Raw genomic sequence first — 57671 nt, 5'->3', positions numbered from 1 at the left:
ATCCAGGAGGCCGGGTCAGTGCCCCCCTGTCATGCCCAATCGACCTTCGCCTTCGACGGACCGACAGTGCTTTCCTGCGCATCACTCTGCCAACCGCTGTCCTTGACACCCGTGTTGAAACTCCCATCGGCCGCATCGCCCATCGCAGTCTTCACCTGCTGGAAAGCAGCCCGATCGTCATCATCGAACTTCGAACTTGCCTGGTTGATCTGCGCCATGAGGTCTTCCAGGTATCGCGCGATGCCGGTACCGGTGGAGTGCACATTGCCGAATGCGTTGTAGACCGCTTGACCGGCATTGCCTTTGAACGCGGTCTCGAGGGTACCCTGAATTTTGGTAAGGTCTGTGAGGTGCGTTTCCAGGTTCTGCAGCGGGCCATTCATCTTCTTGGCGATCGCGATCAGATCATCCGGATTCGCCTGGATTACTCCCTGACTGGCGCTGACCATGATGTTCTCCCTTTCGATGTTCAGTGAACCCGGTCAACTCACCGGGCGTTGTATCCATTCTCCGACTCGTTCTCTTCGTCGAGCCGGTCCAGTACTCCCACGAGTGAGGAGTCCACGAGCAGTTCGGTATCGGGCTCGTCGTCCTCGTATTCGATGACACCGATCACCGGCGGTCGCTCGAGCTCCGGGACCTCGAACTGCTCGCCCGGGGTGAAGACCTTCCCCGTTCGCGTTTCCTCCTCCCGGCGGCGACGCCGCATCCGCGCGGTGGGCGCCGATACCCGCCGTGCCGCACCGCGAGCCGGCGCGGCCGAGGACGCGGCGGGGTTGGATGCGCCGAAAGCGGTGCCCGAGGCGGGATTCCAATTGCCCGGCAACCGGAAACCCGTTGCCGCACCGGCCATGGAACCGATACCTCCGCGAGCCAATCCGAAGCCGGCAAGCGCACCGCCGCCACCGAGCGCGGCCAGCGTCGCGGACCCCGAGGAAACACCCGGCAGCGGACTCGAATACGACGACTCCGTGCCGTAGCCGGTGGACCCGGAATCGAGGCCGGATTCGGATCCGATCGCCTGCTGCGGATCGGTGAGCGACTGTTGTTCCGGACCCGAAGGCCCTGGATCCGTCCCGTCCCCACCGCTGCCCGGATCGGAACCACCCGAATCGGAACCGCCTGAATTCGAATCACCCGCCGAGTCCGACCCGTTACCGGTGTGCTGCCCGGTATCGGTCGTCGTCGGTTTGTTTCCGGGATAGTACGAACTGTCGGGCCCCTTGGTGATCAGGTCCTGTAGCGGGGCCACCGCGTCGTGCCCCACCGGTGGCGGCGACCCGGCACTCGGTAGGACGATCGGCGGTGGTGGCGTGAACGAGCCCGCCACCCCGACCAGGTTGACGAGCAGACCCAGGGCTCCGATCTCGTAGCCCATCATCGTCGCGGCGGCCTGGATCTTGAGGCGGTTGTACTCGATCTCGGCCATGGCGTGCCACGCGCTTGCGCCGGCGAAAACCAAAAGAGCTGCGGCGGAGGCGGGCCCGGCCCCCGCGGAGGCGACCGTGCCGGATGTGGTCATCAGAGCAGCGGATGCGGCCAACTGCGCGATGGCGGCTTCGATCTCGAACCGCGACGGCATCGCCCCGAGGGCGCTGTTGTGCAAATGCGCCCCTTGATCGGCCAACTGGGCGATCTTCGACGCGTTCCCTGCCTGCTGACGTACCCACTCGTTGTGCTTGCCGAATGCCGCTTGCGCACGCTGGGAACTCACGCCACGCGGCCACGCGACGCCCATGTTCCTGATCAGGCCATCCGTATTGGCCGCCGTGGATTCGAGCGCGCTGTCGATCGCCGAGTAAGCGCGTGAGGCATTGGTCAGTGGTGCCGCACCGGCCCCGGAATCGATCAGATCTCGATTCTGCAGCGGCTCCAGGGCGAAATATTCGAAGAACGGCATAGCATCCCTGCTCCGAACCAGTTATCGATCAGCTGCCGAACACCCGGCCCGCAACGGAATCTCCCACCGCCGCCACTCCCACGCCGCCGGCTACATCGGTGGACTCGAAGGTCACCGATACGGGGCCGAGACTGGAGCCGAAGAGGCCGCTTTCGGTATTGCAGGCCGCGAGGTAAGCGTTCATCACGACGTCGACGACGCCGAGACCTGCCGTCATGTAGAAGCCCGGCGCACAGGCAACCGAGGGTTCCGGCACCGTGTACGGCGCCACCGATTGCAGGAAGGAGGCCAGGCTGGCGCCCTGGGCATTCACCGCGGCGCCGATGGCCGGAAGATCCGCAGGGTTGACTTCGAAGGGGATCATCGATAACTCCGATCGATAAACGTCCGTGCCCGTTGCCGGTCGTCGCAACAGAGCGGTACATGAAGTACGCTAGGCCATTCCCATATATGGGGAGTCCCATTGAGCGGCCGCGCGACGGCGCTCATTCGGGGATCCAGGCCGATTGCACGAGGTCCTTCGTCGAGGTCAGCGGCTCCACCAGAATCCCCCGGCCCAGCGGCTGTTTGGTGGGTTTCACATCGCCGATGAGCATGCCGTCCATTTTCGTCCCATCCATGATCAAACCCGAGGAGTTCAGGTTCTTCACCTGGCCGAGGACGGTGTCGTACATGGCCGTATCGGCCTGTGCGATATTGCGGGCGGCGATCAGGTGGAAACCGGTGTCGCGGCCGTCGACGATCAGCTCCCGCAGCGGGTCGAGCGGGTTCATCTGCCCACGCTGAGCGACCATGTGGTAATCGTCCACCACCACGAAGATCTCGGGCCCACTCCACCAGGACCGCTCTTTGAGCTGCTGGGAGGTCACCCCGTCCGGGGCCCGGCGAGCACGGAGCTTCTCCGCGACGAACGGCAGATTGTCCACCACATCGCGGGCGCTGGTCAGGTATCCGATCGACTGCTCCTCGGGTACCGCGTCCATATGCTGGCGGCGGTAATCGATCAGCAGTACCCGGGCCTCATCCTTCGTGAACCGGGTCCGGATGGATTCCAGTAGCGCACCCAGAACGGTCGATTTTCCGCAACCGGTCGACCCGAGGATCACGAAATGGGTGGAGACGCCGAAGTCGATGACGGCCGGCCCCAGATCGGATTCACGGACACCGAACGGAACCGCGAGCCGTTCGGCCAGATTCGTCGGCTGCGGAACCCGGGCCAGGATCTGCGGCATCGTCACCTGGGCCGGCAGCAACCGGACCTCGGGTGCCTGCCGGCCCGCGTAGGTCTGGCTTACCTCGGTTATCGCCGCACTCAAGCCCGCGGCCGCGGTTTCCGCGTCACCGTTGCCGTCGGTACGAGGCAGCGCTGTAAGCATATGGAGGGCCTCGCTCGAAACGCAGCGGCCGGGACGATTCGGCGGCACCGCGGCCACCACGGCACGGTGGGCGTTGAACACCGTATCGGTGAGGTCGCCGAGACGCATCTCCAGGCGGGTCTGGATCAGGTCCTTGAGCTGGGGCCGGATCGCGGCCCAGCGGGAACTGCTGACCACCAGGTGCACACCGTAGTTGAGGCCCTGCAGGGCGACGGACTCCATGGTCGGCATGTACTCGTCGTAGTACGGCCCGTTGATCGCGAACCCGATATCCCAGCCGTCCACGACAACGAAAACATCGCCGTGCTCATCGCCGTAGGACGTCAACTCGGCCGAGCCCTCAGGGGTGTTCCGGCGCCGCCGGAATTCACGCATGGAATCGATACCGAGGTGATCGAACAGTGCCTGCCGGGAGGCGATCAGATTGCGGATCAGCGCGAAAGTACGCCGGATGCGGTCCACATCGCGCACCGAGGCCACCGAGCCCACATGCGGCAGTGCGCGCATCGCGGACAGGCCACCGGAGAAGTCGAAGCAGTAGAACTGCGCCTGCTCCGGCGTATGGGTCAGCGCGGCCGACAGGATGAGCGTCTGCAGCGCCGTGGATTTACCGGACTGCGGACCGCCCACGACCGCGACATGGCCGCCCGCGCCCGAGAGATCCACCGACCAGACGTCCTGGCGCTGCTGGCGCGGTTTGTCGATGATCGCCCACGGCAGCACGAGCGTGCCGGGTTCGGCCGCGGCGGTCAGCCTGTCCACCGTGGGCGGAACGCCCAGCGGCGGGAGCCACATCTTGTGGGCCGGACGACCGTGCCGCGCGAACTGCTGCAGCACGGTCTCCATCACGCTGACCGGTTCGCCCTCGGTGTCCTCCGGTTCGGGCGCGCGCACAGCCACCGCCGCAACCGGCGCCGGGCGCGCTTCGGCGATGAAGGCGGCCGTGAACCGCTGCGGCGGTTTGTATCCACCGCCGGGCCGGCGGGCGCGCTGCGCACTGGAACTGGAAGCCTGCGCGGGCGCGGTGTACGGCCCACCGACATAGGCCGCTTGGAATCGCTGGAGATCGCCCGCGCCCACCCGTAGATATCCCGAACCCGGTTTCTTCGGCAGGTGGTACGCGTCCGCGGTGCCGATGGCGTCACGCGAGTCGCTGGTCTGGTTGGTGCGCAGCGCGATCCGGTAGGACAGATGCGCTTCCAGCTCACCCATGCGGTTGGCCGGGACCTTCTGCGAGGACAGCAACAGGTGGATCCGCAGCGAGCGGCCCAGACGGCCGATCGCGACGAACAGTTTCGAAAAGCTCGGATGCTGCTCCAGCAGTTCGGCGAACTCGTCGAGAATGATCATCAGCGTGGGCAATGGCTCGAGCCGGGCGCCCTGCTCCCGCGCCTTCTCGTAGTCGGCGACGCTGGCGAAGTTCCCCGCGTCGCGCAGGATGCGCTGGCGACGGGCCATTTCGCCGTTGATCACGTCTTCCATACGGGTGACGAGATCTGCCTCCTCCTCCATGTTGGTGACGACCGCGGTCACATGGGAGAGCCGGTCGAAACCGAGGAAGGTCGCGCCACCTTTGAAGTCGACGAGCAGCAGGTTGAGTACATCGGGGGAATGCTCGGCGATCGCGGAGAGCACCAGGGTGCGCAGGAATTCCGATTTACCGGAACCGGTGGCGCCGATACACATTCCGTGCGGGCCCATGCCCTCCTCGGCGGATTCCTTGATGTCCAGGTGCACCACCTGGCCGGTGGGGTCGTGGCCGAACGGGATGTTCAGCCGGTTGCGGTCGGCGTCGCGGCGTACCGGCCATTGCCGGTCCACCCGGATATTGCCCGGATCGGAAATGCCGACCAGGTCTTCCCATGAGGTGCTACCACTGGCCTGCTCGGCGGCCACCGCCTCCACCACGGTGGACAGTCGATAGGGGGACAGTGTCCGCGCCACCGCGGTGACCTGCGGGATCGACATATTGTCGGCGGTGCCGACCAACCGGCTACCGCGGGGGGTCAGTTCCTGGAGAGTACGGTCCGCCGCGACGGCGAACCTCAGCGACCGTGGCAGGGTTTGCTCGGACTCGCCGAGCCGCAACCAGGTGCAGCCGTCGATACCGGAGATATCGCGATCGGTGTTCGCACCACCGGATTCCACGATCAGCACGTAGTGCGATTTGTCCAGCGCCGGCTCGTTGTTCGCCGAGAACGGGCCGCGGTTGAGCCCCGCGAGTACCTTCGTCCGTAGTTCGGCCACGGTCCGATACACCATGCGGCTCGATCCGACAGCGTCGGTTTCGGCGGGATGCTGGCTATGCGGCAGCCATTTCAACCAGGCCCATTGCGGGTCGTCCGGATTGTTGAGCACCGCCGCCACCGCGACCTGGTCCGGTCCGTGCAGGACGACGATCTCGGCCACCATGGCCCGGATCAGACCCGCCACCGCGTCCGCGTCACCGTCGAGGCCGACCAGCGGCGCCGACAACAGATTGATCGCGACCGGCATTCCGCCGACCGTGGAATAGGCTTTCGCGAATCGGGTCAGCTCGACCACACCGACGGGGTCCAGATCCGAGGTGGGCGCCGCCTCCGGCACGATGACCCGGACCTGGTTGGCGATCCGTCCCCGCCCCATCCGCACACGCAGGAACTGGGGATTGGCGACCTGCACCTCCCACATCCGCTTACCGCCGACGAGACGGCCCAGACCGGCCGGGCCCGGGTGGGTATAGGACAGATAGTCGTACAGTTCGGTTTCGGCCTCGTGCACCGTCTTCCGGTTGTCGGTGATCGAGCGCAGATAATCCTTGCGTTCCTCGTTCAGCCCCGCCGCGGTGCTGTTGGTTCCCCCGCCCCCACCCAGCTGGCCGCCGAGCATGCCGAACATCGACACGATCATCATCATGGGGAACATCAGCATCATCGGCGACATGGCACGGCCGCCGGAGAACATCATCGCCATCATGCCGACCATGGCGCACACCATGATCACGGGCATGATCATCTTGATCTTGGACATCGGCACCGGCCGGGGCAACTCGGTCGGCGGCTGCAGCCGGAGTTCGGTGACGGCGGGAGCCTTGGGCCCGCGCACCATACGGGCCGGCCGGACGAAACGGCGCGTCGCGGTCATTTGTTCCCCGCCATCTGCGCACCCGTCATGTTCGGCGGTATCCCGTCGTGTTGGATCATGGCGTCGCCGACCGAGAGCGCCGGGCCTACCGCGAACAGCGAGACGATGCTCCACGGCGCCGGAACGGGGTCACGCAGCGCCAGTGCGGCAAGCGACGGATCTTTCCCGTTACCGCCCTTCAGATCCGCATCGATGCCGTAGCGGACACCGCTGTCGGATATCCAGAACAGCGATTCGCGCAGCGGTGAGCCGGGTTCGGCACCGGTGACCTGCACGAATTTTCCCGAGGTACGGGGCAGGTAGGCATAATCGGCGGTCATACCGCCCGAGTAGGGGGCGGTGACCAAGCCGACGGTGCGGCCCTGTTCCTGTTTCGTGAGCGGCAGCTGCCTGCCGAAGAGCAACCGGGTATGCGCATCCGGATCGGTACCTGTGCGCTCCCAGTGGTAGCAGGTGATCAGGTCACGAATGGGATCGAGGACTTCGACCGATTCGGCCGGATAGGTCGCGGTGCCCGGCCAATCACCGGGACGTAGGTTCGCCGCCGCCACGTCCGGCCCGATCGTTGTCGTAGCGACCGCACCGTGTGAGTTCGCGTTTCGCACGATGGACGCCAGCACCCCGCTGACCCGGACCAGGCCGGAATTGGACACCAGATAGTAGGCGGCCGGCTGATTCGGCGTGGCGACCGTGACGATGGACCCGACCACCGCATCGAGCGCCGGTTTCAGTGTCGTGGGGGTACCGGAGCCGGGGACATCCGGCACCCGGATCGGCGCGACTTCGGGTATCGCCCCCAATAGCCCGGGTGACGCGGCGGCCACCTGTGCGTGGCTGTCGATCCCGAGGGCGAGCATCACCGGTGAATCGGCGAGATTGATCTCGGCGCGTACCACGCCCTGTTCCGGATCGGAGTACACAAGCCAGGTCGCATCCTCACCGCGGAGCAGCCGGGCCTGGCGGCCGCTCAGTTCGTGCACGGCATCGCCGTCGACGGTGAGCGGCCCGGCGATGGCGGTGGTGAGCACCGCCGAACGCAACAGTGTCGGGAGGCCGGTCTCCTGGTCGACCGGTGCCGCGGCCCCGGTTCGGGCGGTATCACAGACCGTCCATTCGGAATCCTTCTCCGCCTCGTCGTTGATCTGCCCGGGTGCACCGGGTATCCCTACCCAGGGACCACGCGGGTACTTCGCGAGCTCGGACTGCGATACCTCCACCGGTTTGGCCGGCTGTCCCACGATCAGGCGGGCCGAGGTGAGATTGAGGGCGGGATGCAGACGTTCACCGAGCTTGACATACAGCGCGCCGCTGTCCTTCTCCGCGAGGATCGGTGAGTCTCCCACCGGTTTCGCGGGTTTGAAGAACGCCAGCACCGCGGCTCCGGCGATGCCCACACAGGCCAGCGCGACCCCGACCGCCAGCGCGGTGGACCGGCCGCGGGAGGGGTCGTCGATCATCGAGGCGTCGCGACGGACCAGGGCATGTTCGATCCGGTGTAACAGAAACCGCCAACCCGAAACCTGGTGCTTGGTCACCACCCGGAAGCGTGCCACCGGTAACCGTTCCTTCCGCCGACCTCGGCCACAACCTAACGCGCACGCCCGAACCGACCACTCCCCAGAATTGGGAACAGTCGGCCGGGTGGGAGGCGGATGCTACTTTCCGACCGGCGCCAACCCCTGCAGCGCGGTGCTGATATCGAAGGCGTCGATGGTCATCAACTCTTCGTCGGTGAGCGCGGCGATATCCACATTGTCGCGGGTGAACCGGAAATCCCGTTCCGCCTCCGCGGCCTCCACGACATTGCGCACGAAACGACCGTTACCGGCGAGGTCGATGAGGCGGCGGCCGTTCCTGCTCTCCTCCGACATCGTCGTGCAGCGGTCGCGCAGGACCTCCCGTGCCTGATCGGACAGGATCGAATCCTTCTTGCCGGCGATGTGATCGGCGATCTGGACGAGTTCGTCCGGGTCGTAGCTGGGGAACCGGACCCGCTTGGTGAAACGTGACGACAGACCTTCGTTCGACTGCAGGAACCTGTCGATCTCGGCCTCGTAACCGGCGATGATCACGACCAGCTTGCTGCGGTCGTTCTCCATCCGGGCCAGCAGCGTATCGACCGCTTCCTTACCGAAGGCGTCACCACCGGACAGGCCCTCCTGGATCAGGGTGTAGGCCTCGTCGATGAAGAGCACGCCACCGAGCGCGGAGTCGATCAGCGCGTTGGTCTTGGGTGCGGTATGGCCGAGATGGGTGCCGACCATATCGTTACGCGACGCCTCGATGACTTCGGCGTTCTCGACCACGCCGAGCCCGGCGAAGATCTTGGCGATAACCCGCGCGATGGTGGTCTTACCGGTACCGGGTGGTCCGGAGAAGATGAGGTGATTCGATCGCGAGTCGACCGCCAGGCCGCGCTTGGCCCGGACCTGGTCCATCAGCACACCGGATTTGAGCCGATCCACCTGTTCCTTGACCGAGTCCATGCCGATCTGCGACTGCAGCAGCTTGGATGCCTCTTCGAGCAGTTCGTCGCGTTCGGCCTTGGCCGCGCTCGCCGCCACTTCGGCGGGATCGTCACCGGATTTGGGATCCCAGATATCGGTCCGGGAGGCGATCACGGCCGGAGTGGTGACCTCGAGCCGGAAGTTCTTGTCCCGCACCGCCTGCTGCCAGTCCGGCCGGTTGGGCCACAGGCCCGACCCCTGCAGGCCCTTGAGGATCTTGTCGGCCGCCTCGTGCTCACCGTTGTGCCGCATGATCATGCCGAGCAGATAGTGCGCATCGGCCCAGATGTAGGACAGACTCCCGGACTGACTGTCCTCCACGATCCGCTGCGCACGCGGCAACGCCTCCCCGAACCTGCCGAGATGCGCGAGCGCACTGGCCGCCATCAGTTCGGCGGCGATATCGAGCAGACCGTCCTCGAGTACGGTTTTCGCGGCACGGGCGGTGAGCACATCGGGCCAGCGCCCGGTCCGGTAGAACAGGGCGATCCGTGCGAAATCGGCGACATCGTCACCGCGCACCTCGTCCAGGATCGCGGCGGCTTCCTGCCATTCGCCCCCGTCGGCGTACGCGCACGCCTGCGCGATGGCGATCTGATCGCGATCGGCCATCGCGACCCGCAGGCCGAAGACACCTATTTCGACCTGGCACCACAGTGCCCGGTCCACCAGGCCGGCACGCTGCTGATCGCGGTAGAGATTGTGCGAGGAGCGGTAAGCACCGTAGATGACCTCGGACGTGACCTCCCCCGCCATAGCTCGTCCCAGCCATGCGTCGCACATATCCGGATCGATATCCGTGGCCGCCGTGAACGCCGCGCGGGCGTGCTCTTCGTTGCGCACCCCACCGGCGACCAATCCCAAACTCTGCACGCCCGTGTAGAACGCGTCCTCGGCCGCTGACAACTCGGACTTCCCTTCCGCCGACCCTCGCCTGCTGGCAGGGTAAGCCACCCGGAGGCGACGGTAGGCGTCGGGTATTTCCCCGCACTGGGAAGTAGGTCCGCGAAGCGCGGCCGCCGGTCGAGTATTCGGCGCCCGAATCGGACGGGCGGGCCGATACGGGCGGCAATACGGACGAAAGCCGCAAAACCCAATAGGGCACATTCCCATCAGGGAACGAGCCGTAATCCAGCGATAAAGTACCAGCCGGTTTCGTGCCGGACCCAAGTACTCCACCGCCGAAATCGGCCGTGAACCACATCGCGAACGCACTGTTCTGCGCATGAAATAGCTTGACAGCACTGACTTTCGGCGTCGTCGGCGACAGCGGCGGTCCGGCAACCCGCCCGCTATCCAAACCGGACAAAATTCCCTCTCCTGATAATAGTGCCGTTGTTGAACGGCACATTGTTTGTAGCTATAGTTGGCGGCAGGTCACCAGTTCCCTCATCCCTGATGACCTACTTCGCGGCGGCCGATGGAAACAGCGAGCCATCGGCCGCCGCACCCGAGGGGCTCGATCGAGCGAAGACCGATTGCGGGCCGACCCCGGCCGGAGATACGCAGCAAGCGCCCGGCCGAAGCGGCTGCGGAGGTACGCGGATCTGTTCACCCGCGCGGCGGCGGGCCTTCGTCCGCGCGAACCGGCGCGGAGACCGCCGGCCCGCCGGTATCCGGTTGGTGCGCCCGCCCCGCCGATTCCCGTGCGGCGCCGTCCTTCCCTTCGGTGCCATCCTTCCGATCCCGGTCGGCCGGTACCACGGGCGGTGGCACATCCCCCTCCGCCGCCACGGCGGGAACCGCCGGCTCGGTGCGCTCGGCCGGTTTACCCCACGGCGTACGCGCCGGTGCGGACGTCGCGGCCGGTCGAGCCGACCACGGGTTCTGCCGGGCGGCCCGACGACGCCGACCGCCCGCGGTACGGCCCGGCTTATCGCCGTCGGTCCCGCGGCGGCGGCCACGTCCCCCGGGTGCGGTGTTCCCGGATCCGGCGGGCGATCCGCCCGGCGCGGACGACTGACGATTCCACGGACTGGCCGGGCCGCCGCCACCTCCGGTCGACGCGCCGCCGGGATCCCCGATCCGGCCGGGCGGAACACTTGCGGCTTCCACGCCGCGGGCCGAGTCCACACCACCCGCACCGGCCCCCTGCGCCGATTGCTCGGCTCCACCTCCCAGGTCGCCCGGGTTCGCGCCCGCCATATCGTCGCCGGACGCCGCCGATATCCGGGTAGCGGCGGAATCCGGCTCCCGGCCGTCCACAACCGGTGACCGTTCCCCCGGAGGCTCCGTCGTTTGCGCGTCGACCGCGGGACTCTCGACGGGCGGGCCCGGGGCCCGCAGGTCCTCGGCCTGCCCCGGTCCGGTTCCGGCGCTCGCACCCGGCACACCGCTCTGTCCGGCCGCGGCGGGCCCCGCTGCGGGAGAGCCCGTCGCACTCTGCGGCGGAGCCTCCGCCGCCGGCGACCTGTCGTCGGCATGAGCAGGCGCTCCCGCGTCCTGGGCGGGCACCGCACCTACGGTGGACTCAGGTATCCAGTTCCGCGGCGTAGTAGCCACTTCCTGTGGCACCTGCCGAACCGGTGCGCTCGCAGCCGGGCTGTTCGGGGGTCCCCCCTCCTGGGTCACCGGAGCACTCGCACCGGGTAGGCCGACCGGCGTCGTGAAATCGAGCGCGGCGACACCGTTGGCGAACTTCTCCGCGTGCTTCATGATGTCGTCCGCGTGGTCGTCGAGGACCTGGGCGTAGCGGCGCACCTCGTCGGGATCGATGTACACGACATCTTTGCCGCCGGTATCGACGCCCAGCAGATCGGCAGTGGTGTTGTAGACCACGCCGTTGATCATGTCCGCGACCGCGTCCTCGAGCGGTTCGATGGCCTTACCCAGTACCTCGGCCACGATGTAGCCGATGAGCATCTCCTCCATGGCCTTGACCAGCCGTCGGGCCGCGAGTGAAATGGACTGGCTCAGTGCCACCGAGGCCCCCGAAGTCGCCACGGTGGCCGCCATCGCCGCGGCATAGGCGGCGGCCAGCACCGCGAGCTCGGTCAGTACCGCCACCTTCACCACGGTGATCACTTCGGCCGCGATCTCCAGAGCCGTCGCCACGGCCCGGCACAACTCGTCCAGCCTTTCCATATGCGACGAACTCAAGCTCGCCCAGGACGCCACCAGCGCGCGATACGACTGCCCTTGGTAAACCGATCCCATGTCGGTGATCGCACCGGTCGCCGCGCCGTGGGTCCCGGCGACCTCGTCGGCGAAAGTGCGGACGTGACCGGCCAGTTCCCGAACCTGGTCCTCGTTGATATCCGGATACGGGACGCCGATGAAGTTCAGGAACGTCGCCACTTCGTGTGGTATCTCGATAGCCAAAGGCGAGAGTTCCGCTCAGACGATTCAGACGACCCGTACCACGACAGCACTGGGCGGCATGGGCGAATAGGTAACCGTGGCACCGGAATAGGGTGCCTCGATCACCATACCGTTGCCCGCGGCGAGTTGAACGTGTTCCGGCCCACGAGAGCTGAACGACGAAGCCGGGAACACGAGATCACCGGCGCGCACCTCACGGGGATCGATTCGTTCACCGGCGTAGATCTGATCGTAAGTGGTCCGCGGTAGGACCACCTCGCCGTTCGTGGCCTGCGCGATGGCGTACTGGGTCAGCCCGGAGCAATCGAAACCGCCCCCGCTGGGTCCGCCGGCGCCACCACCACCCCAGATATAGGGCAGGCCGAGCGCGCCGTCGGCCGCCTGAGCGGCCCGCCCGCCTCGGGTCTTGTCCCAGTTGCGGCGTATACCGCGTCGGGTCGGCTGATTCGCGACCTGTTGCGCGGACACCATGCGGGGTCGCCGCCGTCGCCTTTTCCGGGGCGGAGGAGACGCTTTTCGAGTGCGCTCGGCGAGCGCCACCGGCGGCATTATCTGAGCCGCCTGTCTGCGTGCCGCGTCGATATCGGCGTTCACCTGCCTGGTCGCGTTCGTGATGGTCTGCTGGGCCGAATCGAGTAGGGCCGGGCCGCTGAACCGGGTGTCACCGATAGTGGTGATGGCCTGGATCCGCGCCTGGAGATCGGAGATCTGACTGCTCAGCACCCCGCGCCCGTTCAGCGTCCCGGCCCCCGACTCACCGACGGTCTTGGTGACGACACCGTCCCGGCCGTACTGCGTGTCGAGCACCGTACGCTGGATCCCGAGCGCGTCACCGTAGCCGCGGGCACCCCCGCCGGACAGCCGGGACAGGTCCGCCGCCATGGATTGCGCAAGCACGGCGGCCGCGCGTTCGGACGGCTGCCCGGCCCCGTACAGCCCGAGCAGCTCGCGCAACACACCGTGCACATCGTCGGTCAGTGCCGGCATGCGATCAGCTCATCATCGCTCATCGCACCGACTTACCTCTCTGCCCCAGCACCCCGGGCAATTTCTCGGCAATCAAGCCTATGTTGTCCGTTCGACTATGCGACAACACGCGGATGAACGGCATTCCTCCTATTCCCATCTCTAGGAAGACAACACAATGAAGAAGACATCACGGGAGGCGACGACAGCGGATGGATACAGCGACAGCAGACGCGGATATCGACACCCCCGGAACGAAACCGGACGATCGGCGGCCGCCCGGCGGCCCCCGGCCGGGTGACCCACGCCCCGGTCAGCCGGTTCCCGGCGCCCCGGAGGACCGGCCGACCACCCTGATGGGCAGAACGGACCCCGCCACCGGCAAGCCCGTCGCGGCGAGCACCGACGGTCCGGCCACCGAGGACGGGTTACTGGTCACCGACCGATCGGGCCCCGCGAAACCACTGCACAAGGTCGAGCTGGTTCGGATGAAGGTGGACTCCGAAACCAACAGTATCGTGAACAATTTCATAGCCGACGCCGAGGATACGATGCAGAAATCGGTGGATGTGCTCGGGTTCGGCCGGTCCGACCCCCCGCCCCCGCCGCGCGGCGGCAGAACGCCGATCAAGGTCCAGGCCGCGAACATGCCGGGCTCGGGTAAGGGCGTCGAGTTGTACAAGCAGCAGGTGTACTCGGCAAGCGCGCGCCAGGATTCGCTTGTCGACATGGACGCGCAGGTGGACGGAACCTCGCAGGTGGTCGCCGCCGAACAGGCACAGACGCTGTTGAAGATCGTGCATATCGAGGGCGACCTGAACGCCGCCTTGCTGACGGTCGCTTCGAAGAAGCTCAGTTCCGCCCAGGCGGCCGCGGTGATGGACCATATCGCCACCGCGGTGGCGAAGGTGAACGAAGTGGTCACGGCCGCCCAGGATGTGAACGTCGGCGCCGCCGGCGGCGGATCCGGTTCGGGTGGATCCGGTTCGGGTGGCTCCGCCGGTGGCGCCGCCGGTGCCGCGGGAGCGGCGGCGGGCGGTCTCGGTTCCATGCTGCCGATGCTGGCCATGCTGCCGATGGCGCTCATGCCCATGCTCGGCCAGCTGCCCGAGCTCCTCGGCCAGAAGGAAGACAAAGACAAGGACGGCGAGGACGAGCCCGAAGGGCAGCCCGCCCCCTCGGCACAGGGCCCGGCCTCCGACCCGACGGCCCCTCTTCCGCCCGCCGGTGCGACGCCCACACCGGGCGAGAATCCAGCACCGAATCCGGGTTCGACCGATCCGCAGAACAATATTCCGTACGGCCCGACAACTCCCAGCAAACAGGTCTAGGGCACATACCGTAGCCGATTCCCCCGGCTGTCCCGGGAACAAGCGCACCCCGATCTTCCATGCGCCGCCGCCGCGTCGACGGCTCGGGCAGCATGCTGCCCACAGTACGGACGACCCCGATCTGGAGGCGGGCGGTACTACAGACCGGCCGACAGTGCACGACCGGCCCACTCATCGGCCCACGTCTCCCGTGGCATCGCCGTACGCCGAATCCGAGGTTCCCGGACGGCCGCGCGGGCGTGTTGAACCGCTGCCTCCGGGCCGGCCGCGACCACCCACCAGTTGAGCAACGACCGGCCGCACCTGCCGTAAAAGGTATCCGGCACGCATTTCGTCAGGGGCGGTCCACCCACACCGAATAGAGCCCGGGGCATCGATACTCGCGCGGCACGGTCTTCCGCAGGCAGACCTTCCTCATGGCACTAACCGGAGGTCTGCCATCGGGATCTCAGAACGAGGAGTCCCGCGTCTCGGGCGGCGGTGTCACCGACGGCGGCAGCACGCCGCGCGGTGGACCACCGGTTTCGGGAGCGGCGACCGCGCCGTTCGGCGGACCGCTCGCACTCGGTGGCGCCGACTCCGTGGCGGCGCCGGCCTGTTCCGCCGGGGCCGAAACTCCGGACCCGCCGGCGACCGGCCGCACCACCTGCTCCTCGGTACCCGTGGCCACGGCCGCCGGAGCAGCCACGAACGAGGGATGGGCGAGGATCTCCTGATGCGCGTATACCGCATCTCGGAGGACTTGCCGTTCCGGCTCCTCTGCCAGGAGCGCCACCAGCTCGTTGCAGCGCCGATCCCACACCATGGCCCGCAGTGCGCTCACTTCGTCGTCCACCCGGATGGCGCCGAGATCGACCCGGCCCACATCGAGCCGCTGCGAAACCATCTCCGCGGCAAGGAGATCGTCCGCGTCACGGAGTTCGTCCCACCAGGACGCGGGCACATCCTCGCCGGCCTGCACCTTCGCCAGGATCCGATCCCGGATCGCACGTGAACCGGAGCTGTCGAAATGCTGCGAAACGGAGCGGCCGAGCTGAGCATGAGCGTCCAGCGCGAGTTCTACAACGCGCCTGTGCACCTGGGCGTCCGGCACCGCGGCCACCGATTCCAGCGCCGGCACGGAACCGGTGAGGCCGAGCCGGTCGGTGGTATCGGGGGTGAGCACCCGGAGATCGAGATCGGACCCGGGCTCGACGAGACCCTGCATGGCGACCTCGCTCAGCCGGCTCCGCAGGACGGGGTCGATCGGACCGGAGGAGGCGATCGCGGAAAGGACCGCATTGGCTTTCGCGCCCCAGGCCCGGCCGAATTCGACCAGGGTCCGCGCCGGATCCGAAATCCCCTCCCACGGTGCGGCGACCTCACCGTCGGCACCGAGCAGTTCGTCCCACAGCCACGGTGTCGACACCTGGCGCGGCAGGAACAGACCGGCGGGGAGCCAGCCCCGGCCCTCATTGGAGGTGATGAACAGACCCGCACCGGCGGGACCGCGCAATACCGCCACCGCCCAGGTTATTCCAACCGCCTCGCCGGTAGCGGCCAGAACCGCCCCGAGCAGGGTCTTGGCGATCAGGAGGTCCTCGTTCACCGCATCGCCGACGATGTAGGCGGGCTCGGCTTCCTTGTCCTTCGCCGAGGCCACCGCCGAGTTGAAAGGTGTCGGAGCCCCGGCCACCGGAACGGCGGTCCCGTCCTGTGCGTTCGCGCCGCCGGCCGGGGTCGCGGTCGTACCGCGGTCGTCGCCGGAGCCGGTGCCGGCCCCGAGAGGCCCGCCGACCAGCGCGCCACCGGGCGGAACCGTTCCGGCACCCGCCGGGGCGCCCGGGACCGTATTGCCCGCAGGTGCGGTTCCCGCCCCCGCCGTGTGCTCGGCGGACGGCACCGCGCCGGGCGTTGCGGTGACGCCGCCGGTGGTGGCGCCGCCGGCGGCAACGCCGTTCTGGCCCTGTCCGGGCGGGGCACCGCTCGGGCCCTGTGCGGCACCATTCGCGGCGGCCGCCGGATCCATCTGTCCCGGGGGTGCCGAGGGGCCTGCACCCGTGCCCGCGCCGGGACCGGTGACCACAGGTGCGCCCAGCTGACTGTTCGGAGCTGTCGAATTGGGAGCGAATCCGGCAGTGACCGGATCGCCGAATGTCGCGCCGCGACCGCCGGCATCCTCGCCCGAACGGCCGACGCTCACGGCGGCTTCCGAGTCGGTCCGCTCATAGGCATCGGCGGATTGACGCAGCGAGAGAGCGGTTTGTTCGTGTTCCCTGGCCAGGGCCTCGCCGGCGCGTAGCCGAGCGTCGTAATACCGTTCCAGCGCTTCCTTGACCGGATTGGCGATCTTGCCGTAGGTGGGTTCGAAGTTGGCGAGCCATTCGGATGGCGGCTGAGCCCATTCCCGGGTCTCCGCCGCTACTTGATCGTGCTGAAGTGCCAGCTGACGCAGTACCGCAGGGTCGATATCCAACCATTCCGGCATGCTCGATCAATCCTTTCCCACCAGCGATTCTCCTCATTGTCGATTCTTCCCAACTATGGGGAGATCCTACGGTCGGGCAGAAGCGCTGTTTTCACCGTCGATCACCGGTGGTGACGGTCGACCGCCGCGGGGCCGGTGGGGCCGCCGGCGGCGCCGCGAACAGCGGATGTCCCAGCACTTGGGCGTGCGCGTATACCGAGTCGCGCAGTGTCTGGCGCGATTTCTCCTCCACCAAGAGCAGAACCAGCTCGTTGCAGCGACGTTGAAAAGTGAGGGCGCGCAATATCGACAACTCCGAACCCGAATCTGGATCGGCCGCGCCGGAACGGAGCTCTCCGAGTCCGATTCGACTGGTGTCGGCACGGTGTCCGAGCACGGTCGCGGCAATCAGATCGTCGGCATCCTGGAGTTCCTCCCACCAACTGTCGGCGAACTCTCGGCCGTCGCGCAGCGCGCGCAGGATCCGCAGCCTGATCTCCGGCGCCTCCATCGTGTCCACCGTCGCGAGTCCCGCGCGCTGGACCCGGATATGCGCGTCGACCGCCAGCTCCAGACAGCGCAGCGCGATATCGCGGTCGAGGACCTTGGCCGCGCGGTCGAGCAGGCGGGGCGAGGACGTGATTCCCAGGCGATCCAGCATGCCCGGGGCGGGACTGCGCAGATCCATGGTGTCCGAGGCCGCCACCGACCCGGCCAGCGCCACGGTGCCCAGCCGCCCGCCCAGCACGGGATCCATGGGCTGCGACGAGGCCAGCGCGGACAATTTCGAACCGGACTTCGCACCCCAGGCGATCGCGAACTCCACCAGGATCCGCGCGGGGTCCGCCGTACCTTCCCACCCCGACCCCTCGGATACGGCCCACAGCCACGGCAACGACACTTCGGTGGGCAGGTGGAGCCGGGCAGGCAACCAGCCGCGGCCCTCGTTCGACGTGACGAAAGCGCTGACCCCGCTGGAGTGGCGCAGAATCGCCACTGCCCAGTCCACACCGACGACCCAGGAATCGGCGGCCGCACGAATACCGCCCAGTAGTGTGCGCGCGAGGACCAGGTCCCCGTCGACGCGTTCGCCGACCATGAAGGCCGGTGCGGAAGCCGAGGTCATGGCGGCGCCGACGGCCTCCTGTACGAGATCTCCCGGCCCCCGGGACTTCCCGGCGCCCGGATCGCTGTCCGGCACCGGCACCGGCACCGGCTGTTTTCCGCCGGGCGCCGCGCTGACCCCCTGCTGGGACGCGGAAGCGAGCGATTTACCGGTGGCGCCCGGCCCGCGCTGCGATTCGATCGGTCCCACCGCACTCCGGCCGGCCTGTGCCGATGTCACCGCCGCGGGAGTGGTACCGGCGGGGCCGCTCACCGCCGGACTGCTGGTCGGAGCCACGGTGCCCGCGCCGGTTGTCGCCGGCGCCGTGGTTGTTCCCGCGACCGGCCCCATCGCCGATGGCAGTACCGGCGGCACGGCACCCGGAGGCGCGCTCTCGGCGTCGGACTCCGCCGTGGCGTAGGTACCGGCGGACCGGGCAAGACCCCAGGTCTCCGACGTATCGGTACCGTCGGGGGCCGAGACCTCACGGTCGGGCCGCACGGATTCGTCGGGCTCGCCGCCGGTCTCGGCGCTCGACGATTCGGTGGCTTCGGTGGATTCGTCGACAGCGGCCGTATCGGCGCCGGTCTCGGCACCGTCTCCACTGGTTTCGGCCGGTGGAGCCGCGTTCTGCACCTGGTCCCCCGGCTGTGGCACTCCGGTCCCCCCGGTGGCAGGGTTCGTTGCCACAGGCGCCGGGCCAGTGGTATCGGTCTGCCCGCCCGGCTCCGTGAGCACGGGCGGCATATCCTCGGTGCCCACCGGTGGTTGCACATCGAGGGCGGGCGGCGGCCCGGACACCGTCGGGCCCGGCTGCGGAGGTAGCAGGTCGTCGATCAGATCTATGAGAATCTGCCCGAAATTCGGATCGGGTCGCATAGGCCGGTCGTGGCCGGGAACCCAGGGTCCCTGTTGGAAACCCGGCCCGTGGTGGCGCGGAACGTCGTGGTGCCGGCCGGGCCGGCCGGGGGCTCCGGGTCTGCGAGGTCCGACACCGGGCACGCCGCCACCCTTGCGCCACGGTCCCGGTTGACCGAGAGCGTCGGCGATATCGTCCAGCCGCGGTAGCCCCTGCGGCCCCAGCGAACCCAGTGCGGCGGCGACGATATCGCGCACATCTCCCCGGGCATCATCCAGAATGGCCTCCGTCGCCTGACGATCGGCTTCGGCCTCGGCCGCGTCGCCCTCCTCACCGTCGTCGTTGTTGTCCCCCCGCGTGGCCTGCTCGATCCGTTCGCCGGCATCGGCGACCACGTCGAGAATCTGGTTACGGGTACGCCGGACCACATCGCCGAAGGTATCGAAGGTATCCGCGGCGGCGGAGAGAGCGGCCGCGAACGCCCGGGGATTTTCCTCCAATGCCATGAGCGCCCGCCGGATCTCCGCCAGACCCACCGACTGCTGAACCGTCTGTTCGAACGCGCGCCGTGCCTGCTCCACATCGACCAGGTTCAGGGCCGCGGCACCCTCACGAGCGTTGTCCGCCAAACCGTGCCAGGCCGACGGCGGTATCTGCGGCCAGCGGTCCCCGACGATCCGGTCCCAGTACGGGCTCGTCTGCTCCGGCGCCATCGTGTCCGATCAGACCGCGGCAGAGCGCATGGTCGCCTGGCCGTCGATATCGGCGTTCGACAGTACGGTCGTGCCGTAACCGGTGGCCTCGACGGTGATTCCGGACTGTTCCGTGACATCGGCGGCCGCGGTGGCGAAGGTATCGCGAATCCAGTCCAGCTTGCCGGTCATATCGCGGTCCAGCGGCGAATCGGCTTTCGATTGCATTACCAGCGAATCCACAGTGGTGCCGACATCGTCGGTCATCACCGTGAGCGCCCCGGCGGCATCCCCGACGGTCGCCTTCACCGCGTCGAGGGAGAGGATGTTCACCATGGTCGTGTCCTGTCTGTCCGGTGCGGGGGTCAGGCCGGGCGGAGGCCGAAAGCCTCGTCTTCCATGGTCCGATAGGTGGCCTCGCTCGGCAGGCCGAACGAGTCGATCGTGTAGGAGCGAGCGCCGTTGGACTCCATCTCACGCCGCAGACCGAGGCGCGATTTGGCGTGTGCGAGCGCGGCGACCTTGAGTATCTCCGCACTCAACCAGCTGTCACCGTTGTCCTGCGCCTCGTCGGTGATGTGCAACCCGACGATCTCACCATCCCGGTCGCAGGCCACCCCGACGGTGTGATCGGGGTTGAACACCTCGTGTATCTGTGGGGCGGCCGCGGATTCCGTGGCCGCACCTTCGTCCTGATCGTCTTCGATATCGTCGTAGTCGAAATCGTCGTTCATCTTCTTCTCCTGCGAATCTATCCGGCTGCCCGGTCCAAGGTTTCCGACAGCGCCGACCACGCGGTGTCGCCGATGGTCATCACCAGCCGCAGCGGCCATACCCGCGCTCCCAGGTACATTTCACCGGTGCCGTCGCCGAGCAGGTCCAGATAGTCCGAACCTTCGACATCGGAGTTCATCGATACCGTGGTCACCGGTGGGTTACCGTCGTCCACGCTGACGATCGAACCACCGCCGCCCGGTATGAAGCTCTTGCGGCACCGCGGACTGCTACCGATCGCCACGTCGGCGCTGTTGGTGGTCACGGTGATGTCCGGGTTCAGCAGCAACTGCATCACCCAGGATCGTGCGGCCGCTTCGGGCCGGTCCCCGTTGATCCCGATGACCAGCGACCCGGCCAGGTCGACCACCAGTATCTGGTCGGAGCTGGTGATACCGACGACCACGAGCCGATTGGAGCTGTCCAGCGGAGCCGGCAGATCATCGGCTGCGACCGTGCTCGAATCGGCCCCGATACCGCCGTTGGCGGCCGGATATTTGGTGACGATACCGGTGGAGACATCGACGGAGAAGGCGACGGCCGGGTTCGGCGAGCCGGAACCCAGCGCGGCCAGCCGTGTGAGACCTTCCTCGTGCAGCCAGCCGATGGCATCGGCGGCCGAGACCGAATCGTCCGCCGCCTCCGCGGCCTCGATACCGGTCACCGCACCGCCTCGGCGATACCGGCGGACTCACGACTGTCCACCGCGCCGTCCGCCGCGCTGTTCTCGGTGATCACAGTTTCCATGATCGCCTGGTACTGCCGGGCCGCATCACGGGTGCTCTCCCGGATGGCGGCCATGATCTCGGCCGCCAGTTCCTCACTGGTGAAGCGACCCGCGGTACCCGGCGCGAGGTAGAGGCTGGTGAGCCGCCCCATCGCGTCCACCTCCGGGATGACGGTGCCGCTGGGCGAGGGCCGCCGGGCACGTACATCGTCGATACGCTCCCGCATATCGGCGATACGATGCCGTAATTCGCGGGCCGCGTCCAGCGCGGCCTGCACGTCTGGGTGGATGCTCATGCGTTACCTCCGGAGCGGGTCGGGGCCTGATTGGCCGGCGTCGGGGTCGGCTGAGTGACCGTCGGCGCGATGGTGGGCCGTTCCCCGATGACGGGTTCGGTGTGCGGAGTGTCGTCGACGTACATCAAGCGGTCGGGATGCCAGGCGACCACTCGGTTGCGTTCGTTACCGCTACCGCCGCCGGCACCACCCATCCCCCCGCCCATGGGCGCCCCGCCCATGGGCATCATGGGCATACCGGCACCGGCGCCGCGACCGTAGGCGGTACCGCCCGCGCCTCCGTCGCCCAGCGGCAACCGGGCCGGAGATCCGACGTTGCCACCGCCGACCGCGGCGGCCAACGGCATCGAGGTCGTCGCCGAGAGCACCTGGACATCCGACGCGCTGGGAACCGTGCTTCCGGGCAACGAGGGCGAGAGCGAGGGCGAGCCGCCGGAGGGGCTGCCCAGGGACGGTATCGCGTAATCCCCGAGACCGTAGTCATCGAAGGAATCGTCGTACCAGTCGTCGTCGGAGATGTCATCGGCCTGGTCCAGGCCGTTGCCACCGAGCTGCATCATCTGCATCAGCATCGGCAGCATCTGGGAGAGCGAATCGCTGGAGCCGCCGGAACCGGTTTGCGCCGCAGCGGACGTGCCCTCCGACGAATTCGCGATACTGGTACCGGTTTCCGTGGCGTAAGATCCCGCGGCTTCGCCCGACCGCACGTTCAATTCGTTGTATTCCGCGGTAGCGGCGGCCAACGCGGCTTCGTTCTTCGCGCGCGCCGCGGCCAGCATTCGCTTGCGTGCGGCCAGGATCTCCTCCGGCGTAGGATGTTTGGCCTTGGCGCGGGAGAACGCATTGCCGTAATCCTCGGCCCCCTGCGCCAATTTCTCCATCGCGTCCCCCAAATCGTCCATCCAGCCGCGATACGTGACGAATCGCTGGGCGACCTCTGTTCCCACCGGCGTCCAATTCTGCAGGACCGAACTCGCGCTATCCATATCGGCGGATGCCTGGGTCCGCGAGCTCACGTTGAACAGTCGTACGGAATCGGCGAATCGGTGCGCGGGCTCCGGCCCCGGACCACTGTGCAGCTGCTTGGCGAGGGTCAACGGGTCTCCGGTGACCACGGGCATACTGCTCAGTCCTTCCGGCACCCGGCGGTACCCCACCGGCTCCACGGCCGGGACCGGGTTGGTGACCAGCTCTCCACCCGAAGCGTTGACGCGGCGGGCGCCCTCGTCGTCGGCCACCGAGTACTCGGTCGCCGCCGCACCGATGCGATGGGCGTCACGCTGAATCCTGTTCAGCACCCCGATGGTGGCATTGAACAGCGTCGCGGCCTGCGCGTTGAGCTGCGGAACCGCCTGAGCCGAGATGGGATCGGCCCCCGCGGGCAGCACCCATTCGCGTGGCATCGCGGCTCCGGTGACCCGCGCGAGGTCCGCCGATCGGCCCGCGACGGACACCAGTTCACCGAGATCGACATTCAATGGCATGTCTCATCTCCTCTCACCGTGGCTGCACATCCACTAGACCGGCATCGTGAGCGCCGGTATATCGGCCGTGGTCTGGTCTCCGGATGTCGCTATCGTCTCGCTGTCCTGGCCCTTGTCGCCCGCAGCCTCCACACCCTTCGGGTGCTTGAACCCGGCGAACTCACCGAAGTCACCTTCAGTATCCGACATTTCCGCCTCGAACTGCCGAAGCTCCCCGTTCACTATGGCTTCCACGGTGCCACTCTCCCCTTCACCGAACACGACCAGGATGGCGGTCCGGTATTCCGGGTCTCCGCTCGAACCGGTATCCGGCTCGTTCTTCTTCTCTCCGGTGTCGCCGCCGACGGTGACCATCGCGACGGGCTGGACCTGCCCTTCGCTGCCGGCCTGTGCGGGCACCGGCTCCGCCTGTTGCGACGCTTTCTTCGGCTGCCGGATGATCCAGGTGCCGATATCGCCGGTGGTCAGCTGGAACGGATCGACAGCGGGGCCGATATCCTTCGGGTCCGTAAACGCCCCCGCGGTTCCCTGGTACGCGGCCTGGGCATCGGTACCGCTCTTGTTCGCGAACGCCTTGTCGCATGCCTGCGCCACGGCGAGCGGAATGCGCTGGGTCCCCTTCGGGAAGGCGTACGGCACCAGACCGTCATCCCCGGGCACCCGCTTCGGCACCGCGGTGCCGGGCTGAGTGGAGTTGGCGCCGCTGGGGGCACCGGCCGGGTGGTGCGCGGCGGGCTGGGCCGGGGTCGCGGCGGCATTGTTCGCGGCCGCCTGATTCGACCACGGCGTGGTTCCTACCGGCTGCTGCGCCTGCGGCAAGGTGGGTACGGCGGCCTGGTCGAAACGGGACGAATCGAGATCGTCCATCCGGTCGGACATATTTCGGTCCGCCTCATCTCGCATGGCCCTTTGCTGGGCCATGAGTTGAAACGGCATCAACGTGCTCATGAGACTACCCAGTCCGCCCATCGGGTCGGTGGACCCGAGTTGGGAGGCACCGGGATTGTAGGCGGCCGGGTTGAGGGCGCCCGGGTCGACGGAGCTGGGGGTGATGTCCGAGGGATTTTTCGCCGTACCCGCCAGGTTCTCGGCCTGGTCCCGGAACTTCTCGGTGGCGTCCTTCAGCGCCGAGGTATCCGGAGTGGTGGCATTGCCGGTACCGAGGTTGCCCGGGTCCCAGGGGTTGTTCACCCCGATCTGCGAACTGTCGGGGGTGTAACCCGCGCTGTTCATCCGGCCGGCATAGTTACCGACCGAGTTGGCCAGGTTCTGGGCCGCGGCCGCGTCCTGCGCCGCGGTCGGGTTCTGGATGCCGCCGGCCGCAGCCTGGTTCGCCTGCGCGGCATTCTGGATCTCGTTGGCGAGTTCGGTGAATCCCTGGCCCAGTACGACGAGAACTTCCTTGTCCGAGCCGGTCTGCAGGCGTTCCACCATGAACCTGTTCACGCCGACGATGAGCTTGCCGACGTTCTCTTTGCCGCGCTTGCTGATCTCCTCCACGGTCGGCAGTACATTCAGCACGCTCTGCTGCGTGTCGGTCAGCTTCTTGCCCGTCTCGTTGAGCGAGAGCGATAAGTCTTTATAGGTGGCGCCCCCCTTGGCGCTGAAACCGCTGGGGTTCTGCACCGTTTTCGGCATCGCTGGAATCGGCGTGACCTTCAGGTCTTCCTTCTTCTTCAGATCGCCGAACATCTCATAGGTATCCACCAGCGAATACGCGAACGAATTGGAAGGGCCGCCGTACCACAGGACAATACTGGGATTCAGCCCCTCCGGGCGGAGCAGGAAACCCTGCCCTTTCTGTGGAGACGAGCCCTGCTCGAACGGTGACTGACCCATCAACCCCGCTGTGGCGGCGGGTTGGTAGCCGTCCCACATCAAGGGGACCCGGTTCACCGCTGCGCCCGGCTGATCTCCGCCGGACCCGTCGGAGGACCAGGGCAGGCCGTGCTCATTGAGCATCATGGAGGCGTACGAGCCGAGACCGACCAAGGTGCCCCGGTAGTACTTGCCGAAGTCGTCGACCCTTTTACCCGCGGCCTTGGCTGCCGCTTCGGCTTTTTTGAAGGCGTCGTCCGCCGAGCTCTTCGCACTGTCGAGGTCGCCTCGCTTGGCATTCAGTTCGTTGAACTTGTCGCCCGCTTCGTCGAGACCTTCTTTCGCCTTGTCACGTACCGACTCGGCCGCTTTGACTTTGTCTTTCGCCGCATTCAACGCATCCCGTGCACTGTTCAACTCATCCCGCAGTATGACATTGTTCGGATCGGCTTGCGCCCTGCGCAAGGCATCGTCGTACTGTGTTTGCAGAGGTCCGAGTTCGGCGTTCGCCTGTCTGAGGGCCACCTCGGCCTGGTCCAGATCCGTTCGAGCGGCGGTACGCGCGTTTTCCGCGTTCTGCAGGCTGTCGCGCGCCTCGTCAGCGGTCGCCTTGGTCGAGCTCGCCTCCGTCAGGGCGTCGTCGGCCGCGGTTTTCCCTTTCGCCAGCCTGCTCGCAATGAATCGGTCCGCGCCCGCGCCGGCCGCACCGCCGAGCGCACCGTAGAAGAATGCCTCGGGGGTATCCCCCAAACTGGGGCCTCCGTGGGCGACCGCGTCACCCAATGCCCCGCCCACACCACCGGCGAACGAACCGACGAGAACCTGTTTCCCGATGCCGCCACTGCCGCCCTTCAACGCGTGTTCGAGTCCGTAACTCACACCTACGTCGACCACAAACCCTGCGACACCACTCCAGAAGTCGCTGCCCATTTCGCCTCCTACACAGATACCGTGGCGCCGGCGCCGGTCGGGTCGGCAGGCGCACCGGGAACGGCGGTCGCGGCGGACTCGTCCGCCACCTTCTCGATACCGGGCGGGTGGAAGATACCGACGAATCCGCCGAAATCGCCTGCGTCGTCACGCATCTGCGACAGCTCGGTGACCTTTACCAGCGCCCCGTCGACCACCGCTTCGAGTACGTCCTGGCCGTCGAACTGGACGAGTATGGCGTTCCGCTCCTCCCACACGCCGACATCGCCGGTCACCGACTCGCTCGGATCGATTCGGCGCCCTATCCGTTTCGGGTCGGTCCACTCCGCGGGTGTGCCGGTGTACGCCGCGCGCGCATCGGTGCCCGAGGCGTTACCGAATGCCGCATCCAGCCCACGTGCCACCACCGCGGACACCTCTACGGTCCGGCCGTCGGGGACGGTGTAGACCACGGTGCCCTTGGTGTCGGGAGCGGTCGCGGGCACCGGATTCCCCGGCGGCCGCCCGGAGTCGGGACGAGCCACAGCAGGCCTGGTCTCGCCGTTCGGTGCGGTGGCTGCCGGGCTTCCCGGCTGCTGTGCGGCGGGCACGGCGTTGGCCGCCGGCGCGGGCACGGGCGCGGGCGGCGCGAAGTCCTCGGGCCGTTCCCGCCCATCCCGGTGGTCCTTCTCCGGTTCCGTCCCGGCCCCTGGACGGTTGCGACCCAGGAAGGCCTGCATCATCTGGGGGAGCATCATAGATTTCAGTGCTGATCCCATGTCGTTCCCGGCGGCGGACACTGCGGGTACCGGTGCGGGGGCCACCGACGAGGCATCGGGTGTGGTGGTTGCCGTGCCGAGCCCATCGGCGGCACCGCCCACAGGATCATCGGTGACCTTACGGTCGGAGCCGGACCCCGAACCGGTGTCACCGGTGAGATCCCAGGGGGTGGGCGCGGGAACCGTGGATGGGCGCGGCTGGGTGGTCGGCATGATCCGGTTGCCGGCGGCGGCCGCGGCGTCATAGTAGGGATCGTTGCCGTTGTTCGTGGGGGTGGTCGCTGTGGACCCGGGATTCTGTCCGCTCCGGCTCTGCTCGTCGGTCGGCTTCGCGGACTCGGTTCTCGCCCCGAGCGCCTCGAAAGCGTCCGCGTACCACGACAGTATTGTCGCAGCACTCCCGTAAGCGGCGTCGACGAGCACCATCGCGTATACGTCCTCGCTCGGCGGGCCGGCGCCCAAACTGGCCGGCTCGATCCGGAACACCGGTTGACCGGTGTATTCGCTCGTTTTTTGTGAGTAGTCGGAGAACAGTACGCCGATACGCTTCATATCTCGCGGGTCCAGTCCGGCAAACCCCGTGAGCGCCTTCACCGCCTGGGCGAAATCCCCGCGGCCTGCCGCGCACAGCCGGCTGGTCTGTTCGCTCGCCTCCTCGACCTTCGCCGCCTTGGACCGCAATTCCGCCAGTCGGCTCCGCATCTTCTCGACCTTCTGCGGATAGTTCGCGATCCCGGCCTTCTCTTCCCCGGAGATGTCACCGACCACCAGTTCCTTCGGCGGGTCGAGTTTGCCCGGTTTCTCCCCGAAGCTGTTCCAGTAGCCCGCGTAGGCGGTGGGCAGGGTGCGATAGTTCTTCTCGACCGGCGCGGTCAGTTCCAATTCCTTCGGCAAGCGAGCCGGATCGGGCATCATGATATGGGGCATCTTGTCCGGGATGGCGGAAAGCTCCTCCTCACTGATATCTATCAGTGGAATGTCGGGATACCCCATGTACTTGTACCATTTATTCCGGATATCGTCCGGAGCATTCTCGATCACGCCCATGTAATACGGAGTGAATGCCGTATTCAACAAACCCACATAGGTCTTCCACGGTGACAGGTGCGCGCCCCCGAGTAGCTCGGGAATTCGTTTGGCGAACAACCCCGATCGCTGGAACGCGATCTTTTCCGCACCGGCGCCCATCCCCCGGGCTATATCCAGCGAATGCCCCTGGCGGAGCAACCCACCCACGATTCCTTTGGCCGGGGCCCTCAACGCGACGCCACCCAGGCCGCCGACCAGCCCACCCGCGACACCGAGACCGGCTCCCATCAGGATGTTCTCGTCTTTGAAACCAGCGGCGACCCCGCCGGCAATACCTCCGGCCACCGCTGCCCCGAGGGGCCCGCCGACTGCGAACCCGGCCACGCTCACGGCGCCTACCGCGATATCGGCACCGTGTTCGCTGAAGAAGTCACCTACTCCGTCCCAGAGAGCCACGGCCTCACCTGCCGAGGGCGGGGACGCTCGGTGTCGGCGTCATGCGGTAGACATCCGCGCTGCGGCCAGGCACTGCGGACCGGCCGAACCGAAATCGCAGACACCGGCAGCCGACCATGCGCGCCTCTCCTTCCTGACAGACCCCATTGTCGGGGATTCCCACCGGGGGGAAGCGGTGACCTGGTACGACACGTCATCATCGAGTCAGCGACTCGTAAACTGATGTGCACCAGGATGCCCTCTTTCCAACGAGGCCCGGATTCAGGCGCAGGAGGAACAACCGGATGAACCTGCGTGTTTCCCGGTCGGCGATCGGCCCCCGGGAACTACTCGTGCGACAATTCCGCCGTATCGCCGGCCATCTCTCCACCACCGGTGGATCTCATCGGTATCCGGTGGTGAGTGCCGTATGACGGCGCCGACCCGGCCTTTCCGGCATACTCGCGAACTCCGATGTCGCCGCGCCGACGACATCGGCTGGGACCCCGTGCGGTACTACCCCGATACCCTTGTCCGGAAGGCCCGGGACTGGCTCGCCGAGCATCCGTGGCATCGGCGAACACTATGGGTCCTGGGTATCCTCTTTCTCTTCGTCGTATTTCCGGGAATAGTCGGTGTGGTAGCGACTGCCCAGGTCAGCAGTGGTGTATCGCAGATCGACGGCCTGGGCTGGATGAACATCACCGACTCCAACGGCGTACCGCTGTCGAGTTACACCTTCGCCTCGAACAAAGGCAGTCTGATCAATCCCGGCTACACCGTGCTGTGGACGCTGCTCGGCCTCGAGTTCGTCGGCTATATGGCCATCGTGACCACAGCCATCTGGATCGTCGGTTTCACTTTCGGTTTCACCTGGCTCGATATGTTCGCCAACGCGCTGAACGGTGTCGCCGCCGCGCTGTCCCATCAGATCGCCACCCCGATGATGCTGGTCACCGCCGCGACGATCGGCACTTTCTTCGTGGCCTGGTTCATCGTCCGTGGTTTTCCCAGCAAAGCCACCATGCAGGTGATCACCATGCTGGGTGTCGCGATCATCGGTCCGGTCTTCCTCGCCGAGCCCCTTGCCGATGTCCTGTCCTCCGACGGCCTGCTCACCCAGGGCAGGGATGTGGGCATCTCGGTCGCGGCCGGGCTCACCGGTGACAGCAGCCCCAATCCGGTCCTGCTGGTGAAAACCATGCAGGAAGACCTGGCGGACAATTTCGCCCGGAAACCCGTACAGGTGTGGAACTTCGGCGAGGTTGTCGACAACTACGCGGCCTGCGAGTCGGCGTGGTCCTCGGGCGTGCTCTCGGGCAAGGACGACAATATTCTCAAGGGAATCAAGCAATGCGGTAACGGCTCCGCGTATTCCCGGGCCGATAATCCGTCGATGGGCCAGGTCGGTACCGGAATCATCCTGCTGGTGTGCGCGACGCTGTTGCTCGCCTTCGCTGTCTATCTCGGGCTGAAGGTCATGAAGGCAGCCATGAACACGATCTACCACGGCTTCATGTCCATATTCGGTTTCGCGGCAGGCGGTTTCATCTACGGTCCGACGCAGACCTTCCTGGTGCGCAATATCGTCGACGGACTGATCGCCGCCGCCCGTATGACCGTGTTCACGATCTTTCTCGGTGTCTACATCCTGTTCATGAGCAACCTCTTCGACCAGGCGCGGGGGCAGGTGATGTCGGTCATCGTCATCGCCTGTGTCGTGGAGATCGTGGCCATCTCGCAGATCCGGCGGCTCAACCGGAGCCTGTCCCGCGGCAACGACTGGGTCGCGAACCGGTTCTCCCTGGCTATCCAGGGCAGTCAGTCCGGCTCGGGGGGCGGCGGTGGTACCGCGCTCGGGATGGGTATGGGCGGCGGGGGCGGTGGTGGCGGGGGCGGTGGCGGATCGCTGAGCGGCCTCGCCGCAATGGCCGCCTTGAACACTGTCAACAGTTCGCCCGTCACCGCGTGGCTGATGGCCGCCACACCGAGCCCCTTCAGCCCGTTGGCGCGGGGTAGGAAGCGCTCCGACCTGGCGAATATGATCACTGCGGAATCCCGGATGGATACCTACCAATGGGGCGACTATGCCCGGGCGAACTGGCTGCTCAAGGCGAAAACCCGAGCGGACAAGGTCGGCGGTATGGGGACCGCCCCCGGTATCGCCAACGCACTGGACGGCCTCGGTGACAACCGGGTCCCGGACGGTAATATGGCTTCGGCGCTGATAGCCTCCGGCGGACCGGATGTCATGGTGTCCCATGCGCTTCGCGCGGCAGCGGCCCAGAAGTCCAGTATGTCGTCGAACCCCTTCGGCTGGGGTCCGCTACAGAAAGCCCTCGCTGCCTCCCGGGCGATCGAGAATCACATGCGGCCGACCGATCCGATCGAGTTGCGCAACGCATTCGCTTCGCAGGCGGTCGTCGCGGCGGACAACTTCGCCCGGCACACCAGCGCACCCCCGCCCGGTGCGGTGGTCAACCATGGGTTCGTGAACCGGGTCCGGCAGCACTGGGATTCCGACGTCGCGCTGCGCGCGGCCATCACCCCGGACGAATGGAACGCGGTCGGCCGAGGCACCCGCTGGACTATTGCCACCGAGGTGACGACAGCTTTCCAGCAGGCCACGCACGCCTACGAGGCCAACCCGACGGAAATGAACCGCCGGAGAGTCATGCAGTGGTCGCACCGGCTCGCGAACCTGGACCACATGGACCCGGAATCGGGCCTCGATCCCTGGGATCCGTAAAGACGGTCTGCGGGGGCGGGTTTCCCACGCCCGCCCCGCAGCTTCCGGTAACGCCTGCACGATGCGATCACCGGGGCCGGATCGAATGCGGTCGGTCGCCGTCCTCACTGGATCGTCGCCGGCGATGCGGGGCCCGAGCGCAGGGCGTGCCCGGGATTCGTAATCGGTCGCGAAGGGGCCCGGTGGATCCGACCACCGGGCCGCGCCCTCGTGCTCAGGCGAAGCGGCGGGCCTCGTAGCTGCGTGGGAGGCTCGTGATCTTCACGTTTTCACCGGATCTCGGCGCATGGACCACCTGCCCGTTACCGATATACATCATCACGTGACCCATCTGACCGTTCTTCATGCTGGTCGACGGGAAGATCAGGTCACCGGGTTGGATATCGCCGGGATTCACCGCGGGCAGTTGCCGGTATTGATCATTGGCCACCCGCGGGATGTTCACGCCCGCCTGCCTGGCGGCGTATTGGGTGAGACCCGAACAGTCGAAACTGTTCGGCCCCTCCGCACCCCACACATAGGGGTCACCGATCTGGGCGAGTGCGGTCTTGGCCGCGAATTGCGCACGATCCGAACCACCTTGGACGGTTGCGGCCGCCGCGGTGAACTTGACTCCCCCGGGCAACGGCTTACCGATGATGTTGTACAGGTACTGGTTGGTGAGCTGATTTATCGCCGAGGCCGTGTCACCGTTGTTGGCCGTACCCCCGGAAACGATCTTGTGCGCGGTCTGCAGCGCCGCGGTCAGGATCTGGCGGACCTTCTGCTGCCCCTCTTTCGTATAGGCCATCGGTCCCAGCTCGGCCAGCGCGTCATTCGTCATCTTCAGCAGGCGCCGCACCGCGTTCTGGTCGACCTTGTTCGAGGTTCCGAGCGTGTTGAGGTAGTTGACGAACTGCGTGTCCAGGTTGTTGAAGGCGGCGGCGCGATTGGCCTGGAACAACCGCTTGGCCTTGACCATCTGCGGACCGTCACCACTGCCCTCGTCCGAACCGGTGACCTTCTCCCGCAGTTTCTTCGTTCCGGGGTCGCTCGGCTCCCCTTCACCGTAGACGGACTCCAGGGCCTTCAGCGCCTTCATGGCCTCCTGGGACTCCGGATCCATCGCCGTGCCGCCGGCCGCGGTGGGAGCCGCACCGGTGCCGGAACCACCACCGAGTAGACCCGTCAGCGCCGAACCGATCATCGGCAGCAGAGCAGCGCCGGCCATCATCGCCATGGGCGCCATCCGGGCCACGGTCTCCGGGTCGACCAGTGATTCGGGTTCCGGCCGGTCCTCGGCCCGGGCGGGCGCAGGGGCCGGCGCGGCCACCGGCGGCGGCGCCTGAGCGGTAGTGGTCGCGGACAAGGGCGCCGGGGCAGCGGGCGGCGTGGCCGGAGGAGTAGATACCGCCGCACCGGGCGCGGGCGCGGGAGCCGGAGTCGAGGGTGGCGCAGACGTGGAACCAGCTGCCGGAGGCGCGGTTCCGTTCGGAGGCTGGGCGCCGGGCGGTGGCGTGGGCGCCGTCGGCGCCGAGCCGTTCCTTCCGCCACCCCCGGTTCGACGCTCACCGGGTTTCCCCGGCTCCCCCGGTTGGGTGTCCCCGCCGTCCCGTTCCTCGCCGACGAGATCGATCTCTATCGAATAAGGACCGATTTCCGCACTGGTCACGCGGCATCCCCCAATACCCGTTTGATCTGTACCTCGGCGTCCTCGGGAAGGCGGAGACGCACGAACCTACCGCTGTCCACCGTCACCAGCTCTCCCTGCCCGAGCGCGATGCCGACCCGGGTCGCGCGGCGGTCGATGTACTCCCAGAACACCAGGTCCCCGGGAGAGGCGGCCTTCGGGTCGACCAGCTGCCCGCAGTAACCCTGTTCGCCGACCGTTGCCGGCAATATCACGGACGCCACGACTTTGGTGGGGTCACCGCAGTTCTCCACCAGGACCGGCGCCGGCGCCCGGGTCGGGGCGCACTGTCCGGTCGATCCGGCGATCGAGGCACTGTAGATCACATCGCGCGCGTAGTCGGCCATTGCCGGTGTACCCCCCGCTTCCGGATAGCGCAGCGCCAGATCGGCAGCGCATGAGACAGCAGGGCCGGTATTGATCTCCTGCCACGGCTCGTCCTGTATCGGCGCCGTCTTCATAGCCGACGCGCAGGCCAGATCTCGATCGGTGACGTTCGGATCGGCGGGGTCGAAAGTCAACTCCGCATAGGGGTTCTTCTCCGGCCGCTGCTGCCGCGCGACCGCATCCGGAACCGGCGTGCTGGTCGTGGTGGCGGTGGCCGACGTCGACGCACCCGGCTCCGGCCCCAGCGCGATATCGCACTGCGACTCGTAGTGTCTCTTACCCACCGACATCATCTCCCCGAGTGGCACCCCAACGGCCGAGAGCGCGCCACCACAACAGCAGATCAACAGGACAGCGACCACGATGACCACCCGCATCGGCCCCTTGTAGCCGTCCGAACTCGATCCGCCTGCCATCGTCACGCCCCGGTCACCGCACCGCCTCCGGCTCTCGCCGCTCGGTCTTCGCAACGACGGTCGGGGTACTGGTGATGGCTTCGGCCCTGTCCGCACGGGCCGGGCCGAGTACTTTGCCGCGTCCGATCCGGCTCAACGCATCGCGCATGAACATCTCACCCCGGCGCTCCTCGGGGACCTGTCGTCCCGCGCCCACCGGTGGCGAGGTCTCCTCGCGCAGCGCCTGGAGCAGGAACGGCGCCTCCTCCAGATCGACCCCCAGCCATTCCAGACTGTTACGTGCCAGTGTCTCGTCGCGCTGACGGAAGACGAAGCGGTTGGGGATCAGGTTGTGCGCGGCGCCCTGGAAGTCGGTGGCCGGATCGTGCGACGCGAGGCCGATGGCGGCCAGGTGTTTACGTCCGTCACGGCTGAAATCGGAGGTCACCGCGGAACCCACTTGGGTCTGGGTGAAATGGTGCGCCTCATCACCGACCAGCAGACCGAACCGGCCGTTGTCGGAGAGGAAGGCCTCCCGGGCGGTCACCCCTACCAATTCGTACAGCGCGGTGCCCAGCCGCTTGGTGAGCGGCAACCGGTTGTACAGATGGGGGGTGGTGAGTTCCTCGGCGGTGGGTAGCGCGAGCCGGTGGCTGCGGACCACCGTGGCCGCGGCGTCCAGCCGGATCGGCGCCAGACCGGGGTCGAACAGTACCGGGACCCGTTCCACGATGGTTCCCAGCCGAGAGGCGAGGTCGGAGTACTCTTCGAGCGATCCCGGTTCGTCGCGCAGCCGGCAGACCACCCGGAACAGGTCCAGCAAGCTGGTGATCTTGTGTTCTTCGACCCCACGCGGTGACAGCAGATTGCTGATGACCGCGCCGGTACCCGAGGTCGGTGAGAGGTCCAGCAGCGGCAGCACGGAGTCCAGCGCGCGTTCCCCGGCCACCCGCGGATCGAACAGACGTAGCGGATCCAGCGATACTGTGGGATTTGCCAGGTCGATGACCACGGCATCGTCGATCGCGGACGCGAAGTGCTCCCATTCCCCGACCTGGCTGCGGTCGATGGCGAGGAACTGTCCACCCATATCGTGAACGAGGACGGCCATCAGCTTCAGGAAATACGATTTACCCGAGCCGAGTTCGCCGGTCACCGCGAAGGAGGCGGACAGATCGTGCAGCGCCGCCTCCATGATTCCGAAATGGATCGGCTCGAAATGCCCGGAGAGCAGATTGATCCCGATGACCGGACCGCTGTCGTCACCGATCTGACTCGTGGTGAACGGTACGAAGCCCGCCCACATATCCGAGGGCACGATATGGGCGAAATCGTCGAAGGCCCGCCGCGGCGGGCTACCCGGCACCAGCAGCGACCAGAGATCCACCTGCGCGCCTACCGGCGCGGTCATTTCCACCTGGAAACGCTTGTACCGGCGCCGTAGAGTATTGACCGCGTCCATGGTCTCGTCCCGGGAAGGGCCTCCGATGGCGATGACCGTGGTGAAGGAGACCTCCGATTCGCCGCCGTTCACCTCGAAATGCTGGTTGTACTCGCTCAGCATCTGCGCCTTGGACATCAATGTGTTCTGCGCGAAGGAGATCTCCTGGTCGCGCTGGTCCATCTGTTCGCCGAGCCGCCGTAGGTTGATCTCGTTGGCCTTCAATACCTGGTCGGCGGGTTTGGTGGAGATCCGCATCCCCCAGTCGACGGTGACATCGCCGAGGCCGTCGATCACGTTGAGGAATTCGCTGCCCCCGGGGAACATCATGCCCGCGTACGGAAACGAACGCGGGGTGAGCATGGCCTGATAGGACGGACGATAGCCGGTGTCCGGCTGTACCACCTTGATCACCGGGACGAAGGAGGGGCGTAGCCGGCGTTGTGAATCGGCTCGGGCGCCCTCGTCCAGCGCCGCGGATTTGAACACCGCCGCGGTCGCGTCGTCCAGGGCGCCGGCGCGGGTGGGGGCCACCGGATCACCCACCGCGCCGCGGGCCAGATAGTGCTCCCACAACCACTGGAACATCGCCGCCGGCACGGGCACCGGATCGAAGTCGCCACCGATGCGGGACAGGATCTCGTTCGCCTCGCTCTCGTAGGCGTCCAGTTCGGCCCGCGAGATGGCGGTGGCATCGATCGTGGTGGTACTACCCCGCCACATCCGTGAGAGCGCGGAGATACCACTGGTGTTGGCAGTGCCCACCGGGATCGAGAGCAGGAAGATCCGGGTCTGCGGGGCGATGGCGCGAACCCGTTCGTAGGAGGCGAACACCTCGTCGGCGTAATCGGCGCATTCGTCGAGATCCACGCCTTCGACCATTTTGCTCAATACATCGATGGTGTTCTGCCGGGCCTGGATACCGAGCAGCAGCGACCCGTTCGGCAGGTTGTTGACCAGGGAGTGATGAGCCAGTTTGACATCGAATTTATCGCTGGCCTTACGCAATCCGTAGCCGAGCGGAGTGATGAAATAGTTCGCTGTGACAAGCCCGGTATGGGTGAACTGTAGATGCCCGCGAATCGCGGCCGTGGGTTGTAGATCCCGGTTGAACCCCATCAGCGTCCCTCTCCGCTCTTCGGTCGCCCCCCGTTACCGCCTATCATCGTCCGCCAATTCGAGGGGGTACCGGACGCGGTGGCAGGTTCGACCACCTCCACCGGTCGCAGGAAACGGTTCGTCCCCAGCATTTCCAGGATCTGACCGCCGCGGGCTGCGTTGCGCTTGCCGCGTTCCCTCGCCGACATGGAGGCGGCCGGTTCGTGCGGCAGGATCGCCACCACCGTCTCCTCGACGAACATGGTGATCCGAGCCGATTCCGGAGTGACCGGCATACCGGAGGCGAGCGCGGGTTTCGGGTAGAGAACGAGCCGGCCGAACCATACGATCCTGGACAACAGCCGTACTCCCGTATAAGGGATCAGGCCCAGCCCGAACCCGATCACTACGGTCAGCGCCACACCGACCAGGAAGGTGATCGCCGGATTCACCGGCAGGGTCATCGCACCGAGTCCCGTGAGAATCAACCCCACGGCCACCCCCGCCACCTGCGGCAGGGTATAGGGCCCGAACGGCAGCTTCTGGCCGTTCTGGGCCTTGCCGATCATGGTGGGGACACGTTTTACCGGCGTGAAGACCTTGATCACCTGGGTCACCTATAACCACCCACGGGGTGGTCCGGCACGATCATGTTGGCGTCACCGCGCGCGTAGTTCACCAGGGTCGGCAACATCCAGAACAACACCGCGGCCAGAATCGCCGAACCGGCCACTCCGAGGATCTTCGCCGGGGACAATTTGGATTTCGCGGCCTCCGAGATCATCACGCCCATCGAAACGATGGTGATCAGGATCAGGCCCGCCCAGCGGACGAAGACGAGAATTCCGTACAGGATATTGGATATGTTGCCCATGTGTTCGTCGCCTCACGTCAGTTCTGGGTGGCCCGTGGAATCTCTACGGTCGTGGTGGGTGCCCCGGTGGTGGCACCCGGCGCCGGACCGGCCTTCTCCCCCTGGTTCACAACAGCGGTGAGCGGCTCTTTCAGGGCCGGCAATGTCTCGATGACCCGCACCTGCCACTGCCCGTCACCGCGCACCATCGTCAGCGGATAGGCCAGTGCCGGAGCGGCCCCGGACTGTCCTTCGGGAGTGACTGTCGCCAGCACTCGCGCGGTGTCACCGGCGGCTCCGCAGGTGGTGTCCTCGGCGGTGACGGCCACCGTGGACAGTTCCGTGAACGGGGCCGGCCGCAGTGCCGCGATCCCGGAGTCGACGCTCACGTACCGTGCGACATCTCCGGAGCCGGTGAGGTAGGCGGTGAGGAATCCGGTGACGACCTGTGTGAACGGAGTCTCCTCACCGCACGGTGCCGAATAGGCCTGGGCCAGATCGGCTCCGATGCCCGGCGGCTGCACCGCGGCGGGCAGGGTGAGCGCCCGTAGATTCCCCTCCGATATCGAGACCGGCACACGGTAGTACTGCCGAGCGCTGTCGGCTTGGTTACGCCCCACATGTACCGAAACAGTGACCGACCAGACCTCCACGGTCCCGGCGGACAGCGTCCGACTGGTGTAGACGATGATCGGGTCGCGCACCTGCTGACCGGTTTTGGGGAGCGAAAGCTGCTGGGAACCGCCGACGTACCGTGACAGCGCCTCCTGTTGCCCGGTCCCCGCGCTCAGGTAGGCGACCACGAAGTCCTCGGCGAAAGAGCCGGCGAGGCGGTCGTGACCGGCAACGACAACCATCTGGTCGTCGCCGGGGGGCTGCGGATCGGCGGCGAAGAAGTCGTAGACGGCGTGGCCACCACCCAGTACGGCCAGGACCGCGAGAACGATCACGACGATATTGTCGCGGCGCCTGCGCGCGGCCATCTGGCGAAGCAGCGCTTCGCCGGAATCGGCACGTCCGGCAACCCCAGTCCTCACTCTCGAAATGGTAAAGAGCAGCCGGGCCACCACCCGGAGACGCCTTCCCACATCTGGGGACTCCGCTGCTCGGTCGCGGGCCCCGCGCCACTCAGGACATCGCGTTGTGCCGCAGCCGGCCGGCCAGCCGGTATCTGAGTTGGTCGTCGTATCCGATCGGCGTTCCCGGCGCGGCCAGATCCGCCGGTTCCGGTTCCACCATGGGAATATCGTCGGCAACCCGGACGAGCTGCGCGATGGCCAGTTCGCGATTGGAGAATCCGGGGTAGGGATACAGCAGCAGTGAGGTCGGGGTGTAGCCGCCGGCGTAGTTGAGCGCCCGTAACGTCACCCCGGCGCTGTCGCCACCGTTCACCCGGGAGCCCAGATCCATCAACCGGACCCGATCCTCGGGATGGAACACATCGACCGGCCGGAACAGGTAATCCCAGCGGATCCAGGGCGCGGGGTCGGTGAGCCAGTGGGAAATGCTGGCATGCGCGAGCTGAACCACCGCCAGGTGATTCCCCGCCCGCCGATGCGCTTCCCGCAACCCGACACTCTCCAGCGTCGGCCAGATCGCCGGGTCGTGTTCGGAGGTGATGTCCTCTATGAGCCACCAGGCACCGCGCACGTACTCGTCGTTGCGCGCCCGCACCGTGATCCGCCACCGGGTGACACGGCCCGCGTTGCGCAGTACGGAGACCTCGAATTGCAGCTTGTCTCCGGGAACGGGCCGGTAGAGAAGATCGAGCACTTCGGCGTGCCGATCGAAGGCGGATATCCGGTGGAAGAATTCCGCGATGGACATCCGCGGTACGTACTCCTCGGGGGCGATCCCCGAGAGGGCGGTGATACCACTGGGTTGCGCGAGGGTCTGACTGTCCAGATCCCAGACCACTCCGACCGCGCCGGGTAAGGGCGGTACCGGCCCGTTTCGGGGTCCGGCCCACCAGCGAACAGCGTGGACGTCGCCCCCGGGCCCGAAGACCGGACGCACGATCAGCCGGTGCGGACCCGAGCGGGTGGACACGGACTTGTCCACATCGACCGAACCTTCGATGGAGGCACGGAGAGCTTCGGTGATATCACGGGTGCTCAGCCCGTCGTACAAGGCCGGCGTGCGTGCGAGCTGCCGCTGCAGTACTCGCCGCCAGTCGGCGAACTCCCGTGCGGTATCCCCGACCGACGCGACCGAGAATCCTTCCGGCGCCAAAGTTTCGACCGTCACCCAGGGGATCACTGCGCCCTCTCATCGCGTGCGTCCTACTGTTGCGCGGTGGGTGCCTCAAACGAGACAACGGCCGCAAGAGATAATGTACCGTTGCGCAGCGGCACGTTCAATAGTGGACCTTGGACTACCACGAAGTGCGCACCCCGCAACCGGGCCGCACGCAACCCCGGTTGACCGCTCCCCCGGCGTGCCGACTCGGGAATTCTACGGAAACCCTTGGCAACACGAGCCGTTCGGGTCCGGGAGCGGCTCCCACTCCGCCTATGACCCGCACCGGAGCCGGGAAGGGAACTTCATGGGAGACTTCGGCTAAACATCGGCAAACCGGCCGGTGCCGACCGACTGCCGACGCGGAGCCGCCGCGGCATGGCACTCTCGGCGGAGCGCCCCGAACGAGCCGACCCCTTCGAATCCGGTATTCGACAGGGAAATTCACTCACCCTGCGAGGTCAGGGCGATAACGCCCGCGCCGGCCAACAGGCCGAGATCCTCCAGCTCCGACGCAACCGCCCGCAGCCCGGTAAGGAATGGTAGCCGCGCGTGCATCGCGACGGCGTTGTGCAGTGACTTCCACAGTGCCGATCCCGGCGTGGCGATCGGCCCGCCGATCACCACCCGGTCGATGTCGAGCAGGGGTGCCACCGAGGCGATCGCCCGGCCCAGCGCCGTACCGGCCCGCTCCAGCGCCGCGACCGCCGTCCGGTCGGACGCCTGCGCGTCGGCCGCCAGGGCCTCGAGCGAGTCCCCCGCCCAGCCCTGCTCGCGCGCCCATTTCGTCAGCGCCGCACCACCGGCCACCGATTCCAGGCATCCGCGCCCTCCGCATGCGCATCGCCCGTCGTAGCCGGGCACCAGCACATGACCGATCTGGCCCGCGTTGCCGGTACGCCCGACCACCACGAACCCGCCGACCATCACACCGCCGACGATCGTGTCCGAGACATACATCGACAGCGAGTCCATTACGTCTTGGGTGGCGCCGAAATGCCGTTCGGCCAGCGCCAGGCACACACCGTCGAGGGCCAGCGCGACCGTCGCGGCGGGGAACAGCTTCTGCACAGCTTCCACCAGCGGGAAGCCGGATTGCCATTCCTTCACCTGATCCGGTGCCACGACTCCGGAGGCCATATCGATCGGTCCGTTCGAGGCGATGCCTACCGCGGTGACATCTCGCCCAGCGGCGATCCGGAGTAGCAGCTCCCGAACCCGATCCCACGCCCCGGCACGCGGGATCGCGATCCGCTGGACCCGGTCGGCCCCGACGTCGTCGGCGATCTCGATCGCCGCGAACCGGGTCGGACCGATCTCCAACGCCAGGATTGTCATCTACGCACCACCAGAGCTAGATCCGTGTTTGCCCCGGAGCATAGTTCAGACCGCCGCCGACTCCGTCGGCCGAAGTGGGCGGCCCAGCACGATATGCCGTTTCGGGGCACCGGCGACCGCCGTGCCGTGCGTGGGGCGTGGGCCGTTGCGGATGATGCGCATCGGGCGTTTGTGGTCGATGGGCACGGTCCGGTGCCGGTCGAGATTCTCGATGACGTTGCCCGAGTTGTCGTAGGCGACGCCCGCCCAGATCATGGCTCGCGGTGCATCGCCCCGCTCGATGAGTGTCTGCGCCAACCCGCTGCACTGCACGAACAGCGGGCACCCATAGCAGATGCGCACCGCTGAATGCCAGGCTTCCGGAGTCCCGGAGTCGAGGTCCCAGCTGTCGGGTACCTCCGCGCACGGCGGCCGCTGCGCCGATTTCGCAGGCGCCGGCAGCGGCGTCGCGGGAAGCCGGGAAGTAGTGGTGGCGCGGGGTGTAACCACGCTCAGGGAACGAACTCGCATTGTGCTCATAACCGTCTCCGGAACTGCCGAGGGCACGCCGGGGGAAACCGATACGTGTCCCGTTGGTCGGGCGGAACGTCAGGGCTGCTCAACAGTCCCCGGAAACCAGCTGATGTCAGCTGTATCACGCACGTTAGAGCACGGAAGGCCCTTCAGGCAAGGTCTCATGCCGTTAGGTAACGGGACGTTGACATGTTTTTCACATCTTTTAGCCGCTGCTCAGCGGTTCGTTTGGTTACGGACCGTTTATCTACGGGCCCGATTATGGTTTCCTATACGTATGGCTGGCGAATCCGAGTACACGATCGACGAGCTGGCGCGGGCTGCCGAAACCACCGTGCGCAGTGTCCGCGTGTACCACGAGCGTGGGCTGCTGCCCTCGCCCGACGTCCGGGGCCGGATCGGCTACTACGGCTCGGACCACCTCAACCGGTTGCAGACAATCAGCCGTCTGCTCGGCCGGGGTATGAAACTGAACGGTATCCGGGAACTCCTGGCCGCCTGGGACCGCGGTGACGGTCTCGGGGACGTGCTGGGTGTCACCGATCAGACCGTCAGCACACCCGGACGGCAGGCCCCGGCCCCGGCGAAGCCCGAGCCCGAAGAGCCGGTCCACGAACTTCCCGAATACGTCCAGCAGGCACTGGCCGCCAGTGACGACCCCTTCGACGTGTACCGGGTCACCAACCCGCGCTGCAGTGATCTGGCCACCCGGCTCACCGACGCCGGTCTGCCCGCCGCCGCCACCTTCCATCTGGTCGAACGTATGCGCTCGGACTGCGACCGCATCGCCGACCGCTACGCCGCCGAGATCTTCTACGTACTGGCGAGCCGCGCCTACGAGCTATCGGAACGAAACCCCAAGGACCGCACCAAACTGGAGACCGACCTGGCCATCGCGCGGCTGATCGTCACCCGGGCCGCGTCCGAATTGATCGACCAGGCCTTCGGGCGCCGCGCGGAACTCCCGGCGCCGGATGTGGAGATCGGGCTTCCCCGCGCCGGTCAGCAGAGCGCGGTGAACGACGGCAAACAGCCGTCACGGTCACGAATCTGAGGGACGGATCAGCGGCGCGCGGCGGCGCGAACGAACATTTGTCGGGGTGACAGGATTTGAACCTGCGACCACCCGCTCCCAAAGCGGGTGCGCTACCAAGCTGCGCCACACCCCGTACTCTCCCCGGAGGGAAACGAGCACCGGTCCGGAACGGGTGACGGAATCCAACCCGCACCATCAGCTCTCGGACGACGGCTCTTCAGTAGTACGGGACCTGCCCATATGCCAGAAAACCGCTGGTCGAACTGACTCTCGCTCCGCTCGATCGTACCCGATCGGGCCCGTGCGACCGAACCGATGTCCATACCGGCCGGATCTCACCGTGTTCTCCCGTCCCCGTCGCCCGGGGACGTTCGAACGAGAACAAGATGCCACGCATTCACGGCGAAGGCAAACCACGCAGCAGCGCTGCATCGACACGGTCGTCCTGGGGGGGAAGACCGTCTGCGCAAGGCCGGGCCGGCCCGTCCGGTGACACCGGCACCCGGTCCGGGCGCGCTCACCGCTCGGCGGTGACCACAACGTCAGGGGCACAGCAATTCCGGTCCGGCCGGCCGACGGCCGTCTTCCCGGCATCCGGTGGGTAGGAAATGCCCGATCCGCTCCGGCGGCCGATAAAAGAGGAACAACAGATAGGCAACGCGTACCGGCCTCCGACGCCCTCGCGGCCGCACCGGCGCTCGGTTCGGTTGTCGGCGCGGCCACCGTGGCGGTTCCCCCTCGAACCGGCGGCACCAGCCCTGACGGCAGGGCCTTCGTGTGAGCGGGTGACGGGAATCGAACCCGCACCATCAGCTTGGAAGGCTGAGGTTCTACCATTGAACTACACCCGCATGCATACGACATCCATGGGATCGCCACGATATCGTGTGCACAGCGACTCTACCCAATCGTGGTTTCATTTCGCCAATCAGCCCCTCACCGGCCCAGAAATCACCGGTGGCGCCGGGCCCGCGTGCGCTCCGCCGACTTACCAATAGCGGGAAAGACGCATTCCGGGGTCCCCCGGGGCCGCTCGCCGGACCGGGCGCGGCACGGATATTTCTGCAAAGGTGTGTAACGCAAGCGATTCCGCGACGATAGGGGCAGAGATCACTGTTGTACCGGGGCCCCGGAACTTGTTCTAGAACGCAGGTCGGCGGGTTCCACCATCTTGCTACGATCTTCTTGCCGGACGGGGTATCTGGAAAGGGGGCGGTAGCGTGCACCCGACAAGGTGGACCATCCGCATAGCAGTACGACAGAGCCGGCCCAGCCCGGTACCGACGCGGCGGACCCTGATCCGCGGCGTGAGCTCCGCCGCCGCCGGTGGTCGATATGACCACTGAGATCCGGCCACCCGTCCGTTCCACGGCACGTGAGTGGGCGCTGGCCGCCGGCGCCCAGCCCGACGCCGATATCACCGCCGCCGATATCGAACCCGTACTCGTCGAAATCCTCGAGCAACTCCTGGACCTCACCGTTTCCGATCCCTTCCCGATTCGCGCGGCCCGCCGGCTCGGCGCCCGGCTCTGCGCCGAACCGCTCCAGCAGGTCCGGATGCTCGCGCTGGTCACGCGCACCCTGCTCGGCTTTCCGGCCGGCCCGCGCGGCTCCCTGGTGGCGACCCGATGGCCGTTGGTGGCCAGCCAGGCCATCGACAGCTATGCCCAGGCGCTCCAAGAGCTGGCCCTGGCCCAGCAGAAGAAGAACCTCTCCGACGAGGCCACCCAGCGGGTCCGCGAGTTCGCCGCGCTGCAGCAGCGGCTCGAACACGAGGCCACCCATGACGCGCTGACCGGGCTGGCCAACCGCACCCTGCTGCGCAAGCGGGTACGCATGATGGCCGAACAGGCCGACCGCGGGGTGGGTTTGCTGGTGGTGGATCTGGACCGGTTCAAGCAGATCAACGACAGCTACGGTCACGCGGTGGGCGACGAGGTGCTGGTCGAACTGGCCAAGCGGCTGCGGGAGGTGGCGCCACCGGGGGCGGTGGTGTGCCGCTACGGCGGGGACGAATTCGTGCTGGCGGCCGGGATGGCCGACAACCGCGTCACCGAACTGGCGCACGCCATCGTGCACGCGCTGAACGATTCGGTGTGGTCGTCGGTGGGGCCGGTACCGGTCTCGGCCAGCGTCGGCACCACCTATGCCCCGCCACAGGACCGCAGCGAACTGGCCGAACTGCTGCGCCGGGCCGATCAGGCGATGTACTCGGCGAAAACCGCGGGCGGGCGCCGCTACGCCGGGGCCGAAACGCTCGACACCGGCACGGCCGTCGCGGGCTGAGCGGCGCGGTTCAGGCGGGTTGGCACTGCGCGCACCAGAACAGGTTCCGGCCCTCCAGCACCGTATGCCGCACCGGCCCGCTACAGCACCGGCAGGGTTCTCCTGCCCGGCGGTAGACATAGGTGCGCGGCCGGTCCGCGGCATAGGAGGGCGCCCCGTGATCGTGCTCCGGCCGCACCACATGCATCTTCCCGCGGCGCACGCCCACCCGCATCAGGTCGACCAGGTCGGCCCACAGCGCCGACCACTGCGCGGCGGTCAGTTCGGCGCCCGGGCGTTGCGGGGAGATACCGTGCCGGAAAAGTATTTCCGCGCGATACACATTGCCCACTCCGGCGATCACCCGCTGATCCATCAGCAAGGATCCGATACTGCGCCGTGAGCGGCGGATCCGCGCCCACGCCCGGTCCGGGTCGGCGTCCGGGCGCAGCGGGTCGGGTCCGAGGCGGGCGATGAGCGCCTCGGTCTCCGGCGGGGTGAGGATCTCGCAGGCGGTGGGCCCGCGCAGGTCGGTGCCGAACCCGCGGCCGTCGCGGCCCGGTCCGGTGAGCCGCATCCGGACCTGCCCCACCGGCTCGGGCATCGGCAGCTCCGATTCGCTGAAGGCGCCGTACAACCCCAGGTGGATGTGCACGTACAGCTCACCCTCGTATTCGTGGAGCAGATGTTTGCCCCACGCCTGGGAGCGGACGAGAATCCGGCCGTCGACCCGGGCGGCTCCCGTCGCGAACTTCCCCTGCGGGCTCGTCACCCGCACCACCGCGCCGGCCAGCCGCTGTTCGTGCCGGCGGGCGAGGCGGTGCAGAGTGTGACCTTCCGGCACCCGACTACTCGCCTGCCCGATGGATCAGTTGGCGGGCAGCGCCGGCGGTTCGCCGGACTTCTCGTAGTCGGCGAGGATATCGATCCGGCGCTGATGCCGCTCCTCGTCGGACCACGGGGTCTCGATGAAGGCGTCCACGATCGCGAGGGCTTCGTCGCGCGAGTGCATCCGGCCACCGATACCGATCAACTGCGCGTTGTTGTGTTCGCGGGCCAAGCGTGCGGTTTCGACGCTCCAGGCCAGGGCGCACCGCGCACCCGGCACCTTGTTCGCGGCGATCTGCTCGCCGTTACCGCTCCCCCCGAAGACCAGTCCCAGGCTGCCCGGGTCGGCGACGGTGCGGCGGGCCGCCTCGATGCAGAAGGCGGGATAGTCGTCGAGCGCGTCGTAGACGAGGGCGCCGCAGTCGACGACCTCGTGACCGGCCTTTTCCAGGTGGTCCTTGACGGCGTTCTTCAATTCGAAACCAGCGTGATCGGCACCCAGGTATACGCGCATGGCTGCGATTCTGTCAGGCCCGTAACCGGACGCCGACGGCGGGCGGTGTCACCGGCTCACTGCTTAGAGTCGTGGGTATGCAGCCGCACGACCCTCAGCAGCCGTCCGGATCCGGCCCCGGCGCCGCCTGGTCCGCGAGTACACCGGAGCCCGGGCCCTACCCGTGGCTCACCGACCGCCCCGCCTCCTCCGTCCCGCTCCCGGGCGGGTATCCCCCACCGCCGGTGCCGCGGCACGAGCCCCGCGGGCTGTCGCCGTTCGGGATGCCCGCCCGGCACAGCTGGGAGATCCCGCTGCTGGTCGTGGTGATACTGCTCACCGTCGGCTCGTATCTGCTGGCTTTCCTGCTGCTGTTCCTCGGGCTGGTCAACCAGTACATCCTGCTCCTGGTGGCGGCGCCGCTGCTGCTCTGGTTCGGTCGCGGCGTCAACCTGTCATCCCAGCGGGTCAACGGGGTGAAGATGTCCCCTTCCCAGTTCCCCGAGGGCTACCGGATGGTGCAGGAGGCCGCGGCCCGCTTCGGTATGGCCAATGCCCCGGATGCCTACGTCGTGCTGGGCAACGGCCGGATCAACGCCTTCGCCTCGGGACACGGTTTCCGCCGTTACGTGGTGGTCTACAGCGATCTGTTCGAGATCAGCGGCGCCGCCCGGGAACCGGACGCCCTGGCGTTCATCATCGGTCACGAAGTGGGCCATATCGCGGCCGGCCACGCCTCGTACTGGCGGCAGCTCGGCATGTTCCTGGTGCCGTTCCTGCCGGTGCTGGGCAACTCGCTGATCCGCGCCCAGGAGTACACCGCCGACAACCACGGTTACTGCCATCGGCCGCAAGGGGCACCCGCCGCGATGGGCACCCTGGCGGCCGGAAAGTACCTGAACTCGGTGGTGGGGTTCGACGAGATGGCCGACCGCGCGGCCCAGGAACGCGGGTTCTTCGTCTGGATGGTCAATGCGATGGCCTCGCATCCCGTGCTCACCTGGCGCATGTGGGCGCTGCGTGATCGCAGCCGGCACGGGAAGCTGTTCTGGCGGCCCGACCCGGCCCCGCCGCGGTTCGGCCCGCTGCCCGGGCAGCCACCGCCTCCCGGGTACGGCGGCGACGCGGTCGCGCTGTCGAAAGCGCCGCGCTGATCCGGGTGGGTTGCGGCTTCCGGTCGGAAACCGCAACCCCGCGGCTCAGTCGAATTCCGGGCTCTCGTCCCGGGTGCGCTTGAGTTCGAAGAAGTGCGGGTAGGCCGCCAGCGTCACCACGGCATCCCACAGTTTGCCCGCTTCCTCACCGCGCGGGATACGGGAGAGCACCGGGCCGAAGAACGCGACCCCGTTGACGTGGATGGTCGGCGTGCCGACATCCGGGCCGACCTTGTCCATCCCGGCGTGGTGGCTCTTGCGCAGCGCCTCGTCGTATTCACTGCTCTCGGCAGCGGCCGAGAGTTCGGCAGGCAGCCCGATCTCCGCGAGCGCGTCCGCCACGATCGCGGCGAAAGTGCCCAGGCGGTCGTCCTCGCGCTCGAACTCGGCGCGGCGATTGTGGAACCGGGTCCCCAGCGCGGTGTACAGGGGCGACAGGATCTCCTCGCCGTGCTGCTCGGCCGCGGCGACGGCCACCCGTACCGGCCCCCAGGCGTAGGTCATGAGCTCCTGGTACTCCGGGGGCAGATCGCGCCCCTCGTTGAGCACCGCCAGGCTCATCACATGGAACCGTGTCTCGATATCGCGGACCTTCGCGACCTCGAGGATCCATCGGGAGGTGATCCAGCACCACGGGCACAGCGGGTCGAACCAGAATTCGGCAAGGTCCTTCTTCACGGCCGAGTCGGGCACGTTTCGTTCCTCTCCACAGGTCGGCGGCGGATACCACCCACCGCCACGGTTACCGCCGCAGTGCCGGCCGGTCACCGGACACAGGCGCTGTAACGAGCAACCCCGCCCGGTGGATTTTCGTTCCCGAACCGGCCCGGAGACGAGTGCTGTCTTTTGTAGGCTGACGGGAGGATTCGGATCGTCGCTGGAACCGCCCACCACAAGGGAGTATCAGCCATGACCTCTGCGCAGCATTTCGTCATCGTCGGCGCCGGCCTGGCCGGGGCGAAAGTCGCCCGGGCGCTGCGAGACAACGATTTCGACGGGCACATCACTCTGATCGGCAGAGAGGATCGACTGCCGTACGAGCGGCCGCCGTTGTCCAAGGAGTACCTGGCCGGGACGAAACCGGTCGAGGAGTTCACCGTGGAGACCGCGGCCTGGTACCGGGACCACAATGTGGATCTGCGGCTGGGCACCGAGGTCACCGCGATCGACCGGGCCACCCGGACCGTGGCGCTGCCCGACGGCTCGACGCTGGAATACGACAGGCTCGCGCTGGCCACGGGCGCGGAGTCCCGTGTCCTGCCCATTCCCGGCGCCGATGCCGAGGGTGTGTACACCCTGCGCACCCTGGGCGAATCGGATGCGCTGATCGAGCTGTTCCGCACCGCCCGGCGCCTGGTGGTCATCGGGGCGGGCTGGATCGGGCTCGAGGTCACCGCGGCGGCACGCGCCGCGGATGTGGCGGTCACCATCCTCGAAACCGGCTCCGCGCCCCTGGTGGGCGCGCTCGGCCCGGAAATGGGCGAGGTCTTCGCGCAACTGCACCGCCGCCACGGGGTCGACCTGCGTTTCGGGGCGCGGGTCCAGCAGATCACGACCGCGGACGGCCGGGCGACCGGTGTCGCGCTCGCGGACGGTACCGAATTCGGCGCGGACGCGGTCCTGGTCGCGGTGGGGGCCCGGCCGAATATCGAACTCGCCGAAGCGTCCGGTCTGCTGACCGGGAGTGGTGTCCTGGTCGATGCGAGCCTGACCAGTAGCGATCCGAATATCGTCGCGGTGGGCGATATCGCCGAGCAGGACCACCCGGTACTGGGCCGCCGTATCCGGGTGGAGCACTGGGCGAACGCATTGAATCAGCCCGCGGTGGCGGCCGCGGCCATGCTCGGCCGCGCCGCGTCCTACGACCGGCTCCCCTACTTCTTCACCGACCAGTACGACCTCGGGATGGAGTACACCGGGTTCGCCGCACCGGGCGACTACGAGCAGGTGGTCGTCCGCGGTGACCGCGACGGCCTGGAATTCGTCGCGTTCTGGCTCGATCCCCAGCACCGGGTACTGGCGGGGATGAACGTGAACGTGTGGGATGTCGGTGACCGGATCAAGGAGCTGATCCTGTCCGGCGAACCGGTCGACCCGGCCCTGCTGGCGGACCGCTCGACGCCGTTGTGGTAGGTGACCCACGTCACTCGAAAACGGGTGAGGCGGAATCAGCGACCCGGCTCCGGCTTTGTCGTGAGCGCGCCGAGCCGAACACGACTACCGCACGCTACGAGCGGCCCGGCCCCGGCACCGCGCCTCACGCCCCCGGCGACCCCCAGCTGCGGCCGGTGATCAGCTCGTAGGCTTCGACGTACTTGCTGCGGGTCGCCGCGACGATATCGGCCGGGATCTCCGGGCCGGGCGGTTCCTTGTCCCAGCCGGTGGAGGTGGCCCAATCCCGGACGAACTGCTTGTCGAACGACCGCTGCGGCCGGCCGGGCTCCCACTCCGCGGCCGGCCAGAAGCGGGACGAATCGGAGGTCAGGAGTTCATCGCCGAGGGTGAGGACATCACCGTCCCAGCCGAATTCGACCTTCGTATCGGCGATGATCACACCGCGTTCGGCCGCGTAGGCCGCGCCCCGGGAGTACAGGTCGAGCGTGAGGTCGCGCAGTCGCCCGGCGACCTCGGCACCCTCCTGCGCGACCACCTCGTCGAAGGTCATGGGCTCGTCGTGGCCGGTATCGGACACTTTGGTGGTCGGGGTGAAGATCGGTTCGGGAAGTTTGTCGCCCTCGCGCAATCCCTCGGGCAGCCTGATCCCCGAGACCGAACCGGTGCGCTGGTAGTCCTTCCATCCCGAACCCACCAGGTAACCCCGGGCGACACACTCCACCAGCACCATCTTCAACGGCTTCACCCGCACGGCCCGGCCCGCGAACTCCGGCGGCACATCCGTAGCGGAGAGCACATGGTTGGGGATATCGGCGAAATACTCGAACCACCAGTTCGACAGCTGGGTCAGCAGGGCGCCCTTGTCCGGGATCGGGGTGGGCAGCGAGACGTCGTACACCGAGACCCGGTCCGAGGCGACCAGGAGCAGCGTGTCGCCGTCGGTGTACAGGTCGCGCACCTTTCCGGCGTGCACATGCTTCACGTTATCGCTCCGATCCTGGTCGTGTGGCCGGCGAGATCGACTCCCGCGCGGGCAACCTTACCGGCGTGGCATTGTGGACAACGCCCGTGCCCGTTGCACTCGTGTCCTCGAAGGAGCCCGATGTCCGCACCGAACCTCACCCGCGAACAGGCGATCGAACGCGCCGAGGTCGTCTCGGTCGAGAACTACCGCATCGACCTCGATCTGACCGACGGGGCGGGGAAACCGGGCGAGCAGACGTTCCTGTCCCGCAGTACGGTCACCTTCACCGCGAAACCCGGTGCGTCCACGTTCGTCGATATCGTCGCCCGGGGAGTGCGTTCGGCGGTGCTCAACGGCACCCCGCTCGATATCGACCGCTACGACGAGTCCACCGGCCTCACCCTCACCGACCTCGCCGAGCGCAACGAACTCGTGGTGGAAGCCGACTGCGAGTACTCCCACACCGGTGAGGGCCTGCACCGGTTCGTCGATCCGGCCGACGACACGGTCTATCTGTACTCGCAATTCGAGACGGCCGACGCCAAGCGGATGTTCGCCTGCTTCGACCAGCCCGACCTCAAGGCCACTTTCGATATCGAGGTCACCGCCCCGGCGGACTGGAAGGTCATCTCCAACGGCGCCGGCACTGTGGACGGCGGGAAGCACCGATTCGCCACCACTCCGCTCATGAGCACCTACCTCGTGGCGCTCATCGCCGGTCCCTACGCCGAATGGACCGATACCTACACCGACGAGCACGGTGATATCCCGCTGGGCATCTACTGCCGCGCCTCGCTGGCCGAACATATGGACGCCGACCGGCTGTTCACCGAGACCAAGCAGGGTTTCGGTTTCTACCACAAGAACTTCGGCGTCCCGTACGCGTTCGGGAAATACGATCAGCTGTTCGTCCCGGAGTTCAATGCCGGCGCCATGGAGAACGCGGGCGCGGTCACCTTCCTCGAGGACTATGTCTTCCGGTCGAAGGTCACCCGGGCCTCCTACGAGCGGCGCGCGGAGACCGTACTGCACGAGATGGCGCATATGTGGTTCGGCGACCTGGTCACCATGAAGTGGTGGGACGACCTGTGGCTCAACGAATCCTTCGCGACCTTCGCGTCGGTGCTGTGCCAGGCCGAGGCCACCGAGTACACCAGCGCCTGGACCACCTTCGCCAATGTCGAGAAATCGTGGGCGTACCGGCAGGATCAGCTGCCCTCCACCCACCCGATCGCCGCCGATATCCCCGACCTGGCGGCGGTGGAGGTGAACTTCGACGGCATCACCTACGCCAAGGGCGCGAGCGTGCTCAAACAGCTCGTGGCCTACGTCGGGCTGGAACCGTTCCTGGCCGGTCTGCGCGCCTACTTCGCCGACCACGCCTACGGCAACGCCACCTTCGACGACCTGCTGGCCGCGCTGGAGAAATCCTCGGGTCGCGATCTGTCCACCTGGGGCGCCCAGTGGTTGAAGACCACCGGCCTCAATATCCTGCGCCCCGACTTCGAGGTCGGCGCCGACGGCACGTTCACCTCCTTCGCGGTGGTCCAGGAGGGTGCGGCGCCCGGCGCCGGGGAACAGCGCGTGCATCGCCTGGCCATCGGCGTCTACGACGACCGCGACGGCAAACTGGTACGCACCCGGCGGGTGGAACTCGACCTGGACGCCGCCGAGCGCACCGAGGTCCCCGAGTTGGTCGGTACCGAACGCGGGAAGTTCGTGCTGGTCAACGATGACGATCTCACCTATTGCTCGGTGCGCCTCGATGCCGATTCGCTCGATGTGCTGGTGAACCGGATCGCCGATATCGCCGACCCCCTCCCCCGCACCCTCGCCTGGTCCGCGGCCTGGGAGATGACCCGGCAGGCCGAGTTCCGCGCCCGCGATTTCGTCGCGCTGGTCCAGCGGGGTATCGGCGCGGAAACCGAGATCGGCGTGGTGCAGCGGCTGCTCATGCAGGCCAACACCACCCTGCGCAGCTACGCCGATCCGGCCTGGGCCGAGACCACCGGCTGGCCGGAATACGCGAACCGGCTCCTGGAGCTGGCGCGTGAAGCGGCTCCCGGATCCGATCATCAGCTCGCGTTCGTCAACGCTCTCACCGGCGCCAAACTGTCCGCCTGGCACAGCGAGGTGCTGCGCGAACTGCTCGATGGCGATCCGGCGGCCGTCGGCCTGCCCGGCCTGACCGTCGACACCGACCTGCGCTGGCGGTTGCTCACCGCCCTCGCGGCGGCCGGCGAGATCGACGCCGACGGCCCGGACACCCCGACCATCGATGCCGAACTGCGCAACGACGAAACGGCGGCCGGCCGGCGGCAGGCGGCCACCGCGGCCACCGCGCGCCCGCTGCAGCAGGTGAAGGAATCGGCGTGGGAGAAGGTGATCGGCGACGATTCGGTCCCCAACATCACCGCCCGTTCCATCGTCGGCGGTTTCGCGCCGGCCGGCCAGGACAGCCTGCTGGCGCCGTTCGTGGCGCGGTATTTCGACGAGATCCCCGCGGTCTGGGAACGCCGGTCCAGTGAGGTCGCGCAAACCGTGGTGGTCGGGCTGTACCCGGCCTGGGATATCAGCGACGAAGCCGTCGCCCGCGCCGACGAATTCCTCGCCGCCGATCACCCGCCGGCCCTGCGACGCCTGGTGAGCGAGGGTAAAGCGGGGGTCGAGAGGTCACTGCGGGCCCGCGCCTTCGATATCTCCTGAGCTCCGAACAGCGAACGGCGCGTCCACCAGTGGTGGACGCGCCGTTGTCGTCTCTGCGAGTGCTCCCGGCCATCGGCCGGAAGGTGTCAGCGGCCGATGGCGGCGGCCATCACCCGCACCGCCGAGATCAGCCCGTCGATCAGCTCACCCTGTCGCAGCGAACTCAACGCGGCGGTGACCCCGAGCTGGCACACCCGGTCGTTCGCGCGCTCGGCCACATCCCTCCCGGAGCGGACCTCCACGGCGTGGTCGTTCGGGGAGACGGCGATGAGCACCGAACGTGCCGCCTCCGGGGTGGTGGGGAACAGCGCGTCGACCGTGGCCGCGGGATCCACACCGAGATCGCCGATGAACACGTTGAACCGGACCTTGGTCGCCCGAGTGGCCTCAGTGAGCACATTGTCCATGGCCAGCCGCTCGTTGTTGTCGAACGGCGCCTCTTTGAACACGTCACCGGCCTCGTGCACCCCGGAGACCCGGCCGCTGCTGGTGAGCGCGTATCCACGCGGCAGTTCGGACTCGACCACCGCCGGCCACTTAGTACTTGCCACTTGCCCGGCCTCCGATCAACGCTGCTTTGGGTGCCTCGAGGGCATCGAACGCCACATGCGAGCCGTGCGACGACTCACCGGCGTCATAGGAGTGACCGGGACCGGTCACCTCATCGGTGGCACTCCACAGCACCGGGGCGGCCGTCCACTTCTTGCTCATATCGAAGTGGACCGGCTTCTCACCGGGCAGCGGCTTACCGAGGTACGACAAACCAGCGATTATGAGGTAGATCCCCAATGGGATACCGGCGAAAATCGCCACCGTCTCGAGAATGCTCACGCCCTAAAGGTAGACGATCCTCTGTAGTAGTTCACCGAGGGATAGCCCGTGTCACCGGTAACACCCCCCATATCCCGAGGTCACGCACCCGACAGACGCCTCGCCTCCAACGCAACCACCTGCGTCGAGTCCTACGAGACACCTCGAAGGGTCGCCACAGGCGGCGCCAAAAAACACAGCACCTTCACGAGCGAGACCGCATCTTCGCTTCCACGAGCAAGCCGACATCCCGACCCCACGACCGAGCCGGCATCCCCACCGTCATGACCCCGTGCGCGACTCGCACCGACCGGGTGCACCACCGCCGCCGATCTCACCAAGCCGAGTTGACCAGCGAGTTCGCCGCCATCTCCAAATAGTCCAGCAGCCGGCGCCGATGCTCGTCGTCCAAGGCTTCCGGCTCGATCTCGGCAACCGCGATGCGCATACAGCGCAACCAGGCGTCCCGCTGTACCGGACCGATCTGGAACGGCATATGCCGCATGCGCAGGCGCGGATGGCCGCGTTCGTCGGAATAGGTGCGAGGGCCGCCCCAGTACTGCTCGAGGAACATGCGCAGCCGGCGCTCGGCCGGGCCCAGGTCTTCTTCCGGGTACATGGGGCGTAGTACTTCGTCGGCGGCGACCTCGCGATAGAAAACGGCCACCAGCCGGTGGAAGGTGTCCGCCCCGCCGACGGCCTCGTAGAAGGAGTGTGTGGCCTGTTCGCCCGCCGGAGTGCCCGAAGCCGTATTACCCGAAGTCATGAACCCTCTCGTTTCGCCGGATGCGCCGTCCATTGTGCCCGCGCCCGCACGGGTTCGCAGATTCGCCGGCTCCGCGGCCGGTGCGACCGCTCGCACCTGGTGTTTCGGGCTCTGTGGCCCGAGGGGGTCGCTTCAGCGACAGTTAACCGGCCATTGTGCAAAATAACCGTGCGCTGCGGGGCTTTCCATGGTCAACTGGGTTTTGTCTCGCCGAGATACCACATGATCTTGAAACGCAGAATTTGGGGTCGACATGAAGCAACGGACCGGCGCCCGATCACCGGAGGCGATACGCCACCGACAACTGAAGCCCGCCGACGTCCACGCTCGTGGGTCGGGGGCTCCTCCGCTGCAACTGCTGTCCGATCACACGGTCGACCGGCACACCGCCGCTCGTTCCGATTCCCTGGACGGGAGCGATTCCGCTCCACACCTCGCCGTGCCGCAGCCGATCAGCTGGCTGAAGCGCCGCGTCCTGCTTCTCAACGCCACCTACGAACCGCTCACCGCGCTCACCGCCCGCCGCGCGATCGTGCTGCTGGTCTGCGACAAGGCCGACGCCGTACACCACGACCCGACCGGTCCCGTCCTGCATTCGGCCGGCGCCGCAGTCGCTATTCCCTCGGTCATCCGGTTGCGCACCTATGTCCGGGTTCCCTACCGTGCCCGCGTCCCGATGACCCGGGCGGCACTCATGCAGCGGGACCGCTACCGCTGCGGCTACTGCGGGAGCAAGGCCGAAACCATCGATCACGTCGTCCCGCGCAGCCGCGGCGGCGAACACAGCTGGGAGAACTGTGTGGCCAGCTGCGCACCCTGTAACCATCGCAAGGCCGACAAACTGCTCAGCGAACTGGGCTGGACGCTGCGCGCACCCCTGATATCCCCGAAGGGGCCGCATTGGCGTCTGCTGTCCACGGTCAACGAACTGGACCCGGTCTGGCTGCAATACCTCGGCGAGGGTGCGGCCTGACGCCGCGACGGCACTGCGGCCGGGCGCAGCGGTCTCAGGCTCCCGCCGCCGGGGTCAGTGAGAGCCCCCCGGTTCGCCGGCGGGCGACCGAACCGTAGCGCGCGTCCAATCGCAGCCAGGTATTACTCGCGCGCACCCGGACCAGCTCACCGGGCGGAATCCGCTCGGAATCCGCTCGTTCTCCCGCGTGCGGGATGAAGTCCATGGCGGTGAGGGCGAAGACCACCCGCATCGGCACCTGTACCCGTACCTGCGCCGCGGAGACGGTCAGCACGGTCTGATCGAGCAGCGACGCGGGTGGCCCGTGCCCGGAGCCGTGTTCCTTCGCCAGGTCGGCTCCGCGTTCGGCGAGTTCGACCAGGGTGCGGGCGGGCAGATCGTCGATATGCCCGAAACCGCTGTCCGGCGGCAGCGCGCCCCGCCATGCCGAATCGAGCGAGTAACCGAGATCGATCGGGCCCGGCGTGGACAGTCCGGTCAGCACGGTGTCCACACCGACCGTCACATCGTCGGCGGCCAGCTCGGCGGCGATCGTGCGGGTCGCCAGCGCTTCGAAGCCGGTGGCGACCCAGGCGGCCACCAACCCGGTGCCGCGCCGCCGCATCCGCACCACCACCGCCGGATCGAGGCGCTGTGCGCGGGTGAGGAAGGTGGCCAGGTTCTCGCGTTCTGCCGGGTCCGGTACGGACAGGACCCGCTGGTCGGTCGTCACGATCGGACCGGTACCGCCGACCCGCTCATGCCGTGTCCATCGAGCATGAGCGAGCGCCGTCGACCGGTCGACACACTGACGCGGAGGACGAAGCGCAGGGAAGGTATCGCACTACCGCTCATGCGGCCAGCCACTGGGCGAGATAGTCGCGTTCGGGACCGGTGAGCCGGCGCAGCCGCTGGGTTCGGATATCGAACGCCGCCAGCTGCGTGGTCGCGGTGACCGCGGCGGGCGAGTCGGGCGGGGAACCCGCCGCCCGGACCTCGTAGGCGACGGTGAAATCGACCGCCCGCAACTGTTCGATCCACATGGCGATATCCAGCGGCGTGTCCTCGTGCCGCAACTGCCCCCGATATTTCACGTGCAGGTCCGCGAGCACGCAGCCGTCGCGCAATCCGACGGTCGGCCGATCGTCATCGAACAGCCAGGGGATACGCGCCTCCTCCAGCAGCGTCACCATCCGGGCGTGGTTGACGTGCTGGAAAACGTCCATATCGGACCAGCGCACGTGCACAGCGGTGTGGAACCGCCGCGGCGAAGCCGCAGCGGGTACCTCCACATCCGGACTCGCTCCGTTGCGGGGAACAGCGTTCGTCACCGTGGTACCTCCGATTGGGCGCCCACCCCACTCACCATGCTGCGCACCTGCCGCGCCGCAACCGACAGCGTGGCGAGATCGTGGGTTCCGGACTCGAACAGTTCCGCCAGCGCCGCGCGGGAACGGCCGAGCCGGGACTGATTCTTGGACTCCCAGTATGCAATCTTCTCGTCCGCGCTCTCCTCGGGGTCGCCACCGGAGAGGACATCGAGGGTGAGCGACCGCAGCGAGCTGTACATATCGTCGCGCAGGGCGAGCCGGGCCAGCGCGTGCCAGCGGTCGCCGCGTTCCAGATGGCTGACCGCCTCCAGCAGCCAGTCGATCTTCAGATGCTCGTTCAGCGCGTAGTACAGCGCGCCGACCTCCTCACCGGAGCGGTCGGTGATATCGGCGATATCGATGACGTCGAGCAGCGGGAACAGATGCAACAGGGCGAAGACCTCGGTCGCGAGATCCAGCGGCGCCCCGTGCGCGACGAGGTCGGCGGCCTGATCGGTGAGCGTGGTGACGTGGTGACCACGCAACCAGCCCGGCACCTTCGGCGCGAGTTCGCGCACACCCACCCGATACCGGTTGATCTCGGCGCCGACGGCGATGGGCTGGGGCCGGTTGGTCAGCAGCCAGCGGGACGCCCGGTCCAGGGTCCGTTTGGTCTCCAGTTCGAGCTGGTCGCGGACGCCCACTGTCGTATCGGCGGCCCGGATCCGGTCCCAGATATCGTGCAGGCCGAAGATATCGGTGACGGCGGCGAAGGCCCGGACGGTATCGGTCGCGGTGGCGCCGATCTCTTCGCCCAGCCGGAATGTGTAGGTGACGCCGCCGTAGTCCACCACCTCGTTGGCGATCATGGTGGTGACGATCTCCCGGCGCAGGCGATGTTTCTTGATCGCCACACCGAACCGTTCCCGCAGCGGGGTCGGGAAGTATTCCGGCAGCCGGGCGGCGAAGAACGCGCTGTCGGGCAGATCGCCGGCCAGCAGGTCCGCTTTCAGCGCCAATTTCACATGGGCCAGCAGATTCGCGAGTTCGGGCGAGGCGAGCCCGGTGCCCTCCTCGAGCCGGCGCTTGAGGACGGCGTCGGTGGGCAGCGCCTCCAGACCCCGATCGAGTCCGCGCTCGGTCTCGAGTTCTTCGATGAGACGCCGGTGCACATTGAGCATCCGCGCCGACTCCGCCCGGGATATGCCCATCACATAGTTCTGGGACACATTGTCCTGCAGCACCATCTGCGTATTCACCTCGTGATCGGAGCAATCCACCCCCGCGGAATTATCCAGCGCGTCGGTGTTCATCTTCCCGCCGTTACGGCAGAACTCGATACGCCCCAGCGCCGTCACACCGAGGTTTCCGCCCTCACCGACCACCTTCACCCGAAGCTGGTCGGCATTCACGCGAACCGCGTCGTTCGATTTATCACCGGCGTCGGCGTTCGTTTCCGAACTCGCCTTGATATAGGTACCGATACCGCCGTTCCAGAGCAATTGCACCGGGGCGAGCAGAATGGCGCGGATCAATTCGGGTGGGGAAAGTTTCACCACATCGTCGGGCAGCCCGAGCGCCGCCCGGGCCTGCGGACTGATGGGCACCGATTTCACGGTGCGGTCGTAGACGCCGCCACCCGCACTGATCAACGAACGATCATAATCCGCCCAACTCGACCGAGCCAACCCGAACAACCGCGACCGCTCACCGA

45 protein-coding genes and 2 tRNA genes are annotated in these 57671 nt (G+C 67.2%); 9 read left to right on the top strand and 38 right to left on the bottom strand.

Annotation, left to right across the window (positions count from 1 at the left end):
• Positions 1-29: 29 nt before the first annotated feature.
• The 8 genes from IG75_RS0133565 to IG75_RS0133530 all read right to left on the bottom strand — a co-directional run bounded on the left by IG75_RS0133565 (position 30) and on the right by IG75_RS0133530 (position 13214).
• On the bottom strand, positions 30-449 hold the full coding sequence (locus IG75_RS0133565; RefSeq protein ID WP_030525342.1) for a WXG100 family type VII secretion target: 420 nt from the start codon (positions 447-449) through the stop codon (positions 30-32).
• Between the two features lie 38 nt (positions 450-487).
• Positions 488-1900 carry a PPE domain-containing protein gene (locus tag IG75_RS0133560; protein ID WP_030525343.1) on the bottom strand — a complete coding sequence of 471 codons (1413 nt, stop codon included), beginning with the start codon at positions 1898-1900 and terminating at the stop codon, positions 488-490.
• 28 nt (positions 1901-1928) lie between these two features.
• Positions 1929-2264 carry a hypothetical protein gene (locus tag IG75_RS0133555; RefSeq protein ID WP_030525344.1) on the bottom strand — a complete coding sequence of 112 codons (336 nt, stop codon included), beginning with the start codon at positions 2262-2264 and terminating at the stop codon, positions 1929-1931.
• A gap of 121 nt (positions 2265-2385) precedes the next feature.
• The gene (eccCa, locus tag IG75_RS0133550) at positions 2386-6399 is read right to left on the bottom strand and encodes a type VII secretion protein EccCa (RefSeq protein WP_030525345.1); all 4014 of its coding nucleotides are present in this window, start codon (positions 6397-6399) and stop codon (positions 2386-2388) included.
• Complete coding sequence (gene eccB / locus IG75_RS0133545; protein WP_030526070.1) at positions 6396-7952, bottom strand: type VII secretion protein EccB; 1557 nt, start codon at positions 7950-7952, stop codon at positions 6396-6398. Before eccB ends, eccCa begins: the two co-directional genes overlap by 4 nt.
• Positions 7953-8054: 102 nt before the next feature.
• Positions 8055-9812, bottom strand: a complete 1758-nt coding sequence (eccA, locus tag IG75_RS0133540) for a type VII secretion AAA-ATPase EccA (RefSeq protein ID WP_030525347.1) — start codon at positions 9810-9812, stop codon at positions 8055-8057.
• Positions 9813-10457: 645 nt separating this feature from the next.
• Complete coding sequence (locus IG75_RS37675) at positions 10458-12203, bottom strand: WXG100-like domain-containing protein (protein WP_051715461.1); 1746 nt, start codon at positions 12201-12203, stop codon at positions 10458-10460.
• A 48-nt stretch (positions 12204-12251) separates the two neighbouring features.
• Positions 12252-13214, bottom strand: coding sequence for a C40 family peptidase (locus IG75_RS0133530; RefSeq protein ID WP_030525349.1), 963 nt, complete (start codon positions 13212-13214; stop codon positions 12252-12254).
• Between the two features lie 191 nt (positions 13215-13405).
• Here IG75_RS0133530 and IG75_RS0133525 point away from each other — a divergent pair, with 191 nt between their 5' ends.
• Complete coding sequence (locus tag IG75_RS0133525; RefSeq protein ID WP_030525350.1) at positions 13406-14524, top strand: hypothetical protein; 1119 nt, start codon at positions 13406-13408, stop codon at positions 14522-14524.
• 448 nt (positions 14525-14972) lie between these two features.
• On the opposite strand, the gene IG75_RS0133520 is transcribed toward IG75_RS0133525, so the two are convergent.
• From IG75_RS0133520 to IG75_RS0133475, 9 genes are all read right to left on the bottom strand, one after another.
• Entirely contained in the window at positions 14973-16991 is a 2019-nt protein-coding gene (locus tag IG75_RS0133520) for a type VII secretion target (RefSeq protein WP_051715459.1), read from the bottom strand.
• A 91-nt stretch (positions 16992-17082) separates the two neighbouring features.
• Positions 17083-19647, bottom strand: a complete 2565-nt coding sequence (locus tag IG75_RS0133510) for a hypothetical protein (RefSeq protein WP_030525352.1) — start codon at positions 19645-19647, stop codon at positions 17083-17085.
• Between the two features lie 9 nt (positions 19648-19656).
• Positions 19657-19962 (bottom strand): hypothetical protein, encoded by a 306-nt coding sequence (locus IG75_RS0133505; RefSeq protein WP_030525353.1) that lies wholly within the window; start codon positions 19960-19962, stop codon positions 19657-19659.
• A 29-nt stretch (positions 19963-19991) separates the two neighbouring features.
• Positions 19992-20360: a hypothetical protein gene (locus tag IG75_RS0133500; protein WP_030525354.1), complete on the bottom strand. Its 369-nt coding sequence runs from the start codon at positions 20358-20360 to the stop codon at positions 19992-19994.
• Between the two features lie 17 nt (positions 20361-20377).
• Positions 20378-21064 (bottom strand): hypothetical protein, encoded by a 687-nt coding sequence (locus tag IG75_RS0133495; RefSeq protein WP_245713449.1) that lies wholly within the window; start codon positions 21062-21064, stop codon positions 20378-20380.
• On the bottom strand, positions 21061-21423 hold the full coding sequence (locus IG75_RS0133490; RefSeq protein WP_030525356.1) for a YbaB/EbfC family nucleoid-associated protein: 363 nt from the start codon (positions 21421-21423) through the stop codon (positions 21061-21063). Before IG75_RS0133490 ends, IG75_RS0133495 begins: the two co-directional genes overlap by 4 nt.
• Entirely contained in the window at positions 21420-22907 is a 1488-nt protein-coding gene (locus IG75_RS0133485) for a PPE domain-containing protein (protein WP_030525357.1), read from the bottom strand. Before IG75_RS0133485 ends, IG75_RS0133490 begins: the two co-directional genes overlap by 4 nt.
• A gap of 33 nt (positions 22908-22940) precedes the next feature.
• Positions 22941-25655, bottom strand: a complete 2715-nt coding sequence (locus tag IG75_RS37670; protein ID WP_051715456.1) for a hypothetical protein — start codon at positions 25653-25655, stop codon at positions 22941-22943.
• 8 nt (positions 25656-25663) lie between these two features.
• The gene (locus tag IG75_RS0133475; RefSeq protein ID WP_030525359.1) at positions 25664-27898 is read right to left on the bottom strand and encodes a hypothetical protein; all 2235 of its coding nucleotides are present in this window, start codon (positions 27896-27898) and stop codon (positions 25664-25666) included.
• A 284-nt stretch (positions 27899-28182) separates the two neighbouring features.
• Here IG75_RS0133475 and IG75_RS40685 point away from each other — a divergent pair, with 284 nt between their 5' ends.
• Together IG75_RS40685 and IG75_RS0133465 are read left to right on the top strand one after the other, a co-directional pair.
• A complete protein-coding gene (locus IG75_RS40685) occupies positions 28183-28311 on the top strand; it encodes a hypothetical protein (RefSeq protein WP_281181665.1) in 129 nt (42 codons plus the stop codon).
• Entirely contained in the window at positions 28308-30626 is a 2319-nt protein-coding gene (locus IG75_RS0133465; RefSeq protein ID WP_030525360.1) for a hypothetical protein, read from the top strand. Before IG75_RS40685 ends, IG75_RS0133465 begins: the two co-directional genes overlap by 4 nt.
• A 214-nt stretch (positions 30627-30840) precedes the next feature.
• On the opposite strand, the gene IG75_RS37665 is transcribed toward IG75_RS0133465, so the two are convergent.
• The 9 genes from IG75_RS37665 to IG75_RS39460 all read right to left on the bottom strand — a co-directional run bounded on the left by IG75_RS37665 (position 30841) and on the right by IG75_RS39460 (position 40564).
• On the bottom strand, positions 30841-31974 hold the full coding sequence (locus IG75_RS37665; RefSeq protein WP_156059352.1) for a C40 family peptidase: 1134 nt from the start codon (positions 31972-31974) through the stop codon (positions 30841-30843).
• Positions 31975-32273: 299 nt separating this feature from the next.
• Positions 32274-33104 carry an NlpC/P60 family protein gene (locus tag IG75_RS0133455; RefSeq protein WP_156059355.1) on the bottom strand — a complete coding sequence of 277 codons (831 nt, stop codon included), beginning with the start codon at positions 33102-33104 and terminating at the stop codon, positions 32274-32276.
• A 7-nt stretch (positions 33105-33111) separates the two neighbouring features.
• Positions 33112-35637: an ATP-binding protein gene (locus IG75_RS0133450; RefSeq protein WP_030526066.1), complete on the bottom strand. Its 2526-nt coding sequence runs from the start codon at positions 35635-35637 to the stop codon at positions 33112-33114.
• Complete coding sequence (locus IG75_RS39975; RefSeq protein WP_063834231.1) at positions 35637-36233, bottom strand: hypothetical protein; 597 nt, start codon at positions 36231-36233, stop codon at positions 35637-35639. Before IG75_RS39975 ends, IG75_RS0133450 begins: the two co-directional genes overlap by 1 nt.
• Entirely contained in the window at positions 36230-36490 is a 261-nt protein-coding gene (locus IG75_RS0133440; RefSeq protein WP_030525365.1) for a hypothetical protein, read from the bottom strand. Before IG75_RS0133440 ends, IG75_RS39975 begins: the two co-directional genes overlap by 4 nt.
• 17 nt (positions 36491-36507) lie before the next feature.
• Positions 36508-37506 (bottom strand): conjugal transfer protein, encoded by a 999-nt coding sequence (locus IG75_RS0133435; protein WP_245713450.1) that lies wholly within the window; start codon positions 37504-37506, stop codon positions 36508-36510.
• Between the two features lie 91 nt (positions 37507-37597).
• Positions 37598-38716 carry a GAF domain-containing protein gene (locus tag IG75_RS0133430; protein ID WP_030525367.1) on the bottom strand — a complete coding sequence of 373 codons (1119 nt, stop codon included), beginning with the start codon at positions 38714-38716 and terminating at the stop codon, positions 37598-37600.
• 435 nt (positions 38717-39151) lie between these two features.
• Complete coding sequence (locus IG75_RS0133425) at positions 39152-40045, bottom strand: ROK family protein (protein ID WP_030525368.1); 894 nt, start codon at positions 40043-40045, stop codon at positions 39152-39154.
• A gap of 45 nt (positions 40046-40090) precedes the next feature.
• On the bottom strand, positions 40091-40564 hold the full coding sequence (locus IG75_RS39460; protein ID WP_156059358.1) for a hypothetical protein: 474 nt from the start codon (positions 40562-40564) through the stop codon (positions 40091-40093).
• A 271-nt stretch (positions 40565-40835) separates the two neighbouring features.
• On the opposite strand from IG75_RS39460, the gene IG75_RS0133415 reads away from it, so the two are divergent.
• A complete protein-coding gene (locus IG75_RS0133415; protein ID WP_063834232.1) occupies positions 40836-41612 on the top strand; it encodes a MerR family transcriptional regulator in 777 nt (258 codons plus the stop codon).
• Positions 41613-41653: 41 nt separating this feature from the next.
• Here IG75_RS0133415 and IG75_RS0133410 read toward each other — a convergent pair.
• Positions 41654-41727 (bottom strand) — tRNA-Pro (locus IG75_RS0133410).
• A 647-nt stretch (positions 41728-42374) separates the two neighbouring features.
• A tRNA-Gly gene (locus IG75_RS0133405) sits at positions 42375-42445 on the bottom strand.
• Positions 42446-42929: 484 nt separating this feature from the next.
• On the opposite strand from IG75_RS0133405, the gene IG75_RS0133400 reads away from it, so the two are divergent.
• Positions 42930-43880: a GGDEF domain-containing protein gene (locus tag IG75_RS0133400; RefSeq protein WP_030525371.1), complete on the top strand. Its 951-nt coding sequence runs from the start codon at positions 42930-42932 to the stop codon at positions 43878-43880.
• 10 nt (positions 43881-43890) lie between these two features.
• On the opposite strand, the gene IG75_RS0133395 is transcribed toward IG75_RS0133400, so the two are convergent.
• Both IG75_RS0133395 and IG75_RS0133390 read right to left on the bottom strand, forming a co-directional pair.
• Complete coding sequence (locus tag IG75_RS0133395; protein WP_030525372.1) at positions 43891-44703, bottom strand: Fpg/Nei family DNA glycosylase; 813 nt, start codon at positions 44701-44703, stop codon at positions 43891-43893.
• Between the two features lie 24 nt (positions 44704-44727).
• The gene (locus tag IG75_RS0133390) at positions 44728-45201 is read right to left on the bottom strand and encodes a ribose-5-phosphate isomerase (protein WP_030525373.1); all 474 of its coding nucleotides are present in this window, start codon (positions 45199-45201) and stop codon (positions 44728-44730) included.
• A 77-nt stretch (positions 45202-45278) separates the two neighbouring features.
• Between IG75_RS0133390 and IG75_RS0133385 the strand changes: the two genes are divergently transcribed.
• Positions 45279-46334, top strand: coding sequence for a M48 family metallopeptidase (locus IG75_RS0133385; protein WP_051715467.1), 1056 nt, complete (start codon positions 45279-45281; stop codon positions 46332-46334).
• Positions 46335-46379: 45 nt separating this feature from the next.
• On the opposite strand, the gene IG75_RS0133380 is transcribed toward IG75_RS0133385, so the two are convergent.
• Positions 46380-47027: a mycothiol-dependent nitroreductase Rv2466c family protein gene (locus tag IG75_RS0133380; RefSeq protein ID WP_030525375.1), complete on the bottom strand. Its 648-nt coding sequence runs from the start codon at positions 47025-47027 to the stop codon at positions 46380-46382.
• A 216-nt stretch (positions 47028-47243) separates the two neighbouring features.
• Between IG75_RS0133380 and IG75_RS0133375 the strand changes: the two genes are divergently transcribed.
• A complete protein-coding gene (locus IG75_RS0133375) occupies positions 47244-48467 on the top strand; it encodes an NAD(P)/FAD-dependent oxidoreductase (protein WP_030525376.1) in 1224 nt (407 codons plus the stop codon).
• Between the two features lie 124 nt (positions 48468-48591).
• On the opposite strand, the gene IG75_RS0133370 is transcribed toward IG75_RS0133375, so the two are convergent.
• On the bottom strand, positions 48592-49431 hold the full coding sequence (locus IG75_RS0133370) for a phosphoribosylaminoimidazolesuccinocarboxamide synthase (RefSeq protein WP_030525377.1): 840 nt from the start codon (positions 49429-49431) through the stop codon (positions 48592-48594).
• A gap of 120 nt (positions 49432-49551) precedes the next feature.
• Between IG75_RS0133370 and pepN the strand changes: the two genes are divergently transcribed.
• Positions 49552-52119 (top strand): aminopeptidase N, encoded by a 2568-nt coding sequence (gene pepN, locus IG75_RS0133365; RefSeq protein WP_030525378.1) that lies wholly within the window; start codon positions 49552-49554, stop codon positions 52117-52119.
• An 86-nt stretch (positions 52120-52205) separates the two neighbouring features.
• On the opposite strand, the gene IG75_RS0133360 is transcribed toward pepN, so the two are convergent.
• From IG75_RS0133360 to IG75_RS0133350, 3 genes are all read right to left on the bottom strand, one after another.
• Positions 52206-52670 (bottom strand): DUF5130 domain-containing protein, encoded by a 465-nt coding sequence (locus IG75_RS0133360; protein ID WP_051715450.1) that lies wholly within the window; start codon positions 52668-52670, stop codon positions 52206-52208.
• Entirely contained in the window at positions 52657-52950 is a 294-nt protein-coding gene (gene ctaJ / locus IG75_RS0133355) for an aa3-type cytochrome oxidase subunit CtaJ (protein WP_030525380.1), read from the bottom strand. The genes IG75_RS0133360 and ctaJ overlap by 14 nt, the downstream gene beginning before the upstream one ends.
• Before the next feature lie 313 nt (positions 52951-53263).
• Entirely contained in the window at positions 53264-53695 is a 432-nt protein-coding gene (locus IG75_RS0133350; RefSeq protein WP_030525381.1) for a globin, read from the bottom strand.
• A gap of 253 nt (positions 53696-53948) precedes the next feature.
• Here IG75_RS0133350 and IG75_RS0133345 point away from each other — a divergent pair, with 253 nt between their 5' ends.
• Complete coding sequence (locus IG75_RS0133345) at positions 53949-54668, top strand: HNH endonuclease (RefSeq protein ID WP_245713451.1); 720 nt, start codon at positions 53949-53951, stop codon at positions 54666-54668.
• Between the two features lie 34 nt (positions 54669-54702).
• Here IG75_RS0133345 and IG75_RS0133340 read toward each other — a convergent pair whose 3' ends face one another.
• The 3 genes from IG75_RS0133340 to IG75_RS0133330 form a co-directional block, all read right to left on the bottom strand.
• Positions 54703-55380, bottom strand: coding sequence for a DUF8185 domain-containing protein (locus tag IG75_RS0133340; RefSeq protein WP_030525383.1), 678 nt, complete (start codon positions 55378-55380; stop codon positions 54703-54705).
• A 118-nt stretch (positions 55381-55498) separates the two neighbouring features.
• A complete protein-coding gene (locus IG75_RS0133335; RefSeq protein WP_030525384.1) occupies positions 55499-55939 on the bottom strand; it encodes an acyl-CoA thioesterase in 441 nt (146 codons plus the stop codon).
• 35 nt (positions 55940-55974) lie between these two features.
• Positions 55975-57671: NAD-glutamate dehydrogenase domain-containing protein (locus IG75_RS0133330; protein WP_030526063.1), on the bottom strand; the 1697-nt coding region annotated here is incomplete at its 5' end.

The sequence above is a fragment of the Nocardia rhamnosiphila NBRC 108938 genome, from assembly GCF_000720425.1.
GTDB classification, from domain to species: Bacteria; Actinomycetota; Actinomycetes; order Mycobacteriales; family Mycobacteriaceae; genus Nocardia; species Nocardia rhamnosiphila.
Note: the sequence above shows the minus strand (reverse complement) of the source record. Positions and strands in the feature narration are given on the sequence as shown.

Bases quoted from the DNA above. Each gene is read 5' to 3' on its own strand.
- IG75_RS0133565 (WP_030525342.1), bottom strand. From the start codon at position 449: ATGGTCAGCGCCAGTCAGGGAGTAATCCAGGCGAATCCGGATGATCTG.
- IG75_RS0133560 (WP_030525343.1), bottom strand. From the start codon at position 1,900: ATGCCGTTCTTCGAATATTTCGCCCTGGAGCCGCTGCAGAATCGAGAT.
- IG75_RS0133555 (WP_030525344.1), bottom strand. From the start codon at position 2,264: ATGATCCCCTTCGAAGTCAACCCTGCGGATCTTCCGGCCATCGGCGCC.
- eccCa (WP_030525345.1), bottom strand. From the start codon at position 6,399: ATGACCGCGACGCGCCGTTTCGTCCGGCCGGCCCGTATGGTGCGCGGG.
- IG75_RS0133530 (WP_030525349.1), bottom strand. From the start codon at position 13,214: ATGCCGGCACTGACCGACGATGTGCACGGTGTGTTGCGCGAGCTGCTC.
- IG75_RS0133525 (WP_030525350.1), top strand. From the start codon at position 13,406: ATGGATACAGCGACAGCAGACGCGGATATCGACACCCCCGGAACGAAA.
- IG75_RS0133520 (WP_051715459.1), bottom strand. From the start codon at position 16,991: ATGCCGGAATGGTTGGATATCGACCCTGCGGTACTGCGTCAGCTGGCA.
- IG75_RS0133510 (WP_030525352.1), bottom strand. From the start codon at position 19,647: ATGGCGCCGGAGCAGACGAGCCCGTACTGGGACCGGATCGTCGGGGAC.
- IG75_RS0133505 (WP_030525353.1), bottom strand. From the start codon at position 19,962: ATGGTGAACATCCTCTCCCTCGACGCGGTGAAGGCGACCGTCGGGGAT.
- IG75_RS0133500 (WP_030525354.1), bottom strand. From the start codon at position 20,360: ATGAACGACGATTTCGACTACGACGATATCGAAGACGATCAGGACGAA.
- IG75_RS0133490 (WP_030525356.1), bottom strand. From the start codon at position 21,423: ATGAGCATCCACCCAGACGTGCAGGCCGCGCTGGACGCGGCCCGCGAA.
- IG75_RS0133485 (WP_030525357.1), bottom strand. From the start codon at position 22,907: ATGCCATTGAATGTCGATCTCGGTGAACTGGTGTCCGTCGCGGGCCGA.
- IG75_RS37670 (WP_051715456.1), bottom strand. From the start codon at position 25,655: ATGGGCAGCGACTTCTGGAGTGGTGTCGCAGGGTTTGTGGTCGACGTA.
- IG75_RS40685 (WP_281181665.1), top strand. From the start codon at position 28,183: ATGAACCTGCGTGTTTCCCGGTCGGCGATCGGCCCCCGGGAACTACTC.
- IG75_RS0133465 (WP_030525360.1), top strand. From the start codon at position 28,308: ATGACGGCGCCGACCCGGCCTTTCCGGCATACTCGCGAACTCCGATGT.
- IG75_RS0133450 (WP_030526066.1), bottom strand. From the start codon at position 35,637: ATGGGGTTCAACCGGGATCTACAACCCACGGCCGCGATTCGCGGGCAT.
- IG75_RS0133440 (WP_030525365.1), bottom strand. From the start codon at position 36,490: ATGGGCAACATATCCAATATCCTGTACGGAATTCTCGTCTTCGTCCGC.
- IG75_RS0133425 (WP_030525368.1), bottom strand. From the start codon at position 40,045: ATGACAATCCTGGCGTTGGAGATCGGTCCGACCCGGTTCGCGGCGATC.
- IG75_RS39460 (WP_156059358.1), bottom strand. From the start codon at position 40,564: ATGAGCACAATGCGAGTTCGTTCCCTGAGCGTGGTTACACCCCGCGCC.
- IG75_RS0133415 (WP_063834232.1), top strand. From the start codon at position 40,836: ATGGCTGGCGAATCCGAGTACACGATCGACGAGCTGGCGCGGGCTGCC.
- IG75_RS0133400 (WP_030525371.1), top strand. From the start codon at position 42,930: ATGACCACTGAGATCCGGCCACCCGTCCGTTCCACGGCACGTGAGTGG.
- IG75_RS0133390 (WP_030525373.1), bottom strand. From the start codon at position 45,201: ATGCGCGTATACCTGGGTGCCGATCACGCTGGTTTCGAATTGAAGAAC.
- IG75_RS0133385 (WP_051715467.1), top strand. From the start codon at position 45,279: ATGCAGCCGCACGACCCTCAGCAGCCGTCCGGATCCGGCCCCGGCGCC.
- IG75_RS0133375 (WP_030525376.1), top strand. From the start codon at position 47,244: ATGACCTCTGCGCAGCATTTCGTCATCGTCGGCGCCGGCCTGGCCGGG.
- pepN (WP_030525378.1), top strand. From the start codon at position 49,552: ATGTCCGCACCGAACCTCACCCGCGAACAGGCGATCGAACGCGCCGAG.
- IG75_RS0133350 (WP_030525381.1), bottom strand. From the start codon at position 53,695: ATGACTTCGGGTAATACGGCTTCGGGCACTCCGGCGGGCGAACAGGCC.
- IG75_RS0133345 (WP_245713451.1), top strand. From the start codon at position 53,949: ATGAAGCAACGGACCGGCGCCCGATCACCGGAGGCGATACGCCACCGA.